57 protein-coding genes (2 of these 57 only partly in view) are annotated in these 55839 nt (G+C 63.9%); 12 read left to right on the top strand and 45 right to left on the bottom strand.

What is annotated here, in order from left to right:
- Positions 1-126, top strand: the 3' end of a protein-coding gene (locus tag D7S89_RS14055) for a hypothetical protein (RefSeq protein WP_121278277.1). The gene continues 270 nt to the left of window position 1, outside the view; 126 of the gene's 396 nt are visible here — the last part of the coding sequence; the start codon falls outside the window, past its left edge; it ends in the stop codon at positions 124-126.
- Positions 127-188: 62 nt separating this feature from the next.
- Here the strand turns inward: D7S89_RS14055 and D7S89_RS14050 are convergent, their stop codons facing one another.
- The 28 genes from D7S89_RS14050 to D7S89_RS13915 all read right to left on the bottom strand — a co-directional run bounded on the left by D7S89_RS14050 (position 189) and on the right by D7S89_RS13915 (position 26638).
- A complete protein-coding gene (locus D7S89_RS14050) occupies positions 189-1370 on the bottom strand; it encodes a tetratricopeptide repeat protein (protein ID WP_183085188.1) in 1182 nt (393 codons plus the stop codon).
- Between the two features lie 53 nt (positions 1371-1423).
- On the bottom strand, positions 1424-2206 hold the full coding sequence (locus D7S89_RS14045) for a sigma-70 family RNA polymerase sigma factor (RefSeq protein ID WP_121278275.1): 783 nt from the start codon (positions 2204-2206) through the stop codon (positions 1424-1426).
- Positions 2207-2221: 15 nt separating this feature from the next.
- On the bottom strand, positions 2222-3106 hold the full coding sequence (gene fliP, locus D7S89_RS14040; protein WP_245982899.1) for a flagellar type III secretion system pore protein FliP: 885 nt from the start codon (positions 3104-3106) through the stop codon (positions 2222-2224).
- On the bottom strand, positions 3103-3645 hold the full coding sequence (locus D7S89_RS14035) for a flagellar biosynthetic protein FliO (RefSeq protein WP_121278274.1): 543 nt from the start codon (positions 3643-3645) through the stop codon (positions 3103-3105). Before D7S89_RS14035 ends, fliP begins: the two co-directional genes overlap by 4 nt.
- Positions 3646-3663: 18 nt before the next feature.
- Positions 3664-4029, bottom strand: coding sequence for a FliM/FliN family flagellar motor switch protein (locus D7S89_RS14030; RefSeq protein ID WP_121278273.1), 366 nt, complete (start codon positions 4027-4029; stop codon positions 3664-3666).
- Positions 4030-4136: 107 nt separating this feature from the next.
- Positions 4137-5171, bottom strand: coding sequence for a FliM/FliN family flagellar motor C-terminal domain-containing protein (locus D7S89_RS14025; RefSeq protein WP_121278272.1), 1035 nt, complete (start codon positions 5169-5171; stop codon positions 4137-4139).
- Positions 5172-5173: 2 nt separating this feature from the next.
- The gene (locus tag D7S89_RS14020; RefSeq protein ID WP_121278271.1) at positions 5174-6349 is read right to left on the bottom strand and encodes a flagellar hook-basal body complex protein; all 1176 of its coding nucleotides are present in this window, start codon (positions 6347-6349) and stop codon (positions 5174-5176) included.
- 29 nt (positions 6350-6378) lie between these two features.
- Positions 6379-6777, bottom strand: a complete 399-nt coding sequence (locus D7S89_RS14015) for a flagellar hook capping FlgD N-terminal domain-containing protein (protein ID WP_121278270.1) — start codon at positions 6775-6777, stop codon at positions 6379-6381.
- Positions 6774-7664 carry a hypothetical protein gene (locus tag D7S89_RS14010; protein ID WP_121278269.1) on the bottom strand — a complete coding sequence of 297 codons (891 nt, stop codon included), beginning with the start codon at positions 7662-7664 and terminating at the stop codon, positions 6774-6776. Before D7S89_RS14010 ends, D7S89_RS14015 begins: the two co-directional genes overlap by 4 nt.
- Positions 7661-8164, bottom strand: a complete 504-nt coding sequence (locus D7S89_RS14005) for a hypothetical protein (protein WP_121278268.1) — start codon at positions 8162-8164, stop codon at positions 7661-7663. The genes D7S89_RS14010 and D7S89_RS14005 overlap by 4 nt, the downstream gene beginning before the upstream one ends.
- On the bottom strand, positions 8161-9645 hold the full coding sequence (locus D7S89_RS14000) for a FliI/YscN family ATPase (RefSeq protein WP_121278267.1): 1485 nt from the start codon (positions 9643-9645) through the stop codon (positions 8161-8163). The genes D7S89_RS14005 and D7S89_RS14000 overlap by 4 nt, the downstream gene beginning before the upstream one ends.
- On the bottom strand, positions 9642-10625 hold the full coding sequence (locus D7S89_RS13995; RefSeq protein WP_121278266.1) for a FliH/SctL family protein: 984 nt from the start codon (positions 10623-10625) through the stop codon (positions 9642-9644). The genes D7S89_RS14000 and D7S89_RS13995 overlap by 4 nt, the downstream gene beginning before the upstream one ends.
- 3 nt (positions 10626-10628) lie before the next feature.
- Positions 10629-11288, bottom strand: a complete 660-nt coding sequence (locus D7S89_RS13990) for a hypothetical protein (RefSeq protein ID WP_121278265.1) — start codon at positions 11286-11288, stop codon at positions 10629-10631.
- Positions 11285-12811: a flagellar basal-body MS-ring/collar protein FliF gene (gene fliF, locus D7S89_RS13985; protein WP_121278264.1), complete on the bottom strand. Its 1527-nt coding sequence runs from the start codon at positions 12809-12811 to the stop codon at positions 11285-11287. The genes D7S89_RS13990 and fliF overlap by 4 nt, the downstream gene beginning before the upstream one ends.
- Positions 12812-12905: 94 nt before the next feature.
- The gene (fliE, locus tag D7S89_RS13980; protein WP_121278263.1) at positions 12906-13265 is read right to left on the bottom strand and encodes a flagellar hook-basal body complex protein FliE; all 360 of its coding nucleotides are present in this window, start codon (positions 13263-13265) and stop codon (positions 12906-12908) included.
- Positions 13262-13720 carry a flagellar basal body rod protein FlgC gene (gene flgC, locus D7S89_RS13975; RefSeq protein ID WP_121278262.1) on the bottom strand — a complete coding sequence of 153 codons (459 nt, stop codon included), beginning with the start codon at positions 13718-13720 and terminating at the stop codon, positions 13262-13264. The genes fliE and flgC overlap by 4 nt, the downstream gene beginning before the upstream one ends.
- A 56-nt stretch (positions 13721-13776) precedes the next feature.
- Positions 13777-14163, bottom strand: coding sequence for a flagellar basal body rod protein FlgB (flgB, locus tag D7S89_RS13970; protein WP_121278261.1), 387 nt, complete (start codon positions 14161-14163; stop codon positions 13777-13779).
- A 29-nt stretch (positions 14164-14192) separates the two neighbouring features.
- The gene (locus tag D7S89_RS13965; protein ID WP_245982896.1) at positions 14193-15392 is read right to left on the bottom strand and encodes a flagellar basal body P-ring protein FlgI; all 1200 of its coding nucleotides are present in this window, start codon (positions 15390-15392) and stop codon (positions 14193-14195) included.
- The gene (locus tag D7S89_RS13960) at positions 15392-15973 is read right to left on the bottom strand and encodes a flagellar basal body L-ring protein FlgH (protein ID WP_121278344.1); all 582 of its coding nucleotides are present in this window, start codon (positions 15971-15973) and stop codon (positions 15392-15394) included. The genes D7S89_RS13965 and D7S89_RS13960 overlap by 1 nt, the downstream gene beginning before the upstream one ends.
- A gap of 8 nt (positions 15974-15981) precedes the next feature.
- Positions 15982-17106 (bottom strand): flagellar basal body P-ring formation chaperone FlgA, encoded by a 1125-nt coding sequence (gene flgA / locus D7S89_RS13955; protein WP_121278260.1) that lies wholly within the window; start codon positions 17104-17106, stop codon positions 15982-15984.
- Positions 17103-17906, bottom strand: a complete 804-nt coding sequence (gene flgG, locus D7S89_RS13950; RefSeq protein ID WP_121278259.1) for a flagellar basal-body rod protein FlgG — start codon at positions 17904-17906, stop codon at positions 17103-17105. The genes flgA and flgG overlap by 4 nt, the downstream gene beginning before the upstream one ends.
- Positions 17907-17998: 92 nt before the next feature.
- Positions 17999-18802 (bottom strand): flagellar hook-basal body protein, encoded by an 804-nt coding sequence (locus D7S89_RS13945; RefSeq protein WP_121278258.1) that lies wholly within the window; start codon positions 18800-18802, stop codon positions 17999-18001.
- Positions 18803-18868: 66 nt separating this feature from the next.
- Positions 18869-20950, bottom strand: a complete 2082-nt coding sequence (locus D7S89_RS13940) for a flagellar biosynthesis protein FlhA (RefSeq protein ID WP_121278257.1) — start codon at positions 20948-20950, stop codon at positions 18869-18871.
- On the bottom strand, positions 20947-22056 hold the full coding sequence (locus D7S89_RS13935) for an EscU/YscU/HrcU family type III secretion system export apparatus switch protein (RefSeq protein ID WP_121278256.1): 1110 nt from the start codon (positions 22054-22056) through the stop codon (positions 20947-20949). Before D7S89_RS13935 ends, D7S89_RS13940 begins: the two co-directional genes overlap by 4 nt.
- Positions 22056-22904, bottom strand: a complete 849-nt coding sequence (fliR, locus tag D7S89_RS13930) for a flagellar biosynthetic protein FliR (protein ID WP_121278255.1) — start codon at positions 22902-22904, stop codon at positions 22056-22058. Before fliR ends, D7S89_RS13935 begins: the two co-directional genes overlap by 1 nt.
- A 16-nt stretch (positions 22905-22920) precedes the next feature.
- The gene (locus tag D7S89_RS13925) at positions 22921-23160 is read right to left on the bottom strand and encodes a flagellar biosynthetic protein FliQ (RefSeq protein ID WP_245982894.1); all 240 of its coding nucleotides are present in this window, start codon (positions 23158-23160) and stop codon (positions 22921-22923) included.
- 297 nt (positions 23161-23457) lie between these two features.
- The gene (locus D7S89_RS13920; RefSeq protein ID WP_121278254.1) at positions 23458-24417 is read right to left on the bottom strand and encodes a hypothetical protein; all 960 of its coding nucleotides are present in this window, start codon (positions 24415-24417) and stop codon (positions 23458-23460) included.
- Between the two features lie 22 nt (positions 24418-24439).
- A complete protein-coding gene (locus D7S89_RS13915; RefSeq protein ID WP_121278253.1) occupies positions 24440-26638 on the bottom strand; it encodes a YcaO-like family protein in 2199 nt (732 codons plus the stop codon).
- A 348-nt stretch (positions 26639-26986) separates the two neighbouring features.
- Here D7S89_RS13915 and D7S89_RS13910 point away from each other — a divergent pair, with 348 nt between their 5' ends.
- A complete protein-coding gene (locus D7S89_RS13910) occupies positions 26987-29134 on the top strand; it encodes a TonB-dependent receptor (RefSeq protein WP_121278252.1) in 2148 nt (715 codons plus the stop codon).
- Between the two features lie 8 nt (positions 29135-29142).
- A complete protein-coding gene (locus tag D7S89_RS13905; protein WP_121278251.1) occupies positions 29143-30300 on the top strand; it encodes a PepSY-associated TM helix domain-containing protein in 1158 nt (385 codons plus the stop codon).
- An 86-nt stretch (positions 30301-30386) separates the two neighbouring features.
- Here the strand turns inward: D7S89_RS13905 and D7S89_RS13900 are convergent, their stop codons facing one another.
- The 4 genes from D7S89_RS13900 to D7S89_RS13885 all read right to left on the bottom strand — a co-directional run bounded on the left by D7S89_RS13900 (position 30387) and on the right by D7S89_RS13885 (position 34014).
- Positions 30387-31757 (bottom strand): carboxypeptidase-like regulatory domain-containing protein, encoded by a 1371-nt coding sequence (locus D7S89_RS13900; RefSeq protein ID WP_121278250.1) that lies wholly within the window; start codon positions 31755-31757, stop codon positions 30387-30389.
- 339 nt (positions 31758-32096) lie between these two features.
- The gene (locus tag D7S89_RS13895; RefSeq protein ID WP_245982909.1) at positions 32097-32561 is read right to left on the bottom strand and encodes a hypothetical protein; all 465 of its coding nucleotides are present in this window, start codon (positions 32559-32561) and stop codon (positions 32097-32099) included.
- A gap of 283 nt (positions 32562-32844) precedes the next feature.
- On the bottom strand, positions 32845-33333 hold the full coding sequence (locus D7S89_RS13890; protein WP_121278248.1) for a nuclear transport factor 2 family protein: 489 nt from the start codon (positions 33331-33333) through the stop codon (positions 32845-32847).
- 9 nt (positions 33334-33342) lie between these two features.
- Complete coding sequence (locus D7S89_RS13885) at positions 33343-34014, bottom strand: TetR/AcrR family transcriptional regulator (RefSeq protein WP_121278247.1); 672 nt, start codon at positions 34012-34014, stop codon at positions 33343-33345.
- Positions 34015-34173: 159 nt separating this feature from the next.
- On the opposite strand from D7S89_RS13885, the gene D7S89_RS13880 reads away from it, so the two are divergent.
- Positions 34174-34872, top strand: a complete 699-nt coding sequence (locus D7S89_RS13880) for a YceI family protein (protein ID WP_245982908.1) — start codon at positions 34174-34176, stop codon at positions 34870-34872.
- A 98-nt stretch (positions 34873-34970) separates the two neighbouring features.
- Here the strand turns inward: D7S89_RS13880 and tdh are convergent, their stop codons facing one another.
- Positions 34971-35999, bottom strand: a complete 1029-nt coding sequence (gene tdh / locus D7S89_RS13875) for an L-threonine 3-dehydrogenase (RefSeq protein WP_121278245.1) — start codon at positions 35997-35999, stop codon at positions 34971-34973.
- A gap of 13 nt (positions 36000-36012) precedes the next feature.
- Positions 36013-37212 carry a glycine C-acetyltransferase gene (locus D7S89_RS13870; protein WP_121278244.1) on the bottom strand — a complete coding sequence of 400 codons (1200 nt, stop codon included), beginning with the start codon at positions 37210-37212 and terminating at the stop codon, positions 36013-36015.
- 161 nt (positions 37213-37373) lie between these two features.
- On the opposite strand from D7S89_RS13870, the gene D7S89_RS13865 reads away from it, so the two are divergent.
- Positions 37374-37982, top strand: coding sequence for a helix-turn-helix domain-containing protein (locus D7S89_RS13865; RefSeq protein ID WP_121278243.1), 609 nt, complete (start codon positions 37374-37376; stop codon positions 37980-37982).
- 122 nt (positions 37983-38104) lie between these two features.
- Entirely contained in the window at positions 38105-38488 is a 384-nt protein-coding gene (locus D7S89_RS13860) for a DUF2471 family protein (protein WP_121278242.1), read from the top strand.
- A gap of 141 nt (positions 38489-38629) precedes the next feature.
- Here D7S89_RS13860 and D7S89_RS13855 read toward each other — a convergent pair whose 3' ends face one another.
- Positions 38630-39832: a DNA-binding protein gene (locus tag D7S89_RS13855; protein ID WP_121278241.1), complete on the bottom strand. Its 1203-nt coding sequence runs from the start codon at positions 39830-39832 to the stop codon at positions 38630-38632.
- 1897 nt (positions 39833-41729) lie between these two features.
- Between D7S89_RS13855 and D7S89_RS13845 the strand changes: the two genes are divergently transcribed.
- Positions 41730-43103, top strand: a complete 1374-nt coding sequence (locus D7S89_RS13845; protein WP_183085187.1) for a replication initiation protein — start codon at positions 41730-41732, stop codon at positions 43101-43103.
- A gap of 97 nt (positions 43104-43200) precedes the next feature.
- Here the strand turns inward: D7S89_RS13845 and D7S89_RS13840 are convergent, their stop codons facing one another.
- Positions 43201-44253, bottom strand: a complete 1053-nt coding sequence (locus tag D7S89_RS13840; RefSeq protein ID WP_121278238.1) for a ParB/RepB/Spo0J family partition protein — start codon at positions 44251-44253, stop codon at positions 43201-43203.
- A gap of 24 nt (positions 44254-44277) precedes the next feature.
- Positions 44278-44940 carry a ParA family partition ATPase gene (gene parA / locus D7S89_RS13835; protein WP_121278237.1) on the bottom strand — a complete coding sequence of 221 codons (663 nt, stop codon included), beginning with the start codon at positions 44938-44940 and terminating at the stop codon, positions 44278-44280.
- Between the two features lie 1219 nt (positions 44941-46159).
- Between parA and arsC the strand changes: the two genes are divergently transcribed.
- Positions 46160-46519, top strand: coding sequence for an arsenate reductase (glutaredoxin) (gene arsC / locus D7S89_RS13830; protein WP_121278236.1), 360 nt, complete (start codon positions 46160-46162; stop codon positions 46517-46519).
- Between the two features lie 129 nt (positions 46520-46648).
- Here arsC and D7S89_RS13825 read toward each other — a convergent pair whose 3' ends face one another.
- The 6 genes from D7S89_RS13825 to D7S89_RS13800 form a co-directional block, all read right to left on the bottom strand.
- Positions 46649-46870, bottom strand: coding sequence for a zf-HC2 domain-containing protein (locus D7S89_RS13825; RefSeq protein ID WP_121278235.1), 222 nt, complete (start codon positions 46868-46870; stop codon positions 46649-46651).
- The gene (locus D7S89_RS13820) at positions 46857-47462 is read right to left on the bottom strand and encodes a sigma-70 family RNA polymerase sigma factor (protein ID WP_425470805.1); all 606 of its coding nucleotides are present in this window, start codon (positions 47460-47462) and stop codon (positions 46857-46859) included. The genes D7S89_RS13825 and D7S89_RS13820 overlap by 14 nt, the downstream gene beginning before the upstream one ends.
- The gene (locus D7S89_RS13815) at positions 47459-47920 is read right to left on the bottom strand and encodes a DoxX family protein (RefSeq protein ID WP_245982890.1); all 462 of its coding nucleotides are present in this window, start codon (positions 47918-47920) and stop codon (positions 47459-47461) included. Before D7S89_RS13815 ends, D7S89_RS13820 begins: the two co-directional genes overlap by 4 nt.
- Complete coding sequence (locus D7S89_RS13810; RefSeq protein ID WP_121278232.1) at positions 47907-48656, bottom strand: HvfC/BufC N-terminal domain-containing protein; 750 nt, start codon at positions 48654-48656, stop codon at positions 47907-47909. Before D7S89_RS13810 ends, D7S89_RS13815 begins: the two co-directional genes overlap by 14 nt.
- Positions 48653-49546 (bottom strand): MNIO family bufferin maturase, encoded by an 894-nt coding sequence (gene bufB / locus D7S89_RS13805; protein WP_121278342.1) that lies wholly within the window; start codon positions 49544-49546, stop codon positions 48653-48655. Before bufB ends, D7S89_RS13810 begins: the two co-directional genes overlap by 4 nt.
- An 81-nt stretch (positions 49547-49627) precedes the next feature.
- Positions 49628-49873, bottom strand: a complete 246-nt coding sequence (locus tag D7S89_RS13800; RefSeq protein ID WP_121278231.1) for a BufA1 family periplasmic bufferin-type metallophore — start codon at positions 49871-49873, stop codon at positions 49628-49630.
- Between the two features lie 470 nt (positions 49874-50343).
- Between D7S89_RS13800 and D7S89_RS13795 the strand changes: the two genes are divergently transcribed.
- Entirely contained in the window at positions 50344-50904 is a 561-nt protein-coding gene (locus D7S89_RS13795) for an NADPH-dependent FMN reductase (RefSeq protein ID WP_121278230.1), read from the top strand.
- Between the two features lie 80 nt (positions 50905-50984).
- Here the strand turns inward: D7S89_RS13795 and D7S89_RS13790 are convergent, their stop codons facing one another.
- Both D7S89_RS13790 and D7S89_RS13785 read right to left on the bottom strand, forming a co-directional pair.
- On the bottom strand, positions 50985-51764 hold the full coding sequence (locus tag D7S89_RS13790; RefSeq protein ID WP_121278229.1) for a hypothetical protein: 780 nt from the start codon (positions 51762-51764) through the stop codon (positions 50985-50987).
- Positions 51765-51821: 57 nt separating this feature from the next.
- Positions 51822-54080 (bottom strand): hybrid sensor histidine kinase/response regulator, encoded by a 2259-nt coding sequence (locus D7S89_RS13785; RefSeq protein WP_121278228.1) that lies wholly within the window; start codon positions 54078-54080, stop codon positions 51822-51824.
- 510 nt (positions 54081-54590) lie between these two features.
- Between D7S89_RS13785 and D7S89_RS13780 the strand changes: the two genes are divergently transcribed.
- The 3 genes in view from D7S89_RS13780 to D7S89_RS13770 are tightly spaced (each overlapping or abutting the next) and all read left to right on the top strand, a layout consistent with a single transcriptional unit that may run on beyond the window.
- Positions 54591-54959 (top strand): response regulator, encoded by a 369-nt coding sequence (locus tag D7S89_RS13780; protein ID WP_121278227.1) that lies wholly within the window; start codon positions 54591-54593, stop codon positions 54957-54959.
- Positions 54952-55575: a chemotaxis protein CheC gene (locus D7S89_RS13775; RefSeq protein ID WP_121278226.1), complete on the top strand. Its 624-nt coding sequence runs from the start codon at positions 54952-54954 to the stop codon at positions 55573-55575. The genes D7S89_RS13780 and D7S89_RS13775 overlap by 8 nt, the downstream gene beginning before the upstream one ends.
- On the top strand, positions 55572-55839 hold the beginning of the coding sequence (locus D7S89_RS13770) for a sensor domain-containing diguanylate cyclase (RefSeq protein WP_121278225.1). 674 nt of this gene lie beyond the right edge of the window; 268 of the gene's 942 nt are visible here — the first part of the coding sequence; the start codon lies at positions 55572-55574; its stop codon lies off the right edge, out of view. The genes D7S89_RS13775 and D7S89_RS13770 overlap by 4 nt, the downstream gene beginning before the upstream one ends.

Genomic DNA, 55839 nt, shown 5'->3' with positions numbered 1-55839 from the left:
GTCAACGATCCGGCCTTCTACGAACTCGTCGGCAAGGTGCAACAGCAAATGGAAGCGCACCCGACGCTCGCGCACGCGATCGAACGTGCCAGTGAGGCGCTGCTGGCCGCAGCGCCCAAGCGCTAACCGTCCTCCCTGACTTGCGCTGGCCAACGGAAAGGCCGACCGCAAGGATTGCAACGAAGTCTCTAGCCTGCAGCGCCCTCGATGCGCCGTGCCACCTGCAGCGCCTGCCCGCCCGCGCGCGCGCCGAGCAAGCGGCGCGAGAGCCTGACGATCGCCTGCGGGTCGCTGGCCTCGCCGGCGAGCAACGCCTGGGCGTAACGTGCCGAGAGGCTCGTCGCGTCGAGGCCCAAGGCGCGGGCAATCGATGCCTGCGCCTCGTCTCTGCGCCCTTCGAGGGCCGCGATCACGGCCAGCCCGCCGTGCGTTTCGCCGAAATTGCGATCGATCTCCAATGACGCGGCGAACGCGGCCTGCGCTCGCGCGAGATCGCGCTGGATCAAATAGCACCACCCCAGGCCATGCCACGTGCCGATGTGATTCGGCATCGTCTCGAGCGATCGCTGGAAATGCGCCTCGGCCACGTCCAACCGGCCATCGAGCATGTCCACGAATGCCAGCGTCGACCAGGTCCGTCCGTCGCGCGGATTGATGGTCAACGCCCGCTCGAGCAATGCGTGGGCAAGCCTGCCGTCGTCCTCGCCGAGCGCGATCGTCGCGCGTACGACGAGCGCTTCCATCTGCCGGTCGTCGCCCGCGAGCGCTTGCTCGGACCAGGTTTTCGCCTCGGCGGCTTGGCCTGCGTCGAGCGCGATCAGGCTGCCGACGCCCACCCACGTCACGCCCGGCTGCGTCGCAGGCACGGGCGCAGCGAACCTGCCGCCGACCCATTGCATGGCCTCGTCGAGCTTGGCAAGGCGATGCCACGTGCGCAACAACAGCGCCGCCGTGGCGTCGGGCAAGTCATGACGCGCGGCGAGCGGCTGCAACAGCGCGAGCGCGCGCTCGTCCTCGCCATGCCGATATGCCAGTTGCGCCAGATTGGAGACGACGGCCGGATCGTCGATACCTTGCTCGAGCAGCGCCTCGAGCAGCTGCTGCGCCTCGACATCGCGGCCGGTCGTCATGCACAGCGTGGCTTCGCGGAACTGCCAGTAGGGCCGCTGCTCGGGCTGCGCGTCGAACAACGCCGCGGCTTGATCGACGAAGCGCTGGGCGGCGGCGAACTCGCCAGCCGCAAGCGCGGTATCGAACGCATCGGACAGCAACGCCGTGTTGTGCGGATCGCGCTGCAAATAGCCTTCGAGTCGCGCGAGGCGCTCACGCATCGCCGCGCTGCCTCCCTGGGCGGTTCGGGTGTCAGTCATCGTTCTCTCTCCTTGCGCTTCGCGCATGAATGGCCTTCAGCGGGCATGCCGCGCTACCACGCGACGTCGCACGATCTCAACGCGTTGCACAACGTGCGCAACGATATCAATGCCTTTCGGTGTATCTGCGCCACGCGGGCGCGCGAAACATCGAGCTCGAGCGCAATCTCCGCGAACGGCGTGTCCTGGATGTAATGCAGCCAGATCACGGCGCGCTCCTGTTTCGGCAGCTCCGCGACGAGCGTACGCAAGCGCTCGCGCAATTGCCGCAATTCGACGTGTGCGAAATAGCCCGACTGCTCGGGATGCCCTTCGGGCTGCGGCTCGTCGATCATGCCCGATCCTTCGAGCAGCATGCCCAACGCCAGCGCAACACCGGCCTCGGCCAGCATACCGAACAGCGCATCGAGGTCGTCGGGCACCTTGCCGTCGGCCAGCGCTTGCGCCCGATCGGCGCGCAGGCGCTGCTGCCACGCGATCTGCTGCTGTTTCTCCGTCAGACGCTCGAGCCCGTTCAGAATCGCACCGCGCATGCGGATCGTCGCGAACGTCTTGAACTGCACGCCCCGCTCGGCCTCGAAGCGATCGACGGCTTCGATGAGCCCGACCGTCGCCAGCTGCAAGTACTCGTCGAAGTCGATCTCGTTGTGCGTCCGCCCCGCGTAGAGCTTTCCCGCAATGATGCGCGCGAGCGGCTGGTAATGCGTGATCAGCTGCTCGCGCGCCGTGTGCGCTTCGTCGTCGAGCTGTCCGCGCGTGCGCCACCAGTGCGCGAGCACCGCCTCGTCGCCCACATCGGGTGACGCGACAGTCTCGGAGCCTGGAGTGCGTGTCATGCCGCTATCCCACGCTCAATGAAACGAACCGACGAGCGCCTTCAGCAGCAGGCTCCACCCGTCGATTAGCACGAACATCAGAATCTTGAGCGGCAGCGCGATCGTCGCCGGCGGCATCATCATCATGCCGAGCGCCATCAGCACGCTCGATACGATCAGATCGATCAGTAGAAACGGCAGGAACACGACGAAGCCGATCTGAAACGCTGCGCGCAGCTCCGACAGCATGTAGGCCGGAATCAGCTGCACATTGCTGATGTCGTCCATCGACTGCGGCGGCTTGGCCTTCGAGAGCTCGACCATCAACGCGAGGTCTTCTTCACGCGTCTGCCGCACCATGAACTCGCGCATCGGCGCGCTGCCCTTCTCATAGGCCGCCTGCACCGACAGCGTGCCGGCCATGAACGGTTGAAAGGCCTGCTCGTTGACCTTTTGCAGCACCGGCGACATCGTGAACATCGTGAGGAACAGCGCCAGGCCGATCAGCACCGTGTTCGGCGGCGTCTGCGGCATGCCGATGGCCTGACGCAGCATCGACAGCACGATGATGATGCGCAGGAACGAGGTCACGCAGACGAGCAACGCAGGCAGCACCGCCAGCATCGTCAGACCCAGCACGATACGCAGCGCCTGCGCCGTTTCCGCCGATGGCGCTGCAGATGCCGGCGTGTGCGTGCGCGCTGGCGCGCGGTGCGCGGCAGGCGTGGCCGGCGCCGACGGCTGCGCAAACGATGCAACGGTGTGCGCCCCTTCGGCGAGGGCCTGCGTAAGCGGCGCGCCGTTCCCAGCGGGACCGGCATCGGCATCCGCGGCATGCGCGGCACCGATCGCGACGAACTGCAGCGTCCCGATCAGCAGCCCGCAACCGAGCCAGCGGCCCAAGCGGTGAGCCCACGTCATGACGCCTCCGTCGGCGCGGCGCCGCCTGACACATGGCCTGCCGCGGACGTACCGCCCGTGCGTTCGCCGAGCACCGATACCGTTTGATCGGTGCAGGCAATCAGCCACTCGCGGCGATCCCATTGCACCACGTGCATGGTCGCCTTCGGCGTCAGCCGCACCGACTGCACGAGGCGCGCGCTGGCGTCCGTCGGCGCGCCGCCCAAGCCGAACGGCAGCCGGGCGAGCGCCGACGCCCCTTGCCCGCTGGCACGTCGACGCAGCCGCACCGCGAACGTTGCCGCCAACGCCAGCGCGGCGAGCGTCACGAGCGCGGCCCAATGCGCACCACCGCCAGTCAACGGTGAATCGCCGCGCCTCACGAGCGGTAGCGAAGCGGGCAGATGGACGGTGCCGTCGGATGCGGAGGCCGATGCAGATGCCGAGGCCGCCTGCGCCCAGGCCGTCGACGGCAGCAGGCTACCCGAGCCGGCCAGGCAGCACGCGAGCGCGCAGGTGGCCGACGCGCGGCGCCACGCGCGATGAAATCGTTCGATCATGATTCGCTCGCGGCTGGCTTAAACGTTGAGCGGCACCGGCAGTTCGGTGATGCGCACGCCGAAGTGCTCGCCGACGGCAACGAGTTCGCCACGCGCGACAACCTGCCCTTCGAGCATCACGTCGACCGGCTCGCCGATGGCGCGATCGAGCCGCAGCACCTGCGACTCCTTGGCGCCGAGCAATTCGCCGACAGTGACGGCGACCGAGCCGACGTGCACGCTCAATTGCGCCTTCACGTTGTGCAGCGGGTTCGCGACGCCGGCGTGGGCATCGATGAGGGACGCCTGCGCGCCGGACGGCGGATCGGCGAGCTCGCTGAAGGCAAGTGCTTGCGCGCGCGGAGCGTCGGCTTGAGCGGGCATCGTCGTGTCGTGGTTGGCCATGATCGTGGTCTTCAAAATCAGTTCAAGCGGGTGGATCTGTCGTGTCGTATTGGGCAGCTTTGGGCAGCTTGGGCCGATGCGCGCGGCATGCCGGACGCACCGTGGCGTTATCGCCGTGCGGCCGGTTCGTTGCCGTGGCCGCTGCCGTCCGCGTTGCGTTGCAGCTCGATGGCGCGCTGTCCGTCGCGCTGGCCCAGGAATGCGGCGGCAATCGTCTGCCTTTTGCCGGCGTCTGCGGTGTTGCCGGTGTGGACGATGAGCGGCGCATCGAGCCGATGCGAGGTCTGCAACACGTCGCCGACGCGCATCGCGGACAGCGCACCGAGCCCGAGATCGAACGGCGCCAGGGCCACATCGAGCGTGAGCCGCTGCGCGGCCACCGCTTGCAGCACGGGCACGGAAGCGGTTGCAGCAGGCTTGGCGCTGGTGCGTTCGCCTGCGAGCGGCGCGCGTGCGGGCGGCACCTTGAAAAAGCGCGCGGCGCATTCGCCGTCGATCAGCAAAGCGAGTTGCGCGTCGCACCAAGGCAGCATCACGACGAGCGAGCCGGACCACGGCTGCAGCGCGTCTGCCGGCACCGGATCGCGTACCGCTCCGGGTTCGGCATCGAGCGTCGCCGCGTCGAATGACAGCGCGGCTGCGAGCGCGCGCAGGCAACCGGTCCACGCTTGGTCGGCAAGCTCGGCGGCCATACTGGACGTGGCATCGCCCCCCACCGCGGTACCGACCGCAGCGGCCGCGCCGAACAGTCGCGCGAGCAGCATGCCGCGCGCCGATTGCAGACGCGTCGGCACCGTCGTCGAGGCGGGCTCGAGCGCCCACCAGAGGCGGCCTACGCCAGAGGCTGCCGCCAACTTATGCCAGGGTGCAGCCGCATGAACCGCCGCGTTCGTCTCGCGCGCCCACTCGGATGCCGCTACGCACCGCACACCCGCATCGACGCCATGCGCGGGCACGCGGCTTACGCCCCAGTCGGCAGCCCACCGCTGCACGGCAAGCGCAAGCGCGCGTGCGAGCGAATCGCGTTCGGCATCGCTCCACGCGCGCAGCGCACGCGCATCGCGAGCCGAAGCATCGGGCGAGAGCAGCGTGGCGCGCCGCGCTGCCGGACGGCGCATAGCCAGGGCCGGATCGTCGGTCATTCTCATTTGCTTTGCATCTGGAACAGCTGGGCCAGCATGTCGTTCGCGGTCGATACGACTTGCGACGACGCCTGATACCCGCGCTGCATGATCACGAGGTTGCTGAACTCCGCCGACAAATCGACGTTCGAGATTTCGATCATGCCTGCCTTCACTTTGCCGAAGGCCTGCGTGCCTGCCGCACCTATCTGCCAGGTCTGCCCGGGTGCCATCGCGAACTCGTTGCCGTTCACGGGTTGCAGCGCGTCTTGCGACGTGTACGCGCCGAGCGCCAGGCTCTGGCCCTTGGCCGATTGACCGTTCGAATAGGTCAGCGCCAGTGTGCCCGACGGGTCGAACGTCGCACGCGTCATCGCGCCGGCGCCGTAACCGTCTTGCGAGGCCACGGCGAGGCTCGACTGGCTGCCCGAGTCGTACGACGTGACGTTGCTCGAGAAGTCGAGCGTCAGCGGCATGGCTTGGCCGCCGCTCGGCGTGTAATTGATCGTGACGCTGTTGTTGGCCGGGTCGGGCTGGCTGCTGATGAAGGCGAGCTTGCCCGTGCCCACGGTGTTGGCGCCGTCGAGCACGGTCACCGTCCAGTTGCCCGGCGAGCCGCTCACCGCGTCGAAACGCGCCGACAGCGAATGCGAGCTGCCGGTCTTGTCGATGACCGTGAGGCCGCTTACGGTTTGCGTCGTCGTCGTACTCGACAGGTTGCCCGAGAAGGTGAGGCGCGTCGAGGCCTTCGCCGCGCTGACCTTCAGCGCGCCCAGCTGAATCGGCACGAGATTGCCGCTGCCGTCGAGCCCGAGCACCGTCTCGCCCGTTGCGCTCGAAACCAGCGTACCCGTGTTGTCGAACTTGAACTGGCCCGCGCGCGAGCCGTGCACGTTGCCCGCGCCGTCGCGCAGCAGGAACAGGCCTTGCCCGTCCACGGCCGCGTCGAGATCGTTGCCCGTGTTCTGCAGGTCGCCCTGCTTCAGATCGAGCCGCGTGCCGAGCGTGGTCAGCCCATAGCCGTATTGGCCCCCGCTGCCGCCGGCCAGGTTGCCGCTCGAGTAGAACATGTCGGCAAACTGCAGACTCGCGCCTTTATAGCCGGGCGTGTTCAGGTTGGCCGTGTCGTTCGAGATCACGCGCAGGCCCTTCTCGTACCCGGTCAGGCCGCTCATCGCGATGAAGATGGAATCGAGCATCGATACTCCTTCGAAGATTGGCGATGCGCTCAGTGCACCGTCGTGACTTGGCTCAGACCGACGTTCGCCAACGTCGAGCCGCTCGTCGTCTTCACCGTCAATTGCGGCGAGCCGCTCGCGAACGACAGCGCCGTCACCGTACCCGTCACGGCACCCGCCGCCGTCTGCAGATCGACGGTGCGCCCGATCAGGCCCACCGACTGCAACGACGCCTGATTCGTCAGCAGCTGCTCGATGTTCGAGTTCATCTGCTGCGTCTGCTGCAACGTCGTGAACTGCGCGATCTGCGCCATGAACTGTTCGTTGTCCATCGGCTTGAGCGGATCCTGATAGGTGAGCTGCGTGAGCAGCACCTTCAGGAAGTCCTGCATGTTCAGTCCCGATGCTGCCGGCGCACCGGTCGGGCCGGTCACTGTGCTGATAGTCATGGAGCGTCCTTGGTGTCAGTGTCAGGTTGAATCGATGAGTCGAACGAAGCGGCCTCGCGCCTGTGCGCCGCGTCGGCGGCCGGCGCTGGCCAGACGAGCCGACCGTTGCAGACGACGCTGAGCAGTCGCGTGCGCTGTCCGGCCAGCCAGCTGTGCAAGCCGTTCACGAGCGCGGCGAGCGGCACCGGCTCTCCACGATCGGCGCCGAGCCATACGCGTACGCCGTCGGCCGACCATTCGGCGTGCAGACGCACGGCGGGTGGGTCTTCGGCGTCGCTGCCGATGCTCGGGGGCAGGGTCGACGCAAGATGCTCTGCGCTCGACGTGCGGTCACTCGCATCGGGGACTTGCGTCAATTCGATGTCGGCGATGTGGGCAAGACTTTCACGCAATGCCACCAGTGAAGGCATTGGCATGCGGGCGGATGCGATGCTCATCGGCTCCTCCGATGAGGGCTGGCTTACCGACGGCGCAACAGACTCGCGCATCGCACTCGACGGAACCGCAGCGCCTGTCGCAGTCCGCACGCCCGGCACGCTGGCGAGCGCATAGCGTTGCGCGGCATCGGCGAACGGCGACGCGCTCGTACGGTTGGCGGGCCAGCCGCCTGCGGCAGGCATCGATGTCCCGGCCGCGCTCGTGTACGCCGACTGCTGCGCCATCCGCATCGGAAGCTGGGCCGGCGCGGTGGGCATCTCGCGTGCGGCAGGCTCTGCCGGCTTGAACCATCCCTCGAGCTCGGCTTGCTCCATCGTTTGCCGCCAGACGAGATCGTGCTCGGCGACGCTGCGCTCATTGGCGGCGGTGTACTCGCCCGCTGCCGTGCGCCGCACCGGATCGCCGAGCGCCACCCATTGCGCGAGCCCCAGGTTGATCTGCGCGCTCATCGGCTGGCCTCCCGCCGCTCGGGCAGAGACGGCGAGGGTGTGAACGCATGACCTTGCGCCTCGCGCGAGAGCCAATCGCGATCGGCTTCGGCGGCCTGCCGCGCTTGGCTTTCCTGCGCGAACTGCGCCAGGCACTCGCTGCGATGACGCTCGATGAGTTCGAGCCGCTGTTCGGCAACCGCGCAATCGAGCGCGATGCGCCGGGCGTCGTCGCGCAATGTCGTCAGGTCGGCCTCGGCTTGCGCGAGTGCTGCGTGCGATTGCGCGAGCCATTCGAGCATCGGCCGGCGGGTGGCCAGATCGAGCGTGCGCAGCGAGGCACGTGTCAGCAAATCGCACTGCGCGCGATGATGGTCCTGCTGTGCGGCGAGGGCCGCCTCGGCTTCGCGAATCGCGTGCTGCGCGCGCGCCAGACGCGCACGGACCGCATCGAGCTGCCATTGGCGCTGTCGCCGCAGCGGCTCGAGTCCGTAGTCGAAGGCGCGCAGATCGACCGTCATGCGGCGCTCCCCTTCGTGCGAGCGGCCTGCGTCATGCTGGGCGTACCGGCCGTACCGAGCGCCTGAGCGAGCTGACGCAGCGCTTCGCCGCGCGCCATACCGCCTTCGGTCTGAGCAAGCCACGTTTGCAGTGCCGGCCTGCGCGCGAGCGCCGCGTCGAGCTCGGGGTTCGTGCCCGCTTCATAAGCGCCGAGCTCGATCATCTGGTGATTGCGCTCGATCATCGCGAGCACGCGCACGGCTTCCCTGATCGTGTTGCGCTCGGCGTCCAGCGTCAGATCGGGCAGCAGACGGCTTGCGCTCTTGAGCACGTCGATGGCCGGATACTGCCCCTCATGCGCGAGACGCCGCGTGAGCACGATGTGGCCATCGAGGATCGCGCGCAAAGCGTCCGAGACCGGTTCATTGAAATCGTCGCCTTCGACGAGCACCGTCAGCAGCGCCGTGATCGCGCCGCCCGAACGTGCGGTGCCGCAACGCTCGCACAGCTGGGGCAGCTCGGCGAACACGGAAGGCGTATAGCCGCGCGCGGTCGGCGGCTCGCCCGCCGCGAGGCCGATCTCGCGGCGGGCCATCGCCAGGCGTGTGATCGAGTCCATCGTCAGCAAGACCTGCTTGCCCTCGTCGCGAAAGTGTTCGGCAATCGCCAGCGCGGCATGCGCGGCGCGTGCACGTGCGAGCGCCGGCTGATCGGCCGTCGCCACGACGACCACCGAGCGCCGCAAGCCCTCTTCGCCGAGCTGCTTGTCGATGAACTCGCGTACCTCGCGGCCGCGCTCGCCGATCAGTGCGATCACGTTGACGTCGGCCTTCACGTGCTTCGCGATCATGCCGAGCAGCGTGCTCTTGCCGACACCGCTGCCTGCGAAAATCCCCACACGCTGCCCTTGCCCGAGCGTGAGCAGGCCGTCGATCGCACGGATGCCCGTCTCGAGCACGCGCGTGATGCGCGGCCGATGCAGCGGGTTCATCGGCACGCCTTCGATCGGTCGTGTCGCGGTGGTGAGGGGGGCCTCGCGTCCGTCGAGCGGACGCCCGAAACAATCGATGACGCGCCCGAGCAGTTCGTCGCCGACGCCGATCGTCGAACGTCGCCCCAGCGCGAGCACGGTGCTGCCCGCGGCCAGGCCATGCATCGTGCCGTACGGCATCAACGTGACGTGACCCGGCTGCACGCCGACGACTTCGGCAAGCACCGGTACCGAGCCGGCGTGCGACCCAGCGTTGTGGCCTTCGTGCGAATGCGCGTCCGCTTGCGCGTGCGAGTCGAACAGACGAAAAGCAGCCGATCCGCCACCGAGCGAAGCCTGTGCTCCTTGCGCCGCCTCGCTTGCGGGCGGCAACACGGCGCACAGCTCGCCGACGCGCGCACGCGGCCCTTGCGACTCGATCGCGAGCCCACGCATGCGGCGCACGACGCCCGTGCGGCGCGTGAGCTCGACGTCGTCGAGCGTGCTGCGCAAGCGGGCGAGGCGGCTCATCGCGGGGCCCCCGTCGGATGCGGTGCGACTGCGGCCGCGCGGCGCCCGCCCGCGAACCAATCGGTCAGCGCAGCAAGCTGCGTGGCAAGCCGTGCATCGAGGCTGCCTTCGGAGGAACGCACGACGCAGCCGCCACGGCCGACACTTTCGTCGGCCACCCACAGCGCGCCAGGGTCGGCATTGCCCGAGGCTGCCAGACGGGGGGCGAGCCACGCCGCCAGCATCGGATCGTTCTGCAAACGTGCGAGCTCTTGTGGGTGAACGTGCACGGCCACCAGCCCCGCGCCCCCGGCGCCCCCGCTTGCAGCCGTATCGCCGCAACAAGTCACCACAGCCTGACGCACGAGATGCGCAATGCCTTGGCCGCTCACGAGCGCGTCACCGAACACACGGCAAACGACGGCATGACAGAGCGCGACCATGTCGTCCTCTGCGGCGTCGAGCCGCTCGGTGATCTGCTGGGGCAATGCCGCGAGCAGGCCGTCGAGCATCGCCAGACGTTCCGCGACGACGCGCTGGGCCGCCTCCTGTTCTTCCCGTAATGCGTTGGCCGCCTGTTCGCGGGCCGCTTGTATGCCACGTTGCATGCCGTCCTGATAGCCCTGCTGCGCGCCGAGCTCATGACCTTCGCGGCGCCCTGCGGCGAGCCCGTCCTCGCGGCCCGCGGCAAAACCGTCGCGATAGCCGGCCACCATCAACGCTTCTTCATCGTCGGCGGATAAGACCGGGTTCGATGCCGAAGCCGAAGCCAGCGGCATCGATTCGCTCGGCGATGGCGTCGTGGTGGCAACCGCGGCCTCGCGCGGGCGTTCCGTCGCCGTCGCCTGCGTGGCGATCGTCGACTGTGACGCGCCCGGCCGCGTCAGCGTCCGCGGCTGTGTCACGAATGCGACATCGCGCAACAGCGACGCGCTAGCGCCACCAGCGGCATCAAGCGCGCGCGATTGCGACAGCGTTTCGTTCGATGTGCTCGGCTGCATCGGTCAACTCCTCGGAAAGCGCAGCGGCGTCGGCAACGCGCGCCGCGCGTGTGCCCCAACCCGCTCGAACAGACTCGAACCCGCCGACGCAAACGCGCGTGCCGCAGGCTCGGCATCGACATCGACTCGAGCGGCGAGCCGCGCAACGAGCGTCGTCAGCAAGGCGGCTTGCAGCGCCGGTGCCGTGTGGGCGGCCGGCATGTCGCGCTGCGTTTTCAGCATGTCGTCGATCTGGCGACGTTTGACGGGCCCCAGGGCCTCGAGCAGCGCATCGCGCCACGGCCAGGCGCGCGCGCGCACCAGCTGCGCGATCAGTCCGGCCGGCTCATCCCGCAACACCGCGGCAAGCCGGGCAGGATCGGCACGATCGAGCGCGCGCAACTGCGGCGATGTTGGCGACGACACGGGCGCAATGGCACCGGCCAGCGCCGCATCGGCCGGCAACGCCAACACGGCGTTCACGAGCGAGCGATCGGCGGGAATGCCGAGCGCGTTCAACTCATCGAGCAACGACAGCAGCGAGGCACGCTCGGCACCCGGCAGTTGCTCGAGCAGCCACGCACGATCGGCTGGCTGCAACGCAAGCAGCAGCAGCGCCGCCTTACGCTGCGCAGGCGGCACCGGATCGGCCGTGCCGAGGCGGGGCGCGTGCGGCGTGCTCATGACAGCTCCCGCGTCGAAGACGCAACGTGCTCGCCGCGCAACCAGGCTTCGACCTGTGCGAGCGCGGCGCGCCGTTCGTCGTCGGTCAACGCGCGCGAAGCCGCGCTTGCGTCACTGCCCGGGCGAGCGGCGCGCGCATCGCCGACCGACGGCCGACGACGTACGAGAAAGCTCGCGAGTGCGGCCAGCACGCAAAGGGCGAAGCCGATGAACCACGGCGTCAGCCTGGTACTGCCCGGCGTGCGATTCAGCCCTGCCGACGCCGGCTCGGGCACCACCGCAACCGCCGTGCTTGCGGCCTCGGAAGCGGCCGGCGCCACCATCGGCGGCGTTACACCATAAGCAGCGGCCGGTGCATTGAGCGCATCGAGCGTCTGCACGACGACGGTGTCGCCGCGATCGGCCGACGCGCCGACGCTCGCCGCCACCATGCGTCGAATCTGGTCCTGTTGATTGGAATCGAGCGCGCGGCGCACGACGACTGCCACCTGAATGCGCCGGATCGACCCGGGCTGGCTGACGACCTGCTCGACACGCCGGCCCACGGCGTAATCGACTTCACGCTGGCTGCTCCCGCCTTGCGCCGCGCCGTTATAGGCAGCCACGGTCTTGGTGTCGAGCGGCGCGCCGGTGTCGTGCTGCGACTCGCGCTCGTGCACCATGACGCCGGCCTGCGCGGCACCAGGCCGTCCCGCGGCCGGCACGACGTCTTCGGTCGTGGCCTGAATGCGATCCATGTTCAGCGAGACGTCGACACTCGCGAGCCCCTGGCCCGGACCGAGCGCGCGATCGAGCACGAGCCCGACCTTGCGCGACAGATACGTCTCGGTGTCCTTCTTCAGATCGAGCCGGCTCGCGCCGCTATCGAACTCGGCGTCGGTGCCCGTCGGCCGCGTCAGCGCGATACCCGTCTGATCGACGATCGTCACGTTCTGCGCATCGATGCCGGGCACGGAGGCCGACACGAGGCGCTGAATGCCCGTCACCTGATCGTTCGTGAGCGTCGCGCCCGAACGCATCGTCAGCGTGATCGACGCCTTGGCCTTGCCGCTCGCCTGCTTGAACAAGCCCTGCTCCGGCAGCGCGAGCAGCACGCGCGCATCGCGGATCTCGTCGAGTGCGAGGATCGTCCGCGTGAGCTCGCCTTGCAGCGCACGCTGATAGTTGATCTTCTGCGCGAACTCGGTCATGCCGAAGTCGCTGTTGTTGAACAGCTCGAAGCCGACCGCGCCGTGCAGCGGCAGATCGCCGCCCATCAGCTTCAGGCGAGTCTTGTAGACGGCAGCCTTGTCGACGAGGATCGACGCGCCGTTGTCGGCGAGCACGTATGGGACCTTGAGCTTGTCGAGCTCGGCCACCATCGCGGCCGCATCCTGCGTGCCGAGGTCGGCGAACAGCACCTGGTAGTCGGTACGCATGAGCCAGTAGCCGCCGACGGTCGTCGCCGCCGCAATCACGATGACGCCGCTCACGAGGCCCACGCGTGCGCCGCGGCCGAGGCTCTCCCAGAAGGACCGGATCACAGGCCACCCCCTTGCGTCGAGGATTTATGACGATCGATCGTGCGCGTCGTGCGCGCTGCGCATGTCGTGCGCATAGCAAAGAAACGATTCACGGCTACACCTGCATTTTCATGACGTCTTGATACGATTCGAGCAGGCGATTGCGCACCTGCATCATCAACTGAAACGACAAGCGCGCTTCTTCGAGATCGATCATCACTTGATGAAGATTCGGCGCGCTGCCGGTCGCGAGCTGCTGCAAGCCCGTCTGTGCGCCGAGCAGCTGGCCGTTCACGGCATCGAGCCCCGTGCTGACCATGTGCCCGAAGCTCGCGCCTGCCGCGGTCGCGGCCGGGGCATCGCCCGCGTTCGGCAGCGACGGCATCTGCAACGGCTGCAAGGCTTGTGCGCCCGCACTGGCCCCGGCTTGCGCCTGGCCCAGCTGCGCGACGGCTTCGATCGCGGCCCAGCTCATGACGCGCTCCCGATGTCGAGCGCGCGCAGCGCGAGCGTGCGAGCCGTGTTCATCGCCGCGACATTGGCCTCGTAAGAGCGAATCGCCGTCATCAAGCCGACCATCTCGGTGGCCGTATCGACGCCCGGATAAGAGACGAAGCCCTTCTTGTCCGCGAACGGATGACCGGGCTCGTACGACAGGCGCGGCTTGACGTCGGCAGGTTCGACGTCGGCCTGCGGCAACGGCAGCGACGTCGCTTGCGCGCCCGATGCATCGGCGAGCCCGTCGTCGACGCGCTGCGCGAACGTGCCGGCCGTGAGCGAGCGCACGATGACGCGCAGCGGCCGGTAGCTGACGCCGTCGGCCGTCTGGGCCGTGTTGGCGTTGGCGAGGTTGAGCGCCGCCACGTCGACGCGCATGCGCTCGGTCGACATGCCCGCCGCGCTGATTGCGAATGCCTGTGAATAGTCCATACGCAGATTCCGCTTGAAGTCTGTAATCGAATCGATGAAGAAGCGAACGCGTCCGCTTACTTGTTGCCGTCGCTCGCCGCGAGCTCGAGGATCGCGTAGTGCTTCGAGAGGCCTTTCACGAGCGCCTGGTACTGCACGGCGTTCTGCGCCATGCGCGCGACTTCGGCATCGAGCAGCACCTGCCCGGTGACGCCGGAGCGCGCATCGGGTACGGCCTGCAGACGCGGCGTGACGCCCGCGAGCGAAGTCGCATCGAGCTGCCCTTCGCTTTGCAGCGTGCGGCGCGCGTCGTCGAGCTGATCCTCGAAGCTCACCTGCACGGGCACGTAGCCCTCGGTCTTCGCGTTCGCGATGTTGGCCGCGATCGCCTGCTGCCGCAGGCTCGCCGCATCGAGCGCCAGGCTCAGAGCGGCCGTCGTGACGGCCTCGATTCCCTCGGTCATCCTCGTTTCTCCTTCTCGTTCTACGGGCGTTACTGGATCACCAGATCCGCGTGCAGTGCGCCGGCCGCCTTCACGGCCTGCAGGATCGCGATCATGTCGCGCGTGTCGATGTGCAGGCGCGCGAGCGTCTGCACGAGATCGGCCACTGTCGTATCGCGCGGCGCGACGTAGCTCGCGCCCGCAGGCTCGGTCACGTCGATGCGCGTGTTCGTGACGATCGCCGTGCGCACGCCGGGGCCTGGCCGCCATACGTCGATCGGCTGCGAAGCCGTGTTCTCGGTCGCCACCGAAATCTTCAAGTCGCCCTGCGAGATCGCGACCTTCGAGATCGGCACGTCGCCACCGGACACCACGGTGCCCGTGCGCTCGTTGATGACGACGCGCGCGCGCCGATCGGGCTCGACCTTCACGCTCTCGATGCTCGCGATGAACTTGACGAGCTGACTGCGCCGGTCATCGGGCACGGCGATGTCGATGCCCTCGGCGTCGCGCGCTTGCGCCAGCCCCGAGCCGAGTTGCGCGTTGATCGCCGAGGCGATGCGGCTCGCCGTCGTGTAATCCGGGTCCGCGAGCACGAACGTGATTTTTTGATCGGCGTGCAGGATCTGCGCGCCCACGCCGACTTCGACCGTCGCGCCGGCCGGAATCGTGCCGACGGTCGGGTGGTTCTTTTGCACGACGTTGCCGTTGGCGTCGTAGCGGTAGCCGCCGACCGACATCGCACCTTGCGCGAGCGCATAGACGCGGCCGTTCGCGGCCTTCAGCGGCGTCAGCAGCAAGCTCCCGCCGAGCAGGCTGCGCGCATCGCCAGCCGACGTGACGGCCACGTCGAGCGTGTCGCCCTCGCGCGCAAACGGCGGCAGCTCAGCCGTCACCATCACGACGGCGACGTTGCGGCTCTGCACTTCGTCGGGCGTGACCGTCAGATTGAATTGCGAGAACGCGTTCGACAGCGCCTGACGCGTCACGCGGTTGGTCGGCGAATCCCCGGTGCCGGCCAGGCCCGTGACGATGCCGTAGCCCGTCAGGCTGTTGTCGCGCCAACCCTGCAGCTTGCCGAGATCCTTCACGCGGATGACCTCGGCCGCATGCCCGACACCGGCCGCCACCGCCAGCGCGCACGCGAGCAGCGCCGTCAACGAGACGAACACCGCACCACGCCCCCTCACGCGCCCCATGCGTTCGGCCATGCGCGACGCGCGACCCTTGTTTTGCTTGATCCAGTCCATCAAAACCCCAGCCAGTCGATGACCTTGCGCCACCAGCCGCGCCGCTGCCGCTCGGTCAGATCGCCGTCGCCCACGTAGTCGATATGAGCATCGGCAAGACGCGTCGACAGCACGACGTTGTCGGCCGAGACGTCCTGCGGCCGCACGCGGCCTACGAGATTCACCTTGTGCTGCTCGTCGTTGACGGTCAGCATTTGCTCGCCCGCGAGCTTCAAGTCGCCGTTGGGCAGCACCTCGCGCACGGTCACGGTCAGCGAAGCCAGCAGCTTGCTGCTGCGCTTGGTCGAACCACCGCCGTCGAAGGCACCGCCCGTCGTCACGCCGAACTCGGGCTGCTTGCCGATCAGCGAGCTCGTGATGCTTGCACTGAGGTTGTTGTTGCGTTGCGTCGTCGTATCGGTGCTGCTCGTCGCGCTCGAGTTCTCGTAGACGAGCACCGTGATCGCGTCGCCGACGCGATACGCCTTCGTATCGGCGCCGATCGCGCGATACGTGCTCTCGTTGTAAAGACTCTCCGCGTGCGCCGCATTCGCCGCAGCCAATACCGCACACAACAGCACCGCCATCGGCACTCGTTTCATTCCGCCGCTCATGGCAGCACCTCCACCGTTCCTGCTCCTGTCACACGCGCCGTGATCGCGCTCTTCGCGTGGCGCAACCGCACTTGCACACGGTCGCCGAGCCGTCCGTCCTCGAGCACCTCCGCGCGGCTTTCGAGGCGCACGCCCGCATGCGATTCGCTGAGCATCGCCCAGTCGCCGCGCGCCACGAGCGGCGTAGTTTCGACCGTGCGGGCCGTCAGCACGTCGCCGGTTTCGAGCGGCCGACGCAGACGCAACGCGGCCATCGACGTATGCGCCTCGTCGTTGTCGCTTGGGCGCATAGGCGGCGCACTGCGGCCGCTCCACTGAACGTCACGGACCTCGACCGCGGAGCCGTCCAGCGTCTGCCCGGCTTTCAGCGGTTCGGTCGCGACGTAGGCCGGCGCCGTCACGCTGACATCGAAGCTCACGGGCACCGTGCGCACGAAGCGGCCGTCGACCCATACGTCGACCCACACCGACATGTGACGCGCGAGCAGCGCGGCATCGGACGCGGTGTCCGACAACCGACGCGGCTTGAGCTCGAGCGTGCCGACGGGCACGGTCAGATCGTGCGGCGTCTGCGCCACATTCAGGTCGATGCGCGCCCCATCGCGCGCGAGCCACGCACGCAGCGTTTCGCTTGCCTGACGCGCGACGAGCTCGCCGGTCACCGTGCGCGCTGCGACGCTGATGCGGCTCGCCTGCGCGCCGCGCCAGACGATGTCGGCCGGTGCGATGCCGAGCCGCAGTGCGATCCAGCGCGCAAGCGTCGCGCGCGTGAGTTCGGCCGTCTCCCCTGCGAGCGGCGCGGAGCCCAGCGGCAGCGCCTCGAGACTCGCGCGCGTCGCCGCATCGCCGGCTTCGACGTGCGCGATATCGCCCAGCGTCACTTGCGCACGGCGCACCTGGGCCTCGCCGGTCAGCGCGATCGCGATGCGGGTCGACGCGGCCGTATCGGCGATCGGCGTCACCGTTATCGACGTTTCTGCCGGCACCGTCATCGCCATCGCCGCACCGCCGCACGGCAACGCGGCAGCGGCCACGGCCAGCACGGCTGCGAACGCACGGGTCACACGAGTCACGCGGATCGATCGCATCGTCGAGACCAGGCTGCCTGCGGGCGAGGTCATTTGCGCAGGTTGTTGACCATGCCGAGCATCTCGTCCGATGCCTGCACGACCTTGACGCTGGCCTCGTACGCCCGTTGCGCGACCATCAGGTTGACCATCTCGTCGACCATCTTCACGTTCGAGCCTTCGAGCACGCCTTGTGCGAGCGTGCCGATACCCTCCTGGCCAGGCTTGCCCGCGATCGGCTCGCCCGAGTCGTCGCTAGCGCGATAGAGGTTGTCGCCGAGCGCCGTCAGCGATTGTGGGTTCGAGAACCGCACGAGCTCGAGCTGGCCCGCATCGACGGGCGTCGCCTGGTTCGGCACCGTGAGGCTCACGTGACCATCACTCGTGATCGTGATGTTCGTGGCGTTCGAGGGCACCGTGATGCCGGGCTTGAGCACCTGGCCCGACTGCGTCGTGAGCAGGCCGTCCGAGTTGACCTTCAGCGTGCCGCCCCGTGTGAAGGCGCGCGAGCCATCGGGCATCGTCACTTCGAGGAAGCCGTCACCCTGAATCGCCACGTCGAACGGCGAGCCCGTCTGGCGCAGATCGCCGGTCTCGAACACCTTGCCGACGCTCGCAATACCGACACCCCCGCCCAAATGCGGAACGGCACCGAGCGGGCCGGCGACGCTCGCTGCGTCGGGCGCCTGGTCGCCGAGCACATTGCGCGCTTCGCTTGCCATCAAGTCGGTGAAGCTCACGCGCCCCTTCTTGAACGCGGGCGTGTTCACGTTGGCCAGATTGTTGGCGATCGTATCGACGTTCATTTGCTGCGCCTGCATGCCAGTGGCGCCGATGGACAGTGCGTCAAACATGGTGATGATTCCTCTCGCGCATGGCGCGTGACTTCAGTCTTCAGTCGCGGATCTTGCCGATCTTGCGGTTCGGCCTTAGGGACGAATGCCGATCACGACACTTCGCCCAGCTTTTGCAGCGCCGTGCCGAGCATCTCGTCATAGCCCTGCGCGATCTTTTGCATCGATTCGAAGTGACGCATCGTCTGCATCAGCTGCACCATTTCCTGCATCGAGCTCACGTTCGCGTTCTCGAGCGCACCCTGGCGGATGCGTACGTTGTCGTCGCCGACGATGGTCAGACCCGGCCCCTCGCCCATCAAGCCTTCTCCGAGACGCGGCAGTTGCTCCGGGTGCTCGAACTTGACGATCTTCAGTTGCGCGACCGACACGCCAGGCGCCGACGACGACGGCCCGACGAACGTCGCATCGGGCTCGGTGATCGCGCCGAGCGAGTCGATGTGCGGCGTCGACGTGCTGAGGCGGATCTCACCGCCCTTGCCCATCACGGGATAGCCTTGCGCCGTCACGAGCCGGCCTTGCGCATCGAGGCGGAAATCGCCCTGGCGCGTGTAGGCCGTGCCGTTCGGCGTCGCCACCTCGAAGAACCCTTCGCTCTCGAGCGCGACGTCGAGCGGTTGGCCGGTCGACTTCAGCGTGCCCGCGCGCATGTCGTTGCGCACCTGCACGAGGCCGGACTCGGCAGCGGTTTCGGCCACCACGCCGCTCGTCATCTCGGCCGAGCGTGCGGCGGCGTCGGCGGCAATGCCTTCCATCACGTCGACGAACGGCTGGACGGCCACGACTTCGCGCTTGTATCCCGGCGTCGAGACGTTCGCGAGGTTGGATGCGACGCGATCGAGCCGCACCATGTCCTGGTGCATGCTGGCGAGCGCGACGGCGTAGGAATCGGACATCGAATCACCCTGCCTTGACGGCAAACGAATCAAACGAAACAAACGGAACGAGTGGCGGCATCACGTTCATAGCGAGACGACACCCCACGACTTGAGCTCGATGCTTTGCGGCACCTCGGCCATCGACAGCACGCGCAGATGCGGCACCACACGTTCGGACAGCGCGCGGATGTGCCGACGCAGTTCGGGCGCGCACAGCAGCACGGGCAGCAGGTTGCTTTTCATCATGCGTTCGGCCTGCTGCACGAGCCGCCCGATGAACTGCTCGACGAGCTTGGGCTCGAGCACGAACGGCTGCATCGCGGTACCCGCAGCACGCGCGGCCTGCACGCTCTGCATGAATTGGCTTTCGATGGCCGGATCGAGCGTCATGACCTGCAATGCGCTGGCCTCGCCGATGAGCCCCTGGCAGATCGCGGCGCCGAGCCGCTGGCGCACGAGCTCGGTCAGATGCTGCGTGTCCTTGCTTTGGCGGCCCGCGTCGACGAGCGTCTCGAGAATCGCTTCGATGTTGCGGATCGAGACCTTCTCGGCCAGCAGCCCCTGCAGCACTTTCTGCACGTCGCTGACGGACAAGATCGTCGGAACCAGCTCCTCCACGAGTCCCGGCTGGGCCTGACGGATGCGAGCGAGCAGCTTGTCGGTCTCCGCGCGCGTGAGCAGCGTCGCCGATTCGCGGCGCAGCACTTCGGTCAGGTGCGTCATGAAGACGGTCGGCGCATCGACGAGCGTGAACTTCGCCGTGTTGGCGGTCTCGCGTTCGCTTTCCTCGATCCACACGGCCGGCAGACCGTAGGTCGGCTCGCGCGTGGGCTCGCCGCGAATCGAAGCCGTATCGCCCGACGGATGGATCGCCAGGATGCGGTCGACACGCGCCTCGCCTTTCGCACGCAGCACGCCGTCGAGCACGATCTCGTAGCGATCGGGCCCGAGCTTGGCGGCGTCCTTGAAGCGCACGCGCGGCAGCACCATGCCGAACTCGGCCGCATGCTGCTTGCGGAACACGGCGATGCGCTCCATGAAGAGGCTGCCCGGCTGCGTGATCAACGGCGCCCAGCGGCTGCCGATATGCACCTCGATCGGCTCGACGACGAGCAGCGCATACGGATCGTCGTCCTCGGCGCCCGTCGCGCCGGCTTGCGCGCCCTCGCCCTGCGCGGCGCTTCCGTCTTCGCCGCTTGCCTGCGCGCGTTTTGCCGCGCGGTACGCGAACGCCGCAATGGACAGCACGACCGCCAAGAGCACGAGCGTCGGCACCGCAGGAATACCGGGCAGCACGAGCAAGCCGCCGAGCGCGGCGGCCACGAGCAGCAACGTCTTCGGAAACGACGTGACCTGACGCAGCACTTCGGTGCTCAGGTTCGCATCCGATGCCGAACGCGTGACGATGATCCCGGTACCGACCGCGATCACGAGCGCCGGCACCTGCGTGACGATGCCATCGCCGATCGTCAACAGCGTGAACGTCTGCAGCGCCTGGCCCCACGGCATGCCTTGCTGCATCACGCCGATGATGAGGCCGCCGATGATGTTGATCAGCATGATGACGATGCCGGCGATCGCATCGCCCTTTACGAACTTGCTCGCACCGTCCATCGCGCCGTAGAAGGCCGCTTCCTTCTCGATGTTCTTGCGGCGCCGCTGCGCTTCGGCCTGATCGATGAAGCCCATGTTGAGGTCGGCATCGATGCTCATCTGCTGGCCCGGCATGCTGTCGAGCGTAAAGCGCGCGGCCACTTCGGAGACGCGCTGCGCGCCGCTCGTCACGACGACGTACTGCACGACGATCAGGATCAGGAACACGATGAGCCCGATCACGTAATTGCCGCCGACGACGAACGAGCCGATTGCGCCGATGACCCTACCGGCATTGCCGTCCGACAAAATGAGGCGCGTCGCGGCCACGTTCAGCGACAGCCGGAACAGGGTCGTGATCAGGAGCAGCGACGGGAACGTCGAGAACTCGACGGGCCGCGCCATGTAGAACGTCAGCAGCAGCACGAGGAACGCAAAGCTGAAGTTCGTGAGGATCAGCAGATCGAGCAGACCTGCGGGGATCGGCGCGAACAACACGCCGAGCACGCCCAGCACCAGCATGACGAGGGCGACGTCGCTGTGCCGCCCGAACACGTTCGTCAGCGATTTCATGCGGCGGCTCCCTCGGCGGCAGTGGTAGAACGGTATGCCGCCTTGCGCGCATCGCGCATCGCAAACACCCAGACGATGATGCGCGCCACCTGCGCATAGTGGGCGGGCGGCACGTGCTGATCGATATCGAGCTCGCGATAGAGCAGGCGCGCGAGCGGCGGATTCTGAACGATCGGAATCTGATGGCGCTGCGCGATGCCGCGCATCGCGGCCGCGAGCACGCCGCCCCCTTTCGCGACGAGCTGCGGCGACGTCATTTCGCCATGGACGTAACGCAGCGCCACGGCCACGTGCGTCGGGTTGGTGATCAGCACGTCGGCCTGGCTCGTGTTGCGTACCGATTGACTGCGCTTGAGCATCTCGCGCCGCAGTTCGCGCAGTCGCGAGCGGATGCGCGGATCGCCTTCACGCTGCTTGAATTCGTCCTTGAGCTCGCGCTTGCTCATGCGCATGCGCTTGGCGAATTCGCGGCGCGTGTAGAGCGAATCGAGCAGCGCGATCAGGCCGAGCATCGCGGCAATGCGAAGACCAAGTGAAGCGAAATCATCGAGCATCGTACGCACGAGGCCGAGCGGCGACAGGCTGGCGAGGTAGTAGAACTGCGGTACGAGATGCTTGAGCGTGAAGTACGCGGCCAGCGTCAGCAGCACGAGCTTCAGGCAAGTGCGCACGCCTTGAAACAGCGTCCGCAGCGTGAAGAGCCGCTTGAAGCCGGTCACGGGATTGATGCGCGTCCAATCGGGCTTGATCGGATGAGCCGACAGCACGACGCCGTTCTGCATGACATTGCCGATCACGGCCGCCACCACGATCGTGATCAGGAACGGCACCGCTTGCACGAACGTCGTTTGTACCGTGTGCCCAAGCAGCGCGATCAGCGCAGCGGGGCTCGCATCGAGCCGCCCTGCGACGCTCATCAGCGCAAGATCGAAACGAAACTGAGTGCGCCAGACGGCCCAGCCCTGCCACGCGAGATAAGCCATCGCAAACGCGAACACGACAGCCGAGACCACCTCCGGGCTCTTGGCGACCTGGCCGCGCTCACGGGCGCGTTGCAGCTTGTAGGGGGTGGCCGCTTCGTTGCGGTCGAGATCCTGTTCGGCCATCACGCACCCCGCAGCAAAGCATCGGCCGACGAGGCAGCGAACTGGACGGCAGCCGGCGCATTGACCGACGACAGCTCGAACATCTCGTCCCAGGTGCGAAAGATCGAACCGTAGGTGCGGCCCATCACATCGCCCATTCCGACGTACCACAGCGACAGCGCGACGACACCCACGACGATCTTCACCGGGATCCCGAGCGCGAGCATGTTCATCTGCGGCAGATTGCGCGCCACGACGCCGAGCGCGAGATCGACGAGCAGCAGGCAGAACGCGACGGGCGCGGCCAGCGCGAAGCCGAGACTGAACAGGCCCGCTACCTGCTTCACGAACGGCAGCCAGGCATCTTCGAGCGCCCACGGATGACCGAGCGGGAAGCGGTTCAGGCTGTAGACGAGGCCGCGCATCAGCGCATGATGGCCGTCGACCAGAAAGAAGCCGATCAGCGCGAGTTGATTGAATGCCGAGGTCAGCAGCGGCGATTGCGTATTCGCAACCGGATCGAAGACCTGGCCGATGCCGAAGCCGATTTGCACGTCGAGCAAATGGCCGGCCACGGAGAATGCGGCGAACGCGAGCGCGATCCCGAGGCCCAGCGTGACGCCGAGTCCGACCTCGGCGACCGCCGACTCGATCAGCAGCCCCCAATGCGAAGTCGGCCCGGCCGCAATCGAATCGACGAGGCCATCGGGCTCCAAGCCCATGGCAAGCGCCGCGCACAACGCGACGATCAGCATGATGCGGATCGTCGTCGGCACAAACGAAGCGGAAATGATGGGCGCGACGACCAACATCGCGCCGAGACGCAGCGAGAGCAAAAACGCCATCGTCAACCAGGCGGCACCGAACATCTCGTCTCGCCCGCCGTCAGAACATCGAGGGAATGCTCGACCACAGTTGGGTCGAGAATTGCATGATCTGGCGCAGCATCCACGAGCCGAGCACCACGAGCACGATACCGGCCGTCAGCAGCTTGGGCACGAAAGTCAGTGACATCTCCTGAATTTGCGTCACGACTTGAATGATGCTGATCACAAGACCGACCAGCATGGTGAGGCCCAGCAGCGGAGCGCAAACGATAAAACCCGTCCAAAACAGGTTGCTCATCATATGAAGCGCCAAATCCAGATGCATGAGCACCACCCCCGAACCACGTGAATTCTCGTTTTACTTCAACCAATTACGACATCCCGGCCACAGCACAATTGCCGATGTCAGCAACCTCAAAAATGATTGAAACGCATGTTACCGCATATTACGAGATACAGTAGGAACGAGACAAGTAGAGAACTTTATATTTTTGTCGCGTTTTGTTTTTTATTGCGCAGCGTGCAATCTTTTAATTGAAGCAAGTGCGTCATTTGAATTAAACGGCAGGGGAAAATGAACAATTCCCACCCACCGTTATGCAATTCCGAACAAATCGTCGAGGATGGGAGCGTAATTGGCGGGATGCACCATCGGATGGCTGTTCATTTCCAGCAGCCATAATTGATCGTGTGCGTCGACGACGGCATCGACCGTAAACACCGTGTGCGAACGCAATTCGTCGGGAATCGCCTGCGCCAGCGAATTACCGATTTGCTGCAGTTGGGCGCGCATGATGTCGGATTGCTGTGACAACACGTCGCGATTGTTGATCACCGTTGGATCGAATGGCGTCGCATAGCGGAAATCGAGCCGCACCTGCTGCCCTTCGGCCACCACGCTATCGGGATCAAAGCCTTGCCAGGCAAGGATGTCGCGGCTCACGTCGAGATCGTAGACCGTATCGAAGCTGCCGCGTACCGTGCCGACGATCTCACGCAGCGTCCGCCGGCCGTCGCCGACGGCGAACGGTGCGGACAAACGCTCCATCGCGGTCGGGCGCCCATTCCAGCACCACACCTTCACGCATTCGCCCTTGATGAACTGCTCGAAGTATTCTCCGTCGTTCAGCACGACACCCAAAGCATGCGCGTGGTCGGCGCGAAAAGGACCGCGGATGCCCTGACCGAACGAACCGCGCTGCCCCTTCACGATGAAGTGCTCGCTTTGCGGCGCGCCTTGCTGCCAATACGCGGGAATCGGCAAGCCGGTTTGCTTGCAGTACTGCTTGAATACGAGCTTGTCGGAGGCGATCGGCCAACGCTTCAATTCGTACGGCAGCCATCCGATGAACGGCCCGCGCTCACCGAAGTAGCCCGAATAAGCGAGCCCCGCGCCGGTGTCCACGGCAAAGCGCGGGAAAAACTGCGCCGTTTGCTGGCCGCGTGTCACCCGGAGGCGAAACGTCTCGATGTCGAGCGAGACGCTCGCATCGTGCCGGCGCGCCCACTCGCGGACCCGGCGAATGTGGTTGAGCGGCTGAAAGAAGTAGAACATCGAATCGCTCTGGAGGGCAGCGTCAAGGAAACGGATGGGGAAAACGGGCCCCGCGGTGCACGCCGGCGGCCATCCCGAGCGGCAGGTCATGCGCGCCGAAGCCGATCGGAATCAGGCCCGGCACCAGCATCCGGCCCGAGACGAGGCGCTCGCCGGTCAACGTCAGCGGGGCGTCGGGCAAACTGAGGTCGACCCACAGCAACTCGAATCCGCGTGCCTGGAGATCGGCGTAGAACGTCGAGATATCGGGCGCGTGACGCCGTGCCACCTCCTCGAACGCATATCGGCCCTGCGTCACGAACAGTCCGTCGGCACGCTTGTAGTAACGTTTGTGCGCATAAAGATCGGCATGTTCGGCAGGCGTTCGAACGTCGGCCGGGCGTATTGGCTCTGCCTTCAGGCCACCCAGCCGCGCATAGGCAGCCGTCTCGGCCTCCGACAACGCCGAGTGAAGCACGCGCTCGAGATCGAGGCCGGCACTGGCGCCGACGGTCGTGAAATGCATCGCATCGTGCTGCACGAGAATCATCCAGACCGGGTGCACGGCGAGATCCAGCACCTGCACGCTGACGCGACAGCCGCGCGATTGGAGCTCGCCGATCCGCGCAAGAATGCCGGCCGGCAATGTATCGGCGTCGATCTCATCGCCGCCTCGCTGGGCGAACCAGTGCCGCATGAACGCATCGCGCTCGATCAATTCGAACAACGCGGATTGCTGGGCCATCGTCACCGAGGTACCGCTCGCACAACCCGACGAAGACGCCGCGGTCAGTCGCGTCTCGAAGTATTCGGCCGGCAGCGCATTGCGATGCAGCACGCACTCGGCCGGCACCCAGCGCGTCGCGCCCGTCAGCACATTGCGCGTTTCGGTCCACAGATAGGGCGTGGCGCGATCGAAGGGCTTGTACGGAAACCCGGCGCGGCGATATTGCGCGCGCGAATAAGCAACGAGTGCCCGCGGGTCGCATTGATCGCTGCCGGGCTGCCATGTCTCGCTGCGCCATGGACGCGGCTGACGATACGCATGCCGTTCGGCCGCCTCGGCGACCGCCTTGTCGTACGCACGCCAGGCGCTCGCGTCGCGCCCCCAGCTGAACGACTGCGCGGCGGTCTCGCCACCGCTGTCGATGCGGGCCATCGCGAGATGAAACGGCAAACCTGCGACGGCGTCGGACCACAGAAACTCGATCTCGTGGGCGCTGCCTTTTACCGCCAGTGCATCGTCCGGCAAGGCACCGAACACCCCCGCGATCAGCGCGTGCTCGCGCTGACTCAGCCCACAATGCTGCTCGACGCTCGGATAATCGAGACCGCCCAGGGTGCGCCACCCAATGTGCAGCTCGGCTGCTGCGAGCGCCAGGTTTTGGATGATCGCGCCGGCTTCGAGCAATGCGAACGGATAGCTGCGATTGCCGTATTTGAGCGTGCTCGGCGCCAGGTCCGAACTGACGATGACGAGCCCAGCCGCATGACGCAGCATGTGCGGGTGATAGACGAGGCTTGGGATATGGTCGAGCTCGTCATGCTCGCGCTCGAGATGGACGCCGCCTTGCGTATCGAAGCGCACCGCGTAGGTGCCGCTCGCGATGCCGCCGATGGGCGCCAAGAGAACGACGTGCAGCCGCAAGCCATAGAAGCCGCCAGCGGAGGCCACGCTCCGGTGCCCCGACGCTTGCATGCCATAGGCCGCGTGCAACAGGCCGGTCAACGTTTGGAGCGGCAGCGGCTGGGTTCCGAACGCGTCGGCCGAGCGCCGCTGGGCTAGCAGTCCGGCAAACGACGAGGCCCCCGACGACGGCAGTTGGATCGCCTCCGTGGCGACTTGTGCCGGCTCAGGCAACCGCGGTATCGCGGCGCGCCAAATGGCCTTGTCGGCCGGGCGGCCCATCCAGTTCGGCGTGCGCGCGGCACGCGCCGCGGATTGCAACAGCGTCGACGTGTCGATCAGAATGCCCGCGGCAAGCAAATCCTCGACGAATTGTGCGAAGCGCGGCTCGCCCCATTGCGCGACGCTTGCGGCTTCGATCTGCGCGAGCGTCATGTCGCCCTGACACCATTCGAACAGTTTCGCCAGATATTGCCGCGGTGCGCGCAGCTTGATCTTTTCTCCGGCGAGTCGCAATGACAGCGTATCGCCTCGAATCAAACCCGGTGCCGCAAGCAGAGGGCAGATACGTTCGCGGTCGTGCGCGGCTAATTCGATCGATTCGGATCCACTCATTGCAGCTCGCCACCGATTTTTTCAGAAGTCCGCGCATACTACCTTCGGTGTTTTCAACCGGCAATCAGCGCAATTGTCGCGATTTGTATTCGATGGCTGCCTGATTGGTTTGGTCTAAAGACCGACCTCCAATTAGCCATTGCATCCCTCGGCGCCTGAAAGACCGACGCCGTCTTTCGCTCGCAGCCCTCAGACCCGCCGCGACGCGACACCCTCCCCGCCGCCCTATATTACAAATTCTTGCAAACGATAACCATTCTCATTATCATTCGCATCTCAAAAAGAAGGCGCTGCGTCCGACGGTGCCAGTCCTGCCCCTACGGGCTTGTTCATTGACGGGGAACTGCCATGTCGTCGAAACGACGGACTCCTAAACGTTTGTGCCTTTGCTTAGCCTCCCTTGGCATCCTGCCGCTTGCGCAGGTGTCGCTGGCCGACGAGCCGGCAGTGGGGGCCGTGCGCGATGCCGGCACACTGCCGACGACCACGGTCAAGGCCACACGCACGAACGAAGCCAACACGAGCTACGACACGCCGCTCGCCAATACGGCCACGAAGATCCCTGTTCCGCTGCGCGACATTCCGCAATCGGTCAACGTGGTGCCGCATGCGGTGATTCAGGACCAAAGCGCGCTGTCGCTCAATGACGCACTTCGGAACGTACCCGGCGTCTCGGCCTCGCTCGGCGATGCGCAGCGCGATCAGGTGACGATTCGCGGCTTTTCGTCGATCAACGATCAATACGTCGACGGCTTGCGCGACGATTCGCTCTACTATCGCGACCTGTCGAACATCGACCGTATCGAAGTGCTGAAGGGCCCGGCAGCCGTGCTGTATGGACGCGGCTCGGCGGGCGGCATCATCAACCGCGTCACGAAGAAGCCGCAGGCGACGACATTCGCCGAAGTCGGCACGCTGTTCGGCACCGAAGGCCAGAAGCGCGGCGAAATCGACCTGAACACGTCGATCCACGACGACGCCGTGCGCGCGCGTCTGACTGGTGCGATCGAGGATTCGAGCGGCTTCCGCGACGGCTACTTCCTGCGTCGCCAGGCGATTGCGCCGTCGTTCCAATTCAACTTCTCGACCGATACGAAGCTCACGCTTCAATTCGATTACCTGCACGACAAGCGCATCGCCGATCAAGGCGTGCCGTCGTATCACGGGCGGCCCGTCGACGTGCCGATCGAAACGCGCTACGGCTCGGCCAACGCGGCCGACGGCAACGTCGAATCGACGATCAAGAGCGCAACCGGCATCTTCGATCATCGCTTCAACGATCGCTGGTCGTTCCACAGCGCCGTGCGCACGTACGAGTACACGCTCGGCCGCAACAACTACACGACGGTCAAGAGCGTCACCGACGGCCCCGTGCCGACCGTCACGCTCAACGTCAACCAGCGCAACCGCAACGACCGCGGCACGCTGTGGCAAAACGAAGTGACGCAAAAGGCCGAGACGTTCGGCATTCAGCACACGCTGTTGTACGGCATCGAGCTCGGCTATCAGGACAAGACCGACCGCGTCTCCGGCCTCGCCAAGAACACCGTCTACAACCTGTTCGACCCGACGCTCGTGGTCCTGCCGACGGTGCCTGCCAGCGCCACCCCGACGAACTACGGTCGTACGCATAACGAAACATATGCCGCCTATGCGCAGGATCTGATCCGCTTCTCGCCGCAATGGACGTTGCTCGCCGGGTTCCGTTACGAAGCGTTGAGGCAGAGCCGCGACGACCTCACGCCGAAGAATCAGGACATCGCCCGCACCGACAAGCCGTTCAGCCCGCGCGTCGGCATCATCTATCACCCGGTCGAACCGCTGTCCCTATACGCATCGTATAGCCGCTCGTTCCAGCCGATCGCCGACAGCTTCACCTACTACGCGAACAGCAGTGCGCTCGCGCCCCAAGAGACGACCAACTATGAGATCGGCGCGAAGTACGACTTGCCGATCGGCGCGAGCATCACGGCGGCACTGTTCGACATGAAGCAAACGAATCTGACCGGCGTCGATCCGGCCACCCTGCTCGCAGTGCCGATCGGCACACAACGCACGCGTGGACTCGAGTTGTCGATGGCCGGCGAAGTCGCGCCGCATTGGCAGGTGATGGCGAGCTATGCCTACCTGGACGGCCAGCTCGAAAACCCACTCGACAAGAGCGGTGGTGGCGTCAACGATAACCAACCTGCGCTGACGCCGCGTCATAGCGGCTCGCTGTGGATCAAGCGCGACCTGCCGAACGGCTTCTATGTCGCAGGCGGTGTGCGTGCCGAAGGCGCACGCTATGCGTCGCAGTACAACGTGACGACGTTGCCGGGCTATATGACCGTCGATCTCGGCGCCGGCTATCGCAGCAAGCATCTCGACGTGACGCTGACCGTGCAGAACCTGCTCGACCGCACGTACTACGTGTCCGCGCACGGTGGTGCCGAGAACTACAACATGCCGGGCGCGCCGCTTACCGCGTTGGTCGGTGTGCGTTACAAGATCTGAGGCTCACGATGCTGCGGCGGGTACTGTTTCGCTTGCACTGGCTGTTCGGCTTGACGGCCGGTGCCGTACTCGCCGTCGTCGGCATCACGGGCGCGCTGATGGCGTACGAAAGCGAGCTGTCGCGTGCGCTCAATCCCGGCTTGCTGACGTTGCCCGCGCGCGAAGGCAGTCCGTTGACGCTGCCGCAGGCGGTTGTCAAAGCCCGCGCGGCCATGCCGGAACGAGCTGTCACGTTCGTGACGATGGGCACCGATGTGACCCAGCCGTGGCGTGTCTGGTACGCGTGGCCGCCCGGCCAACACGGCACGGGCAGTCGCGGCGAACTGCGCTTGCTGGACCCCATGACCGGCACGCTGTTGCCGCAGCCGCGCGGACAGGCGTTTTTCGCGACCGTGAGGTTGCTGCACCGTACGCTGCTGGCCGGCGAATTCGGCAAGCAACTCGTGGGGGCCTGCGTGATCGGGCTCGTCGTGATGACGCTAACGGGCCTCTATCTGCGTTGGCCGCGACGCATCGCCGATTGGCGCGGTTGGTTCACCATCCGCTGGAGCCGGAGCGAACGTATCCGCTGGCGGGACGTTCATGTGGTGGTCGGCACGATCACGTTGCCGCTTTATCTGCTCGCTGCGCTGACGGGCCTCTACTGGACCTACGACGGGTATCGTGCCGCCGCGCAGCGACTCGCGGGTCAGCCGGTCAGGGTGACCGCGGCGTCTGCACTTCCACGGCATACGCGGCATAAGTCGCATGAAGCGCTCGACGACGCTGCTTTGACGCGCGTTTGGAACACCTTCTCCTCGACGGCGACACAAGTATCGACTGCTACCGTACGCGTCGACGCCGCCCACAACGGCCGTGCAGAAATCGAGTGGCTACCTGTCGACGCGCGTCATGAACGCGCCTACAACCGCACGGACATCGACATCACGTCCGGCGCGGTCGTACGCAACGAACGCTTCGTCGACAAGCCCGCTCTGCAACGCCTGCTCGGCAGTGTGCTGCTTTTGCATACGGGCCGGTACTTCGGCCCACTCGGCGTGGTGTGGATGTTATTGGCCGCCTCGATGCTGCCGGCATTCGCGATCACCGGCTGGTGGCTGTACCTCGATCGGCGGCGCCGCGCCCGGGCAAGCACGCGCAGTCGGGCGGCTTCGGTGAGCCAGTAACGGGTGCGGGCGATCACGTCACGCAGATCCCGAAAACCCTCACCTATGGGGTAATCCTCGCGCAACGATCCGGCTTGAGCCCGTACCTAAGCGACGGTCACTTTCACTTGCGAGGTGCAATTGACCACGATCGTGACGCACGCCGAACCGGTATGCGATCCGCCTGACGCGTCGAGCGTCCAGTCTCCAGGCGGCACATTCTCGATAGTGAACGCACCATCGCTATCGGTCACGGCCGTCAATTCGCTGTGTTTTTGTACCGTAACGGTCACGCCGCTCACAGGCTGCCCGTTGACAGCGACGACCGTGCCGCTGATCGCTCCCACGCCGGTGGCCGTACTGGTCGCGCCAAGCTTCACGGACGATTTCGGATGAAGCCCTTCGACCACGCCTCGTATCTGCAACAAGACCAACTCCGACCCGAAGCCGGACATGAACGCCAGTGCAATGCCCGACGCCACACCGTTCGGTGCGATAGCGTAGTAAGCCACCATCGCAATGAATGGGGCGGTGATGAGTTGCATGATTTGAAAGACGACCGCCTCGCGAACAGTGCGGTTATCGAGAGGAGGCTGGTCATCGGTGCCGACGTAACCCGGCTCCGACCGCTTTTGTAATTCGGGAATTCGGCGTGTCAGACTGATCGCCGCGCCAATCAGCGCGAGCAACAAGATGTAAAACGGAAGAACGAATCCTCCTTCGACGATCTGATAGGGGCCTGCGAGGGGCGGGTTCGTCGCCGCCTTCTCCGCCAGGCCGGCATCGGTGCCGTAGGTTCCGCCAATGACGACGAGCCACGGATACGAAGGCCTGTAATCGAATCCTTTTCGTTCCGTGTATCGTCTGCTCGGCCCCATTGCATCCACCGTCCCCTCCTGCGAATCGGAACTGGCGCTGGCACTAGCGCTGGCCACGTTGGAGACCAAACTCGCATCATTCCCCGAGTTCGCAGCGGTCAGCGTCGTCGCCGGCGCGGCATTGGGAAACAAATCGGTCGGACCGCACCGGATGGACATCGGCACAGACGTGTCCTTTTGCGCATCGACACACCCTCTAATCAGGCTGATCGGGCCAAGAATGTCCGGTTGCCATGGATTCACCATCGGATAAATCATGACGACGAATGTCGTCATGGTGAACATATAGGCAAACTTGAAGCTTTGCTGGCGACGACTGAGCGGCCGATCGGGATCGCCGGTAAAGCAATCCATGAACCACAGTCCAAACGCGACACTGAGAATGATCAGTGCGACGAACGGCGAATAGCGTTTCCAATCGCCGAGTCCACCCAGCTTGATGGCGGCCAGACAAGATACGACGATGAAGCTGAGCAGGAGAATAAAAACGAGGAAGGGGAAAATCGCGTCGACGTTCGCCCACCACGCGTGGAGATGGGCGGACCAACGCTTGCGCGACGACGGTGACACGTTCCCCTGACTGCCGGCAGAATCTGACATTGCGCCCCCCCGGAATCACGACTTCGTCGTTATCGACCTATCGGTTACCGCAAACCGATACCGATGGGTCGCTATGCCGTCGCGCCGCCTTTACCGAAAGCCCTGCTGCCTCGAAGTAGGCAGGCGCTTACCGTTTTATCGTTGTGTACGTAACAGACTGACTCGAATTGATCGAGTGAAAACCAGCATAGCAGACGACAAGCGAAGCGCTAGTCAAGGGTGATTGGTTGGGATTTGGCGCAACCGCTCAGTCGATGAGAACAACCCGTCGGATGCCGGGAAATCGACTGAGCCTCGTTGAATGCGGGTACTGAGTGAATTTTCAGAATCGGTGCCCCGTCAGAACCGCACCTTTGCCTGAAACCCGATCGTGAACGGCAGATTATCGGAAGGAATCGGCGGCACGAGAATGAAATTCACGCCGACGCGCTTATAGGTGGCCATGAGGATCGGCGCGGCGACGGGCCCGACCGTATGGTTGCGCCCGAGGCCCCAACTGCCGTAGTTGTAGCCCGAGATGACGCCGCCCATGACGGCGAGGCGCACAAAGCCCCAATGCGTGAATTCCGGCGCCCACACCCCCCCGCCGTACCACGACGGCCGCGACAGCGAGTTACGGAAACCGCCCGCGGTCAGTGCCCATTCGCCGTTGAGCCAGCATTCGGCGCCAAGGCCCGGGTTCACGTCCTCGAACGATTGCTTCGGATGGACGTGATGCGAGGCGATCATCGCGTCGACCCACAGGCCACCGCCGCACCAATCCGCGGCGTGCGCGCCGACCGGCAGCACCGCTGTGACGAACATCGCGAGCCATGCCGCACCAACCGCCCGCGCGACTCCCCCGTTTTTTCTTGCCATCCGCCAAAACCGCATGTCCGCTCCGTTCGTCGGCCGCCGGGCCGATGCCTGGTGTTGTGATCGTGATCGTGCGCGACACGCGGCGCTCGGGCCGCGCTTCGCTCGTGTCGCGCACTCTACCGCATCGCGCGGACACGAGGCTTCGAGGACATGCTCGGATGGACAAAGCCTGCGCGGCTCGATGCTCACGTGGTGTATGGCATATAGCGCTTGCCATACACCGAAGACCTCACAGGCCGAGGTCGGAGAGCCCCGGATGATCGTCGGGCCGGCGCCCGAGCGGCCAGTGGTACAGACGCTCGCTTTCGCGAATCGGCATATCGTTGATGCACGCGAAACGTCGCGCCATCAGCCCGTGCTCGTCGAACTCCCAGTTCTCGTTGCCGTATGAACGGAACCAGTTGCCCGAATCGTCGCGCCACTCGTAGGCGAAGCGCACGGCAATGCGGTTGCCGTCGTGAGCCCACAGTTCCTTGATGAGCCGATAGTCGAGTTCCTTGACCCACTTGCGACTCAAGAACGCGACGATCTTCTCGCGGCCCGTCACGAATTCCGCACGATTGCGCCAGATGCTTTGCGGCGTGTAGGCAAGCGCAACACGTTCGGGATCGCGCGAGTTCCAGCCATCCTCGGCCGCACGGACCTTCAGGATCGCAGTCTCGCGCGTGAACGGCGGCACGGGTGGGCGAAGTTCGTTGATGCTATCGGCAGCAGACATACGTTTCTCCTAGTTTGATGAAGCGGTGCGCTTCGACGTGGAACGGGTGGGAGCTGCATCGTCGAGCAGATGCTCGGCAGCCGCACGCGCGTCGCGTGCGGCATCGGCGGCACCGCTGACGAGCGCAACGCCGATGGCGCCGTCGATCAGGATCAGCCACTGCCGCGCAAGCGCCGCCGAGCGTCGGGCGTTTGGCCCCGACTGCGCGACGTACGCATCGCAGACCGTGCGCACGAACTCGAACAATGCCGCCTTGTGCTCGCGTGCGACGACGCGAATCGGATCGTCGGGCGACGCGATTTCACCCGACGCGTTGAGAAATGCGCAACCATGAAAGCCAGGCGCGGCGAACCATTCGCGCAGCACGTCGAACATCGCGAGCAACTGGGCACGTGGGGTCTTCGCACGCCGTTGCGTACCTTCGACGAACCAGTTCATCCAGCGCTCATGGCGCCGCGCCAACGCAGCCGCAACGAGTGCGTCTTTCGATTGGAAGTGCGTGTAAAAACTCTTGCGCGTGCCATTCGCCGCGCGAACGATGGCATCGACGCCGGTCGCATGAATGCCGCCCGAGTAGATCAGTGCTTCGGTCGCATCGAGCAGACGCTCGCGCACGCTGGTCTCGGCTGTCGCTTCGGCGTCGTCGGCGCCGAGATCGTGGGGTCGTAGAAAAGTATTCATGGCTGCAAATGTAGAACGATCGTTCTCCCATGTCAAGAACGATCGTTCTCCTTGCCAACATCGACGACAGGGCTAAGCTATCGCCTGTGACGTCCGGCGATGCGATGATTTGCGAAAAGGAACTCGAAGACGATGAAACGAGGTGAGATGCGCGCAACGATGGCGCGCACGATCACGCTGGCGGCGCTCGCTGCGGGCCTGGCATCGATGCCTGCCTGCGTGCCGGTGCGCGTGGTCACGCATACGGTCAGCGCGAATGAAGCGGCCGTGCCGGTGGGGCACTACACGCTCGATCCTCACCACTGGAGCGTGACGTTCAACGTCGAACATCTGAAGTACACGCGCCTCGACATGCGTTTCGACCGCGCCCACGCGACGCTCGACTGGCAGCCGGGCGGCCTCGACGCGAGCGCGGTCGACGCGACGATCGACGCCGGCAGCGTCGACACGAACGACGTGCTGCTGGACAAGATCGTGAAGGGCCCCGACCTGTTCGATGCGGCGACCAACCCGACGATCCGCTTCGTCGGGACGCAGTTCGCACGCACAGGCCCCGCGCAGGGCAAGCTCGAAGGCAACCTGACGATTCGCGGCACGACACGCCCCGTGACGCTCGATGTGACGTTCAACGGCTACGGGGCCAACCCGCTGACGAAAGAGGACACGCTGGGCTTTTCGGCGCAGGGACATTTCAGCCGGGCGCAGTTCGGCCTGGCGACGTGGTTCCCGGCGGTGGGCGATGAAGTGCGTGTGCGCATCGAAGCAGAATTCGTGCGCCACGTGAACAGCAGTGCAACGGACACGACTGAAACGCCTTCAGCGCCTGAAGCGGCAAGCGGTGCACAGGCACCGCAATAGCGTGGGCGTTGCGCCACACGCGATACGACTTGCGAAGGAGCGGCTCGCCGGCTATCGCCATTGCGGCGACGGGCCGGCAAGCCACATCGGTCAAAGCGTCAGGCTTCCCAATCGAGAATGACCTTGCCGCTCTCGCCCGAGAGCATCGTGGCGAACGCCTTTTCGTAGTCGTCGACGGCGAAGCGGTGCGTGAGGATCGGCGACAGGTCGAGTCCGCTTTGCAGCATCGCGACCATCTTGTACCAGGTCTCGAACATCTCGCGGCCGTAGATGCCTTTGATCTCGAGGCCCTTGAAGATCACCTGATTCCAGTCGATCGCCGTGTTGGCCGGCGGAATGCCGAGCAGGGCAACCTTGCCGCCATGGTTCATCACTTCGAGCATGCTCGTGAACGCGCTCGGCACACCTGACATTTCAAGGCCGACGTCGAACCCTTCGGCCATGTGCAGATCGCTCATCACGTCGCGCAGTGACTCGCGCGTGACGTTGACGGCGCGCGTCGCGCCCATCTTGCGAGCGAGCTCGAGGCGATAGTCGTTCACGTCGGTGATGACGACGTTGCGTGCGCCCACGTGCTTGGCGATCGCGACGGCCATGATGCCGATCGGCCCCGCCCCCGTGATCAGCACGTCCTCGCCGACGAGATTGAACGACAGCGCCGTATGCGTCGCGTTGCCGAACGGATCGAAGATGGCCGCGAGATCATCGGAAATGCCTTCGGGAATCTTGAACGCATTGAACGCCGGAATCACGAGGTATTCCGCGAACGCGCCTTCGCGATTGACGCCGACGCCGACCGTATTGCGGCACAGATGGCGCCGCCCTGCGCGACAGTTGCGACAGAAGCCGCACGTGATGTGTCCTTCGCCCGAGACGCGGTCGCCGATCGAGAAGCCGCGCACCTCTTGGCCCATCTCGACGATCTCGCCGACGTACTCATGGCCGACGTGCATCGGCACGGGAATCGTCTTCTGTGCCCAGTCGTCCCACTTCCAGATGTGGATGTCGGTACCGCAGATCGCGGTGCGCTTGATGCGGATCATGACGTCGTTGTGGCCGACGACAGGCTTGTCCACTTGCGTGAGCTTAAGGCCCGGGCCGCGTTCGAGCTTGGCGAGTGCTTTCATGGTGTGGCGCTCCTCAAATGATGTTGAGCGAGCGGCCGACGCGCGTGAACGCATCGACAGCGCGATCGATCTGGTCAGGGGTGTGTGCGGCGCTCATCTGCGTGCGAATGCGCGCGCGCCCCTTCGGCACGACAGGGTAGGAGAACCCGATCACGTACACCCCTTCCTTCAGCAGCGCGTCGGCCATGCGCGACGCGACGAGCGCATCGCCGAGCATGACCGGGATGATCGGATGCTCGCCCGGCACGAGCGTGAATCCAGCAGCGCTCATCGCCTCCCGAAAATGCTCACCATTGGCGCGGACACGCTGGCGCAGTTGCGCGCCCTCGTCGCTCGCGAGCAGCTCGAGCACCTTCAGCGAGGCGGCCGCGATGCTCGGCGTGAGCGTGTTCGAGAACAGGTAGGGACGCGAGCGCTGACGCAGCAGCTCGATGATCTCGCGACGCGCGGCGATATAGCCGCCCGACGCGCCACCCAGCGCTTTGCCGAGCGTGCCCGTGATGATGTCGACGCGGCCTTCGACGCCGCAGAATTCGGGCGTGCCGTGACCATGTTCGCCGATGAAGCCGACCGCATGCGAGTCGTCGACCATGACGAGCGCGCCGTAACGGTCCGCGAGATCGCAGATGCCGGCGAGGTTCGCAATGATGCCGTCCATCGAGAACACACCGTCGGTCGCGATCAGCTTGAAGCGTGCGCCGGCTGCGTCGGCTTCCTTCAGCTTCGCTTCGAGATCGGCCAGATCGTTGTTCTTGTAGCGATAGCGCTTGGCCTTGGACAGTCGCACGCCGTCGATGATGCTCGCATGATTGAGCTCGTCGCTGATGATCGCGTCGTTCTCGTCGGTCAGCGTCTCGAACAGGCCGCCGTTCGCATCGAAGCAGCTCGAGTAGAGAATGCAGTCTTCCGTCTTCAGGAACGCCGACAGCGCTTGTTCGAGCTGCTTATGCACGGTCTGCGTTCCACAGATGAAACGCACCGACGCCATGCCGAAGCCATCCTTGTCGAGCCCTTCTTTCGCAGCGGCGACCAGTCGCGGATCGTTTGCAAGACCGAGATAGTTGTTGGCGCAGAAGTTCAGGACGTTTTCGCCGCTCGCGAGATGCACGTCGGCCGACTGCGGGCTGGCGATCACACGCTCGGTTTTGTAAAAGCCATCGGCACGGATCTGATCGATCGTGTTGCGCAGATGGGCAAGATAGCTGTCGCGCATCGCAAAGCTCCTGTCAGGGTTCGAAGTGCCGCAACGCGCCACGATCAGCGGCGAAAGGGCGGCCTGTTGCTGTTATAGTCGGTTGTCGTCTTTACCGGACAATTTCATTTTTTCGAACTAAAGTTCGATATAGCGAACAACTCTAAGCGATCGGAAACCAAATGGCAAGCTCCACGAATCGACGCACCGCACAAAGCACTGCGCCTTTGACCAGCCCCACCACGCCGCCGCGCGTCGGCGAACAGATTCAGCGGCTGCGGGCCGAGCGGAAGATGACGCTCGACGATCTGTCGCGTGCGGCGGGCGTGTCGAAGTCGATGCTGTCGGAGATCGAGCGCGACAAGGCGAACCCGACCATTGCTGTGGCGTGGCGGCTGACCAATGCGCTCGGCGTCAGTCTCGACCAGCTGTTTGCCACGCAGAAGTCGCCTGAAACGATCAGCGTCGCCGGCCCGCACGACATCCCGACGCTCGACGGAAACGACGCCCGCTATCAGCTCCGTGTCTGGGGGCCGATCGAGCTCGCGGGCAAATTCGAATGGTATGAACTGACGCTGCAAGCAGGCGGGGCGCTCGTATCGAATGCGCACGAGCCCGGCACGCGCGAGCATCTGACGGTGCTGCAAGGCAGCGTAGAAGTGGAAGCAGATGGTGCAACCAAGCGGCTCAAGGCCGCCGATACGGCGCGCTACGTCGCCGATGTGCCCCATGCGATCCGCAATCTGGGGAAAGGCGAGGCGAAAGCGCTCCTCGTCGTCATTCACGGCTGAACGCGCGAGCGGCGGCACGGCTCGCCTTGCTGCTCTTCATGTTCACACTGTCATTTCCGGTAGTTGGTTGCTGTCTCGGAATACTGTATATTCATACAGCACTTCGAATCCCAAGCCCGGCCATGACAGAACAAGACTTTGCCGCGCTGCGCTATCAGGCCGCGGCGCGCGACCTCGAACACATCGTCCGTAATATCGCGGCACGCTATATCGTCCAAGGCGTGCCGCTCACCTGGCGTTTATTGCACGCCATCGAAGCGGAAGCGCTGGCGGATCTCGGTTTCGCGAGCCGGCACGAGACGTTCGTGCTCGATCTGTTCAAGCGCCCACAGGACATGTCCTATCCGGAAACCGATGATCCGGCCACGTTCGGTATATCGAACGCGCTGCCCGCTGCGTTTGCTTTTGCGGTAGCCGCCTATGAAGAAGGCGAACGAAACGCGTCTTCCTCGCGCAACGAATCACGCGGCGCCCGTTTCGTCCCATCGCCCAGCCCGCGCGGGTGAGACGCTTGGTGCCTCGGCGCCGCCCCCCGAAAACCCTCACCTTTAGATCCCGCAAGCCCTCACTTTTGGGTTTTTTCGAGACTCCCGAAAACTCTCACCTATCACCGCTACCGTCGCTCAGTTCGTCGAATAATCAAAGGCTTACACGGACGAAGCGCGCGCGGTGCTCAAGAAGCGGGTGACCACTTCGAAGCGCGAATGGCCCATGCCCGACGAATGTTCGCACTCCGGGCAAAGCAGTTCGTAGCGGCCGTCGACGTTCGACAGTTCGGGCTCGCCGTCGTCGCATTTCGGACAATGCAAGGGAATCGCCACCTGGCCGTCGACCAGGGTGCCGAGCATCGCGAACGCTTGTTCACCGAGCCGACCTTCGTCTGCGAGCGCACGCAAAAGCTGCGCAAGCTCCGGGGCGATCGTGCTTTGTCCGCGTGTGCGATCGAGTTCGCGTGTCAGTGCGTCGATTTCGTCGGATTGGCTGCGGACCTGATCCTCGAGTCGATCGGCTTTACTCTTGGCCGTACTCAATTGCTGGATGAAATCGAACTCTTTGCGGCTCGCGTCGCGAATGCCGGTCTGATAGGTCGAGGCCATGCTGCGCAACGAGTCGAGCTCGACCAGCATGGGTTTGACCCGACGCTCGGCTTCGGCAACGGCATCCTTGATTTGCGCGGCATAGTGCTCAGCGTTTTGCTGCATCTCGCCATGCAACGCATCGATGCGCTCGCGAAGCGACGCATTGGTTGCCTGTTCGACCTCGAGCCGTTGTGCGAGTTTTTCGTTTTCGGTCTCGAGTCGGCGCATCACGCTGTGAAGCACATCGTGGCCGGTCGTGTGCTGCATCGTTGCTGTCGCCGCACCGGTCTCGAGCTCGCGCACGCGTGCCCATCCTGCCTGCGCGTAAGCTTCGCTGCGTTGCAACGCTTGCTCGGACGCTTCGTGTCGAATTTGCGCTTCGCGCACGCGTTGCTCGGCTTCGTCGAGCACGGCCTGTATTTGCGAGCGCTCGCTTGCCACTGATTCGCGGGCTTGAACCAGTGCGTGTTCGAATAACGCGCCCAGCAGCTCGCCTGCTTTCTCTTCGAGCACTTTCGGAATCGCACCGGCTCCGACGCGGATTTTGGAGGCGTCGCGGATGCGCTCCCAGAAGTGGTCGATGTCCTTGGGGATGTCGCTTGCACTGCCTGTCTGTGTCAATTCACGGACAGCTGCCATCGACGGACGAATACCTAGATCAAAGAACAGCCGCTTGCAGGCATGAAGTGATAGTTCTCGGCGATGCGCGCCGTTAGCGCGTAGCGCTTCGAGCTCGTGACGGATGGCTTCTCGTTGTTCGTCTAGTGTCATAGGAGGCCTATCGGGCTTCAAAACGTGATAATCATAACGGATTACGTAGTAATTGATACGCCCTATCCCGAAGGCGTTGCTTTTTGGCTGTAGCAGACCTAGACGATACGGTGGAAGCCTTGTTTGGCGAGCTTCTCATGCAGAATCCGTGAAACAAAGCTAAAAAATGCTCTTAAGCCATTGTTATACAACGGTTTTCGGCAGCAAGTCCATTTTGGGACGTTGTTTCACGAAGGCGCTGTGAGCAAAGGTCTGGGATGTTTCAAAGAACTCGCGGGTGCTCGTTGAGAGTAATAGAAGTAAACACCCTTGAACCTTGTTAAAAACGTTAACGCCTTGGCAATCCCTTGTCGCACAAGGCTTCCAGCCCGATAGGGTGAAGCTTTGCGGGAATCGTCGTGAGCGTTTACGGGATTCAGATGTGATGGGGTTCGGGGAGACGCGTGAGCTTTAGCGGGACAGGTCGTGAGCGGATTCAGGACACGCGCCTGCACACGGTTTGAGCATCGGTGAGCATTTTCGGGGCTTCGCTCGATCCGAACCCAAGGCTGGACTGGACGACCCGGTCTATTCAAATTTCTCATAGGTGAGTGTTTCCGGGGCCATCCGAAGCCAGCCTTTTTGGCCCGCGGCAAAGCGGTAAACGACGTTCGGTGAGCGACCCCAGGAACAAAAGCGCGGAAAAGGTGAATCTTTACAGGAAAGATGGCCGCTTTCGGGGGCCCTTTTTGTGAAAGGTGAGCTTTTTCGGGGCTGTCGGATGGTCGCCAAGCGTACTTGCCGCTCAAAAGGTGGCTGTTTGGGGCGTCCAGGGGGCAAAGGTGAGGGGATTCGGGACGGTTGTTTGGGGATGATTTGAACCCTCGCCTGAGGGCCTTGATGGCCCCATTGGTGAGCATTTTCGGGACTTCATTTATGCGTATGCGATGCCATTTGAGGAAAGTTAGTCATCACTTTCATGCCTTGTGATGCCAAATGGGGGCTTTGTTGGCGGTGGTATTTCGGTATCGACGCATGAGGTGAGGTTTTCCGGGATCGTCTCGGGCCAATTCCGTTACCCAGGTTTCTGGGCATCGACTCCTGAAGGTGAGGAAATTCAGGAGTCAAGGTAGATGGAGGTGATGGGTGAGGTTATGCGTGTAAGTGTATGAAGATGTTAAGAATTTTTGGCTGGCGATGCTTAAGGTGAGCTATTTCGGGAGCGTCGTATCACGGGGTTTTGAGGGGATCGGCGTTGCGGAAAGGACGCTGAGGTGAGCGTTTCCGGGAGGTGTTCTGTCACATTGGATACCGCTGCTTTGGCGGGAGGCCCGACTGCAAGCGCTCCCACGATGATCAAAGGTGAGCGTTTTCGGGATCGATTTCCGAAGGAAGGTGATCCTTGGCGCAACGCTTAGACGAACCGGATCGCCGAAGCGGCCCAACGACATCGATCGACGGCCTTGCCAGCGAGTCGACCACGGGCGCCACGGTAGCGCTGGGCATCGAATTTCGCGTTGACCCACGTCGGAGTTGCCTAAAAGTGCATCACCCCGAGGGGTTTGGGCGTTCAGACCGCGTTTTGAGGGCGATTTCGTGCTGCCGTTTGCGCGTTCGCTAACGTTTTCGGGTCCACAGATTGGGCCGTCGCAAAATTGCGACAACCTCATTGGTGAGATCTTTCGGGAGCGTAAACACGCACCTGCGCTTAGCGGTCGAATCGCCACTTATTCCCTTACCCGCGTCCGGCAATGAGCCCTGACGAATCATGCGGAACAATAAGGTGAGGCTTTTCGGGATGGCAACGAGGTGAGCCGGTCCAAAGAAGCCGAAATCACCCGAAACGGTGAGAGTGTGCTTGTAGACGCGCATCACCGCGCTCTGTATCCTCTCGGAAATTCTCTTCCCGACCCGACGCATGGCAACGAAGCGCGCGAAGAAAACCGATGTCGATGTGGTAAGTGCAAGCTCTGCTGAACTGCGAAAGGCCGTTGAGGCGATCGCGATTCAGCCCAAGAGCGGCAAGATCACGTTGCTTACCCGCAAGCTGTTCAATGTTCTGTTGGCGGTGGCGCAACAGGCCGACGAATCGGGCGATACGTATCGCGCGTTGTTGTCGGATATCGTCGCCAACTCCGCATTCGATTCCAACGACACCGCGCTCGTCAAAGAGCACCTGCGACGCATGGTGTCGGTGCAGGTCGAATGGAGTCAAGGCACGTCGAGCCAGAAGCCGGGCCGCAAATGGGGTATCTCGACGCTGATCGCCGATGCCGAAATTCTCGAGGATCCGCAGACGCGCCGCGTCTGGGTGGAATTCTCGTTTGCACCGAAGATCAAGAAGAAGCTGCTGGATCCAGTCCAGTACGCGCGTCTGAGCTTGCAGTTCCAAAGCCAGCTGCGCAGTAGCGCAGGCCTCGCGCTGTACGAGATCTGCGTGCGCTACCTGACGAACCCCAGTCACCTGACGATGCGGGAATCGTGGGCCTGGTGGCGGCCGATCTTGTCCGGTACCCCCGATACCGAGGCCGGCGATGAAGCGAAGCGCGAGTACAAGTATTTCAAGCGCGACTACCTCCGTCCGGCGATCGCCGAAGTCAATGCCGTCACGAACATCTTCGTCGAGCTGATCGAGCATCGCGAAGGCCGACGCGTAGCCGAAATTCAGTTCCGTGTGACCGAACGCAAGCAGCCGATGCTCGCGCTCGACGAACATCCGAACGTGTTCGACAGCACGCTGGTCGATCGCATGGTGAAGATCGGTATTCCATTGAAGGAAGCGCAGACGCTCTACGCCGACAGCGAGGAAAACCGCATCCGCGCCGCACTGCAGATGACGGAGCAGCGCATGCGCAGCACTACGCTGCCGCCTGTGCGCAGTGCGCCTGCGTTGTTCAAGGATGCGCTCAAGAAGGGTTACGCGCCGCCCGTCGAGGCGTTGCCAGCGGTCGGCAGCAGTGGTGGCGGTTCGGGTAAGGCAGCAGCGGGCGCTGCACCTGCCGACGACCTCAAGGCGCGCTTGCTCGATGAATACGCGGCCTACCGCCGCAAGGAAGCGCGTTCGCTGTACGAAGAGCAAGGTGAGAAGGAACAGGAGCTCGCTCGTCAGTCGTTCGAGGAAGACGTGCTGCCGGGTCTCGGCGCGCACATGCGAGACGATTGGCGTCGGCGTGGCTTGAATTCGAAGCTGGCGGAGACGGCGTTCTTCGATTGGCTGGCCCGCAAGACGTGGGGTGAGCCGACCGACGGGGATTTGCTCTCCTTTACGCTCAGCCAGTCACGAGCTGCATGACGGTGCGCGACGACGTGATCTGATCCGCACCGATCCTGTTATTCAATGTGAAACCGGCAAGTCGAACGACTTGCCGGTTTTCTTTTGGGCGCTGGATTTAGTTCGGTTTCAGGATCTGTTCGATCTGCCGAAGAATCTCGTCACGCTTGTCTTTCGCCAGGCCGCGCAGACGCAGTTCGAGGCGGTCGTCGCCGTACGACTTCAAATCGCCGACCGCGACGCCATCAAGCTTGATCTCCATGCGCTGGGCGTAACGCTGACGGCCGGCCGGCTTGGGCGTTTCTTGCGGGGCTGTCCGGCCCTTCACGATATCGGCGACCTGACGTGTACTCAGATCATCCGAGAGGATCTTGTTGATGAGCCGGAGGGTTGCGTCGACACCGCGCGCGGAGTGATATCGACCGACTTGATAGGCCATGTTCGAGCCGAATCGATCGGGTCTTGCGACCATCTCCTGCATGATCGTTTCGGGCAGCTTCGCAAGCGACAGTGCAACGGCGACGGTGGATTCGTCGAGGCCCAGATGTTCGGCGAGTTCTTTTTGACTCTGGAAGTGCTTTTCGTCGAGGAAGCGGCGCCAGACGACCGCGTTGTCGAACACTGTTTGCGAATCGCGTTGAACGTTGAGGTCGTAGCCGAGCTTGTAGCTTTGAATACCGATCGGCAGATCGATAACGATAGCTTTGACCGTTTCCTTGTTGGCTTCTTTGAGCGCGCGCACGCGGCGGCCGCCGTCGCTGACGAAGTAGCTGCCTGGACTCGCGTAGTCGGGGATGACATGAATCGCTTGTTGCTGGCCCTGCTTGGCGAGATTCACGGCCAACTCGGCGATCGACGCTTTCAAGTAGAAGTGTCGTGGATTGAACGGGCTCGGCTTGATTGCCTTCAGCTCGAGTTCGATCACTTGTCCCGGGTTATAGCCGTGCCCGACGCGCCATGCGCGGTATTCAGCCGATTCGTGATTGGCCAGGTCGTCCGAAACAGCGTGAAGCGTTTGTTCGGTGCGAGACGCGGGGGCAATCGGTTGAACGTTGCTGTCGTTGTTGACGAGGTTGTCGATCGCGTTCAGGCGGTCAAGGGCCGTCCGCTTTTCGCTGCTCGTCGTATCAGGGCGTGCCTGGAAGCCCTTGGCGAATTGGGAGGGTTTCATTCAAGGTCCTTTATGCGCATAAAGTCAGGGGAGCAGCGCGGCGATTTCGTCTGCGCATGCGCGAATTTCTGCGGCGGCCAGCTTTGCGCCACGGTCGCCCATCTGCAATACCGTTTGGCCAAGCGCCATCGCTTGCTTGTACGCCTCCCGCGTCGGGATTTGTGTCTTCAGTAGCGGAAAGCCGAGATCCTCGAGTGCCCTTTTCAGCTCTCGCGTCAGCATGCGTTTCTCTTCGGTCTTGTTGAGCAGGAACACGGCTCGCAGGTCTTCGTTCATCACCTGTGCTTGCTGGACGAGCTTCACCAATCCGATGCTCGACCAGTAATCGGCCGGCGACGAGGAGGTGGGGATGACTGCAACCGACGCGGCCAGCAAGACGACGCCGGATACCTTTTCGGTGATCGAGGGCGGGCAGTCGACGACGATGACATCGTAGTCGGCGATGAACTTCTTGATCTCGCGGTGGATCTGCGCCCCGGCTTCAGAGAGGTTGACGACCGGGAATGGGATGCCCGTGTCCTCGTCCGTGGCGGCGCTGGCCCAGTGGATCAGCGTGTTCTGACCGTCCGCGTCGACAACGAGCACCCGTTTGCCTTTTTCATGGAAGGCGGCGCCCAGATGCATAGCGATAGTGCTTTTGCCGACTCCGCCTTTTTGTTGTGTTACCGCGACGATTTCCGCTGCCAATTTTTCACTCCTTAAGAGGTCGACGAATTTTACCGTGAAAGTTTTATATTTCAATAAGTTCGTCGCAATCGAACGACAAAATTGGCCATTCGGCCAAGCGGTTTATGCGCATAAAGGCTGTGACGCGAGTGAACCACGTCGCGCGGCTGCGAATGTCGATGTGGAAGTGAATCGAAGTCCCCGCGGTGAGTGTGGGTGCAAGCGTCCCGCGAGCAGATGGGCTGCGAATTGACGGGGTAATCGCTAGGGGAGCGTGATCTTAGGGCGCGTGGCGTGGTGGCTTGTGATCATCTCTCCGGGAGGGGACGCGGGACGGCTTTTGATCTTTCCGCGTGGGGTGGCCTGCCAGGTCGTCGTGGTCTAGCCAGCAGCCGATGCCTCATCGACGTCGCGGTCGTCGCCAGCGTGGAGACATGCGTTATTGATTCGCGTCGGAGATGCGATGGGGCTGAGATGGTAGCTAGGGCGGCGTTCTTCCTGCAGAGAGATGCCTCGCCGTATTGGCCAGTGCGTGTGTCGCTGAAAACCCCGTCAAAGCAGCGCGTTTCTCGATGCGCTACGGACGCCTTCCGCGCGCATGGCTCATGCGTAGCCGGCTTGTGCGCGAAGCGATCGCGTGCCTCGCGGTCCACGTGAGGCCGAACGACTTTGGGCCACGGTTTATGCGCATAAAGCTGGCCCTCTCCGGAAAACGCGGTGCTGCGCGTGCTGATCTGTGAACTCCCAGCAACTCGGACCATAAGCTATCGGCTACGTTGATGGAGCCTGATTGCCAGGGTCCCCTACGCAAACCAACAGCTCCTTTCATTACCGAGCGCAGCAACGCGTTGATCCCTTGCATCAGGAGATCGAACAACGGACACGCTTCACACGAAGGGCGCGCTCCGCATGTGCTCGAAAGGCTACCTACTCACAGGCAGTAGAGCGCTGCTACACGCACGCGCTAGCCTTCAGTCCACAACACCAGCGAGACGAGTCGATAACTGCACTCCCCCATCACATGCACGAATCACGTTTGAACAAGAGATAAAAAATTTATTCGTCATCCATCGCATATAGGCCCAACCTGGGCAGACGCGACCGACGACGAATGGAGCAATCAACAGCATCAGTCCATAAGCAACTTGCTCCCCCATACGACGGGTCCCGAGCACCGCAATCGCCCTCACGCGCGCCCCGGTAAAATAGCGTTCTTCAAGAACCACTCGAGGCAAATGCCATGATCACGATCTATCACAACGCTCGCTGTTCGAAATCCCGGGCGGCATGCGACCTCGTTGGCAATACGTTGAACCCGTTGGGGGAGCCGGTAACGGTCGTCGAATATCTGAAGAACCCGCCAACGGTCGAGCAGCTTCGAGCGTTGCATCGCATGCTGGGGGGATCGGTACGTGACATGATGCGCGACAACGAGGCCGAGTATCGCGACCTCGGTTTGGCCGATCCGAACCTGACCGATACACAGTTGTTCGAAGCCATTGCCGCACATCCTATTCTGCTGCAGCGTCCCATCGTGGTCCGTGATGGCAGGGCAGTGATCGGTCGCCCGACCGAAGCTGTGAACACCTTGTTCGAATGACGAGGACGACGAACACCGACGAGCGAGCACCCCGCCCCGCTCGCTTGCCATCCCTCTAATCGAGAGCGAGAGGCCCCGAGGCCGAGAAGCCAACCGTTCGCATTTCAACGACGCGGCCGGCAAGCAGACTTAGCTAGCCGTGCCCGCTTCGTCGTCCGGACCCGCAGGGTCCTCAATCACGCCCTGTGCCCAATCGTGCGCCACCTCTCGGATGAGCGTGATTTGCTCGCGATACCGACGGCACCCACTGCACATCGGCAAATGGCCAAACACGGCGAGCTGTTCTCGCATCGAAAGCGGCCTGTCCAACGCATCCGACAACAAGTGTGTAATCACCTTACACGTGTGCATACGCCTCCTCGTGGCCCATGCCTTGTTCCGAGAGACACGTGCGCAACTTCATACGAGCGCGATAGATGAGCACACTGCAGTGGTTGGCGGTCAGTTCGAGTTCTTCGCAAATTTCCGCAACGTCGAAATCCAGAAATTCGCGCATCATGAACACGCGTCCGATCTGCTCCGGCAGTCGCTCCATACACGCTTCGAAGAGGCGCCAGAACTGACGCCGCTGCAAGTCCGTCTCCGGCGTGACCCACGCACTGGGTTTCGCATGTGAGGCCCAGTGACCGTTCTCGGCAAACAGTATTTGGTCGAGCAGCTCCGCTTCGCTCAATTCCGTCTCGAGGGCCGATACGTTGATCGAGCGCTTGCGACCACGAAGCACGTCGATCAACTTGTGTCGCAAGATGCCGAACACCCATGTGCGATGCTGGGATTGTCCCTCGAACGCGTTCGCACCGGACCATGCCGCGGCGAGCGCTTCCTGCACGGCGTCCTCGGCTGCGGCCAAGTCACGTAACTGCAAGCGCGCGAATCGCAATAGATCGCGTCGCAGCCCGGCAAGATAGGCGGTATCGCCGTACATCGTGTGACCAGACGTCAAGCGCGTTTCCCCTGCATTCCTGCTGCTGTTACATGCGCTCTCCAGGCATCGAGCGACCATCGTCCTACGCCGTGCACGAAGAGGTACGCGATCAGCGCGGCCCACAAGACATGGTCCTTGATCATCACGGGCTCGAGTCCCGGATAGGACATCACCGCGACGAGATTCACGACGAATAATCCGGCTGCGGCGAAGCGCCCTTGCCAGCCCAGTACGAGCAGGATCGGAAACAGCAACTCGCCGCCCGCGCCCATGACGGCCGCGACAGCCGGCGGCAGCACCGGGACGTGGTATTCGTTCGAAAAAAGATAAAGCGTCGCGTCCCAGCTCCTCAGCTTCGTCAGCCCGGACAGAAAAAACACGCGAAACAGATATAGCCGTACACCGAGCGCAAACAGCGGTTGCACAGCGAATGCCACCGTATCCAGATGGCCCAGCAGCTTGCTAAGCGTTTTCAAGACAATTCTCCTCAATAGCTCGGATGAGACGGTGTCGAAATAGTTGTGTGAGCAACGAGTTGGGATCCGCATCGGCCGACGCGAATGCGGTCTCAATCGAGCTGCCGGCGCATAACGCATCGAATGCGCGGGCGTCGGAATCCGCGAGTGCTTGCCAGCGCACCTCGAACCCTTCACGCCACACGAGGACGGATTGACCGCCCGTATCGAGCTGCGCGACAGGGCCGCCCTCATGCATCGCGACGATGTCGGCAATGGGCCAGGCTTGCGAACGGACGAGCCCGACAGACGGCATCAAACGAAGCGATGCAGCGGCCAGTCGCTCGGGCCCGAGCGCGACGACAGACGACGGGTCGAGTGGTTGGGTGTCGTCCGCGTAGTACGCGCAGTGCATGCGCCAATCGACGATGGCCACGTCGGCCAGATACGGCAGATCGGCAGCTGGCCCGAAGCCGCGAATGAAGTCGGCGAGCGTGGCGCCGTCCTCATGCAGATTGGCCGACGTTGCTGGCGTCGCCATGACATAAGCCTGCGCAAGCGCCCGAAAGTAGTCGATGCCGACGAGCGCAACGACGTTCGGAAACGCATCGGCGAGTGCGGCCACGCGGTTGAGCCGCACATTGTTGCGATAGACATCGAGCTGTGCGCGCGTGGCAGCTGTGACGCCTTCGGGTTCAATGGCGTCGTCGAGTAGCGCCGAGGCGAACGCGTCCAGCGTGCGATCGTAGAGCGTCATGCTGGCATCTCCTCGTTCGCCGCCGTCGCCGAGCCGGCGTCCGCATCCGCATCTGCTCGCGCATGGGACAAGGTAGTTGCCATGCGTTGCCGCAGTTGCTCGTACTCGCCGACGAGCACATCGAGCGCAGGCAGATTCGTATCGCGTTCGAGCAGCACGGCAGTCGGCCCGAAACGCGACAGTGCCGCATCGAGCAGGGCCCACACGGCATCACAGACGGGCGCGCCATGGGTATCGATGGCCACGTCGTCGAGCCATTCGAAGCCTGCAACATGAATTTCGCCGACGCTGCCCGGCGCAAGCCGTTCGAGTTCCTGACAAGGATCGACGCCCAGGTTCAGCGCGTTCACATGCAGATTGTTCACGTCGAGCAAGATGCCGCAACCCGTGCGAGCGACCAGCTCGGCAAGCATGTGCGCCTCGCTGAAGCACTCCCTTTCGAACGCCACATAGGCCGAGACGTTTTCGATGAGGATCCGTCTGCCGAGGGCGTTTTGCACGAGATCGATGTGCTCGGCCATGCGTGCGATCGCGCCGTCGATGCGCGGCACCGGCAATAGATCGTTGAAATACCGTCCTGCACCACGATTCCAGCACAAGTGCTCGGACACGAGCGCGGGCTCGATGCGTTCGACAAGTGCCTTGAGCTGCGCCAGATGACGCGCATCGGGCGCGACCGTGTTGCCGAGTCCCATGCCGACGCCATGAAGGCTGACGGGATAATGCGCGCGCACGCGTTCGAGTGCGGCGATAGGCTCGCCGCCGCCGAAGTAGTTCTCGCTGTGCACTTCCCACCAGCCGATCGCCGGCCGTTCGGCAAGCACGTGAGCCACGTGCGGGCCGCGCAAGCCGAGCCCGGCGGCGAGGTGTGACGTCGAATCCGTCGACATGTCGGTCTCCCTTTTGTGCAAGCGTTGCGCGGCCGCACGTAGCGGTGCATGGTGCGGCCGCATCGCTCGACTTGCTCGGACTTACATGGCGGCCGTCATCGAGCCGCCGAGCTTCGTGCAGGTGCCGGCGGGCACGAGCTTGAATTCGCCCTTGTCCATGTCCTTCGTCCCTTGGCCTGCGCATGAGTGGTTGTTGCCCTTGCAGTCGTTCTGGCCGGCCTTGGCGACGCCATAGCACTTCTCCTGACTGGCCGCGAGCACGGGCGTGGCGAGCGTGGCACCGAGAACGGCGGTGAAGGCTGCGGCGGCGATCCATTGCTTGTTCATGTGACTCTCCTGTTCGATTGAAAGTAAGAAGCCGATGGTTGGGCTTCGAAGGCTTGAGTCGGCGTACGCTGGCCGATATGACAGGTCGGTCGAAATTTTTTTTCGCCCGGCTTGCGCTGCCGATGCCGGCGCACGCGTGACCCTTGCCCGCTGTAATACGCGGGCGCCACCGTGAGTGGATGCATTGGATGTGAAGTTCGTCGCCGTCACACAAACGTCATGGATGTGACTATTCGTAAGAGCAGTCCGTCAGTGGCAAGTTATCCACAGTTTCTGTGGAAAAAGTTGTGGAAAGCCGTGCCGAAACCCACGGCCCACCTGCATGGAGCTGGGCTGCGTGGAAAACGGGCCGGACGCTCGCCAAAAACGGGCCAGCGGCCGGCGAGCGAGCCGCCTATCATGAAAAGCGGCAAAACCTTATGCGTTACCGCGTCGTGGTTTGCAACGTCACAACGAAAGGAGCGAAGGGAATGGCTTACAACATCGAAGTCGTCGTGGGCAGTCTGCGCCGCGATTCGTTCAACAAGCACCTCGGGCATGCGCTGACGAAGCTCGCGAGTGCCGAGTTCAAGTTTTCGTTTCTCGACATCGGCACGCTGCCGCTATACAGCCAGGACTATGACGGCGATTTTCCCGACGTCGCACGCAACCTGAAGCGTCAGATCGAAGCCGCCGACGGCTTGCTGTTCGTGACGCCCGAGTACAACCGCTCGATGCCGGGCGTGCTCAAGAATGCGATCGATTGGGGCTCGCGTCCGTGGGGCACGAACTCATGGAGGGAGAAGCCTGCCGCCGTCTGCGGCATCTCGCTGGGCGCCACGGGGACGGCGCTCGCGCAGCAGCATTTGCGCAATGTGCTCGCTTATCTCGACGTGCCGACGCTCGGCCAGCCCGAGATCTTCCTCAAGTACGCCGAAGGCTTTTTCGATGCGAACGGCGACATCGCCAACGACGACACGCGCAAGTTTCTGCAGACGTTTGTCGAGCGTTTCGAGGTCTGGGTCAAACGACACGTGCAGAAGGGCTCATAGAGGCGCATAGCGCCTGCTACGGCCGTCCGTCGATGCCTCGCCACCTCTCGACATCGGCGGACGGCCATACGCTTCATCGATCACGGTTTGTGCGTCTTGCCACCTTCGCTGCCGCCATCGACGTTGCCATTGCCGTGAAATTCCTCGTCCTGCAGATATTCGTCGGGCACTTTCGACGGTGGGGCGGCGGGCGCATCGGCTTGTCCGGCGGCAGTGGGACGCACAGGAGGCGCGGGTTCGCTATCGCCGTAACCCGCCGTGAACACCGCCCCCATCCCTGGCGCCGAGCCCGCGGCTACGGCCGTGGCGGCCGCCTCGCTTTCCGGGTGTTCCGCGCTCGGTTCGGCAACCGGCGCGTTGGACATGCGCGTGTACGTGCGCACCGCCGAACGCACCGATTCGCGTTTCGCTGCGCCGCGCCGCAATCCGAGCTCCTCGAGTGGCGAGTGCTCGCGCATCGTGTCGTCACTGGGCGTATGCCACGTGGCCGCGCGCGCCTCGATGTCGATGGGGCCGGTCCGCTCGAGCGTGGCGCGTGCGAGTTCGCACTGCGCGTCGGTTGCCGCCTCGACGCTCAACATCACTGCGCCACGCCGCACGGCCTCCGCGTATTGAGCGGTTTCGTGTTGCGGGGGCGCGTTGGCGAACAGCGATTCGAAAAAGCGCTCGATGCTCGCGATGAGCCCTTCTTCGCGACGCGGACCCGTATCCTCAGCCGCTGTCGCATCGCTGGCAAAGGTGGGCTCGCAGCGCATTTGCAACGTGATGTCTTCACGCGCGAGGCCTGCGTCGAGCAGCGCGTCGCGGGCTGCTTCGGCCAGGGCGTAAGTGTCGAAGAATGCGATGACAGTGTGTTGCATGGCTTTCTCCTCGATTCCGTTACTGTGACGCGCGGCAAAAAACGGACCGCAGGCGGTTCACGTCGCCTTGCCGGCCGTTGGCGTGCGCTGTTCGCGTTCGCGTCGAATCGTTTGCAGCATCGACTCGAGCAGGGCGATATCGAAAGGTTTTGACAGCACGCGGACATTGGCATTCCGCGCCCGATCGAGCTCCTGCGCATAGCCGGTGATGAGAATGACGGGCAGCGGCACCGCGAGCGCCTGAGCAGCTTCAGCAAGATCGATGCCGTTCATGGCGCCAGGCATGTGAATGTCGGAAATAACGACGTCGAACGGCGCCTCCGACAAGCTCTGGGCGCCGCCGATCATGTGCACGGCGGCATCGGCGTTGAACGAGCATGTCACGTCATGGCCCATCATGCGCAACAGCGCCTCGGTACCAGCGGCGACTTCGTCGTTGTCCTCGACGAGCAGGACGCGCAGGCCGCCGGTGACGGCGCTCGGGTAGGCATCCTGCGGCTTGGCGGCTGGGGCCGCCGCAGGCGTCCCATGCGAGCGTGGCAGGTAGAGGCGCACCGATGTGCCCGCGCCGAGCAGGCTGTCGATCGTCGCCAGCCCCCCTGAACGCTCGCAGAATGCGAATACCTGCGGCAACCCGAGCCCCGTGCCCATCCCCTTCGGCTTGGTCGTGAACAGCGGTTCGAATGCGTGAGCGAGCACGTCATGCGGCATGCCCGAACCCGTGTCTTCGAGCGAGATCTGTACGAATTCGCCGGTCAATGCGAAGCCGCTTTCGCGCTCGAGCTTCATGTTGCTCGAGCGGACCGTGAAATGTCCGCCGTTCGGCATGGCGTCGCGTGCATTGACGGCGACGTTGATCAGCGCGAGTTCGAGTTCGGCACCGTCGACTTCGATGGGCCAGATGTCGTGTCCGATGTCGACGACCAGGCTCACTTTCGCGCCGAGCGAGGCCTTGAGCAACTCGCGGCTGGCCGACAGCCAGCGCGCGAGGTCGATCGTCTCGCTACGCAACGGCTGTTTGCGCGCGACGCCGAGCAACTGCCGCGTGAGCGACTGCCCGCTCTTGAGCGCGCGCTCGATCGCATTGATCTCGCGATCCAGATTGGCCGCGCCGCGCAAGCGCACGATCTGCGCGTTCGTCGCCACGATGGTCAGAAGATTGTTGAAGTCGTGCGCGACGCTGCCGACGAGATTGCCGAGCGCTTCCATCTTGCGCGCCTGCCGGTAGGCCGATTCGATCGAGCGTCGCATCGACGCCTCGGCTTGCCAGCGGGTCCACGCCTGCTCTTCGGCGGAAAGGCGCCGCAACGACAGCGCGAGTACGAGCCATAGGACGATCGACGGCGTAAAGATCGAGGCCGCGAAGATCGCGGCGCGCTTGTACCAGTCGGCCCAGATCGCCGCTTCGCTATACGCGCACGAAACGTAGACGGGATACGAGCCGACGCGCCGGTAAGCGACGATCTCGCCGTTGCCCTCTTCGTGTGATGGATGCGTCGTAAGCACGCCAAATCGGCTGCCGGTATCGAGGGCCGATGCCAACGCGTGCGGCAGCTCGGGCTGATCGGGCTGCGGCGGATACGACGCGAGCACGGCGCCGTCGGCGCGCAGCAACGCGATCGTCATTGCGCCGCGGCCGGAGCCCAGCACTTCGCGATAGAACGATTCGAAGTACGAACGTTTTAGCGCGACCGATACGAGCCCGGCGAACGAGGCGTCGGCTTTGCGGCGCGCCATGCCGGTGTTGAACACGGCTTCGCCGCTGCCCGCATGCCAGATCATCACTTTGGACACGTGTTCGAGAATGCGGCCGCCGCGGATGCCGACGAAATCGTCGCGACCGGCGATCGATGCATGCGGGGCCGGATAGTAGCGGCTGTTGGCGAGCAGCGTGCCTTCGGGTCCGAAGATGGAGACCGAGGCGACCTGCGGATAGCCGCCGCCGATTTGCACGAGCTTGTCGTGAATGTCGGCTTCGCCCGCGCGGATGCGCTCGTTGTCGAGTCCGCGCACGAGGTCGCTCACACGCGCATCGAGCGTCTCGTTGAGATCGAAGACCTTCAATGCGTGTTCTTCGGCGATGCGCACCGTGCGGACGGTGGCATCGGTGGCCGACGCCACGCGCGCGCGAAAGTCCGAATAGGCCATCGTGGCTGCATAGACGCACGGCAGCACGATGGCGGCGGCGAGCAGCGCGATCAGCGTGACGCGGCGAACGGCGAAATCAGGTTCGGGACCGGCGGGGAGCGCCGCGTCGTCTTGCCACGCGGCGGTTCCGCGATTCGCTTCTGCTTCGTCGAGACGGTGACGCTTCATGGTGGGGGGCGTTCCGATCGAAGGGCTATTGCCGTGCAGCAATCATAAGCGAGTTGATCGCGAGATTGGCGTCGACTGCCACGGAACCACGGGCCCCTTCTGGAGCCGGTATTCAAAACAGCGACGAATTCGGAAGCGCAAACGTACACAAAAGTAAAATTCACTCTCGCATATCAAAAAATGTGTGTCTTCTTTCTTCTTATCCTATGGTGCGGCGAAGTTTCGATGAGTGATCGAAAAATGGAGAGTTGATTTTCCGCCTGATTGATCAGAGAATTTCGCTTCACTTTTACGAGACAAGATGCGCTGGCGAAAAAAGGCGCATCGTGAGGCATCGAAAGCGTTACGTCATTGCGCGCGAGCCGCGCTTCTTGCGCCTGCCCGGCGCACCCGGAACGCGGTGCCGCCTAACGCGCCGCAGCCTGTTGACACGCTCGCTTCTCGCTAAAGAAGGATTCCGAGCTGCCGTTAACTCGATCTGGACCATTCCGATTTTCCGTCACGCTTGCCATGCCTTTGCCGATTGTGATCGCCGATGATTCCCTGCTTGCCCGGAAGGTTCTGACGAAAGCCTTGCCGGCCGATTGGAATGTCGACATCGCATACGCGTCGAACGGGCGCGAGGCGCTCGCGCTCTATCGCGCCGGCAAAGCTTCGGTAATGTTTCTCGACCTGACCATGCCCGACATGACGGGCTACCAGGTGCTCGAGGCGCTTCAGCATGAAGACCTCAATACGTTCGTGATCGTCGTATCGGCCGACGTTCAGCCGCTTGCCCAGGAGCGCGTGCGCTCGCTCGGCGCCGCTGCATTCGTCGCCAAGCCCGTGACCCCCGAGGCGTTGTTGCCCATCCTCAAGGAGTACGGGTTATATGCCTGAGAACGTGTTCAACGAAGAGCAACGCGACGCGTTACAGGAGGTCGCCAACCTGGCGATGGGTCAGGCGGCGACGCGTCTCGCTCGTCTGCTCGATACGTTCATCGAGCTGTCCGTGCCGCGTGTGCGCGTGGTGGCCGTGCAGGAAGCCGCGCAGACCTTGCGCGAAATGACGGGCATCGACGAAAGCGTGACAGCGGTGCGCCAGGGTTTTCGTTCGGACATCAAGGGCGAAGCGATCGTGATCTGCCGCAGCAGCGGCGTGGGCCACCTGTGCGAGCTCGTCAACGATCCCTACATTCATTCGGCGTACGAATCGGTCAGTCAGACCGAGCTCATGTTCGACGTCGCCAATGTGCTCACGGGTGCCTGCGTGTCGTGCATCCTGAACCAGTTCGATCGCATGCCGATTTTTTCCCCGCCGGGACTGCTCGGCGAGAAGATCGCGCTCGATGAGGTATTCCAGGCCGATGTCCTCGCCTGGCGCGTGGCGCTGCTGCTGGAAGTGAATTTCGCGCTCGAGGATCAAAGCTTCCGTGTCCACCTGGTCATGCTGATGGCCGAGGATTCGATTCGTCGTATGCACGATGCGCTCAATGCGTTGCTGTCGAGCCTATGAGCGAGTCGATGGAGCAATCTCTGAGCGATCTCGTGCTCGAGCGCGTCGGCTTCGGCATTTTCGTGCTCGACCGGTCGATGAACGTGCTGATGTGGAACCGCTTCATGCAGGACCACAGCGGGCTGCCGGCCGAGCAGGTCGTCGGCAAATCGATTTTCGACAGCTTCCCCGAATTGCCGCGCGTCTGGCTCGCACGCAAGGTCGAGAGCGTCTTTCAGCTCGGCAGCTTCGCGTTCAGCTCGTGGGAGCAGCGTCCCTATCTGT

This window comes from Trinickia fusca, from assembly GCF_003628145.1.
GTDB lineage: Bacteria > Pseudomonadota > Gammaproteobacteria > Burkholderiales > Burkholderiaceae > Trinickia > Trinickia fusca.
This window is presented reverse-complemented; position numbering and strand designations above follow the sequence as displayed.

What these genes read in the sequence shown, in the direction of transcription:
- D7S89_RS14050 (WP_183085188.1), bottom strand. Translation starts at nt 1,370, where the DNA reads ATGACTGACACCCGAACCGCCCAGGGAGGCAGCGCGGCGATGCGTGAG.
- D7S89_RS14045 (WP_121278275.1), bottom strand. Translation starts at nt 2,206, where the DNA reads ATGACACGCACTCCAGGCTCCGAGACTGTCGCGTCACCCGATGTGGGC.
- fliP (WP_245982899.1), bottom strand. Translation starts at nt 3,106, where the DNA reads ATGACGTGGGCTCACCGCTTGGGCCGCTGGCTCGGTTGCGGGCTGCTG.
- D7S89_RS14035 (WP_121278274.1), bottom strand. Translation starts at nt 3,645, where the DNA reads ATGATCGAACGATTTCATCGCGCGTGGCGCCGCGCGTCGGCCACCTGC.
- D7S89_RS14030 (WP_121278273.1), bottom strand. Translation starts at nt 4,029, where the DNA reads ATGGCCAACCACGACACGACGATGCCCGCTCAAGCCGACGCTCCGCGC.
- D7S89_RS14025 (WP_121278272.1), bottom strand. Translation starts at nt 5,171, where the DNA reads ATGACCGACGATCCGGCCCTGGCTATGCGCCGTCCGGCAGCGCGGCGC.
- D7S89_RS14020 (WP_121278271.1), bottom strand. Translation starts at nt 6,349, where the DNA reads ATGCTCGATTCCATCTTCATCGCGATGAGCGGCCTGACCGGGTACGAG.
- D7S89_RS14015 (WP_121278270.1), bottom strand. Translation starts at nt 6,777, where the DNA reads ATGACTATCAGCACAGTGACCGGCCCGACCGGTGCGCCGGCAGCATCG.
- D7S89_RS14010 (WP_121278269.1), bottom strand. Translation starts at nt 7,664, where the DNA reads ATGAGCGCGCAGATCAACCTGGGGCTCGCGCAATGGGTGGCGCTCGGC.
- D7S89_RS14005 (WP_121278268.1), bottom strand. Translation starts at nt 8,164, where the DNA reads ATGACGGTCGATCTGCGCGCCTTCGACTACGGACTCGAGCCGCTGCGG.
- D7S89_RS14000 (WP_121278267.1), bottom strand. Translation starts at nt 9,645, where the DNA reads ATGAGCCGCCTCGCCCGCTTGCGCAGCACGCTCGACGACGTCGAGCTC.
- D7S89_RS13995 (WP_121278266.1), bottom strand. Translation starts at nt 10,625, where the DNA reads ATGCAGCCGAGCACATCGAACGAAACGCTGTCGCAATCGCGCGCGCTT.
- D7S89_RS13990 (WP_121278265.1), bottom strand. Translation starts at nt 11,288, where the DNA reads ATGAGCACGCCGCACGCGCCCCGCCTCGGCACGGCCGATCCGGTGCCG.
- fliE (WP_121278263.1), bottom strand. Translation starts at nt 13,265, where the DNA reads ATGAGCTGGGCCGCGATCGAAGCCGTCGCGCAGCTGGGCCAGGCGCAA.
- flgC (WP_121278262.1), bottom strand. Translation starts at nt 13,720, where the DNA reads ATGGACTATTCACAGGCATTCGCAATCAGCGCGGCGGGCATGTCGACC.
- flgB (WP_121278261.1), bottom strand. Translation starts at nt 14,163, where the DNA reads ATGACCGAGGGAATCGAGGCCGTCACGACGGCCGCTCTGAGCCTGGCG.
- D7S89_RS13965 (WP_245982896.1), bottom strand. Translation starts at nt 15,392, where the DNA reads ATGGACTGGATCAAGCAAAACAAGGGTCGCGCGTCGCGCATGGCCGAA.
- D7S89_RS13960 (WP_121278344.1), bottom strand. Translation starts at nt 15,973, where the DNA reads ATGAAACGAGTGCCGATGGCGGTGCTGTTGTGTGCGGTATTGGCTGCG.
- flgA (WP_121278260.1), bottom strand. Translation starts at nt 17,106, where the DNA reads ATGACCTCGCCCGCAGGCAGCCTGGTCTCGACGATGCGATCGATCCGC.
- flgG (WP_121278259.1), bottom strand. Translation starts at nt 17,906, where the DNA reads ATGTTTGACGCACTGTCCATCGGCGCCACTGGCATGCAGGCGCAGCAA.
- D7S89_RS13945 (WP_121278258.1), bottom strand. Translation starts at nt 18,802, where the DNA reads ATGTCCGATTCCTACGCCGTCGCGCTCGCCAGCATGCACCAGGACATG.
- D7S89_RS13940 (WP_121278257.1), bottom strand. Translation starts at nt 20,950, where the DNA reads ATGAAATCGCTGACGAACGTGTTCGGGCGGCACAGCGACGTCGCCCTC.
- D7S89_RS13935 (WP_121278256.1), bottom strand. Translation starts at nt 22,056, where the DNA reads ATGGCCGAACAGGATCTCGACCGCAACGAAGCGGCCACCCCCTACAAG.
- fliR (WP_121278255.1), bottom strand. Translation starts at nt 22,904, where the DNA reads ATGTTCGGTGCCGCCTGGTTGACGATGGCGTTTTTGCTCTCGCTGCGT.
- D7S89_RS13925 (WP_245982894.1), bottom strand. Translation starts at nt 23,160, where the DNA reads ATGAGCAACCTGTTTTGGACGGGTTTTATCGTTTGCGCTCCGCTGCTG.
- D7S89_RS13920 (WP_121278254.1), bottom strand. Translation starts at nt 24,417, where the DNA reads ATGTTCTACTTCTTTCAGCCGCTCAACCACATTCGCCGGGTCCGCGAG.
- D7S89_RS13915 (WP_121278253.1), bottom strand. Translation starts at nt 26,638, where the DNA reads ATGAGTGGATCCGAATCGATCGAATTAGCCGCGCACGACCGCGAACGT.
- D7S89_RS13910 (WP_121278252.1), top strand. Translation starts at nt 26,987, where the DNA reads ATGTCGTCGAAACGACGGACTCCTAAACGTTTGTGCCTTTGCTTAGCC.
- D7S89_RS13905 (WP_121278251.1), top strand. Translation starts at nt 29,143, where the DNA reads ATGCTGCGGCGGGTACTGTTTCGCTTGCACTGGCTGTTCGGCTTGACG.
- D7S89_RS13900 (WP_121278250.1), bottom strand. Translation starts at nt 31,757, where the DNA reads ATGTCAGATTCTGCCGGCAGTCAGGGGAACGTGTCACCGTCGTCGCGC.
- D7S89_RS13895 (WP_245982909.1), bottom strand. Translation starts at nt 32,561, where the DNA reads ATGTTCGTCACAGCGGTGCTGCCGGTCGGCGCGCACGCCGCGGATTGG.
- D7S89_RS13890 (WP_121278248.1), bottom strand. Translation starts at nt 33,333, where the DNA reads ATGTCTGCTGCCGATAGCATCAACGAACTTCGCCCACCCGTGCCGCCG.
- D7S89_RS13885 (WP_121278247.1), bottom strand. Translation starts at nt 34,014, where the DNA reads ATGAATACTTTTCTACGACCCCACGATCTCGGCGCCGACGACGCCGAA.
- D7S89_RS13880 (WP_245982908.1), top strand. Translation starts at nt 34,174, where the DNA reads ATGGCGCGCACGATCACGCTGGCGGCGCTCGCTGCGGGCCTGGCATCG.
- tdh (WP_121278245.1), bottom strand. Translation starts at nt 35,999, where the DNA reads ATGAAAGCACTCGCCAAGCTCGAACGCGGCCCGGGCCTTAAGCTCACG.
- D7S89_RS13870 (WP_121278244.1), bottom strand. Translation starts at nt 37,212, where the DNA reads ATGCGCGACAGCTATCTTGCCCATCTGCGCAACACGATCGATCAGATC.
- D7S89_RS13865 (WP_121278243.1), top strand. Translation starts at nt 37,374, where the DNA reads ATGGCAAGCTCCACGAATCGACGCACCGCACAAAGCACTGCGCCTTTG.
- D7S89_RS13860 (WP_121278242.1), top strand. Translation starts at nt 38,105, where the DNA reads ATGACAGAACAAGACTTTGCCGCGCTGCGCTATCAGGCCGCGGCGCGC.
- D7S89_RS13855 (WP_121278241.1), bottom strand. Translation starts at nt 39,832, where the DNA reads ATGACACTAGACGAACAACGAGAAGCCATCCGTCACGAGCTCGAAGCG.
- D7S89_RS13845 (WP_183085187.1), top strand. Translation starts at nt 41,730, where the DNA reads ATGGCAACGAAGCGCGCGAAGAAAACCGATGTCGATGTGGTAAGTGCA.
- D7S89_RS13840 (WP_121278238.1), bottom strand. Translation starts at nt 44,253, where the DNA reads ATGAAACCCTCCCAATTCGCCAAGGGCTTCCAGGCACGCCCTGATACG.
- arsC (WP_121278236.1), top strand. Translation starts at nt 46,160, where the DNA reads ATGATCACGATCTATCACAACGCTCGCTGTTCGAAATCCCGGGCGGCA.
- D7S89_RS13825 (WP_121278235.1), bottom strand. Translation starts at nt 46,870, where the DNA reads ATGCACACGTGTAAGGTGATTACACACTTGTTGTCGGATGCGTTGGAC.
- D7S89_RS13810 (WP_121278232.1), bottom strand. Translation starts at nt 48,656, where the DNA reads ATGACGCTCTACGATCGCACGCTGGACGCGTTCGCCTCGGCGCTACTC.
- bufB (WP_121278342.1), bottom strand. Translation starts at nt 49,546, where the DNA reads ATGTCGACGGATTCGACGTCACACCTCGCCGCCGGGCTCGGCTTGCGC.
- D7S89_RS13800 (WP_121278231.1), bottom strand. Translation starts at nt 49,873, where the DNA reads ATGAACAAGCAATGGATCGCCGCCGCAGCCTTCACCGCCGTTCTCGGT.
- D7S89_RS13795 (WP_121278230.1), top strand. Translation starts at nt 50,344, where the DNA reads ATGGCTTACAACATCGAAGTCGTCGTGGGCAGTCTGCGCCGCGATTCG.
- D7S89_RS13790 (WP_121278229.1), bottom strand. Translation starts at nt 51,764, where the DNA reads ATGCAACACACTGTCATCGCATTCTTCGACACTTACGCCCTGGCCGAA.
- D7S89_RS13785 (WP_121278228.1), bottom strand. Translation starts at nt 54,080, where the DNA reads ATGAAGCGTCACCGTCTCGACGAAGCAGAAGCGAATCGCGGAACCGCC.
- D7S89_RS13780 (WP_121278227.1), top strand. Translation starts at nt 54,591, where the DNA reads ATGCCTTTGCCGATTGTGATCGCCGATGATTCCCTGCTTGCCCGGAAG.
- D7S89_RS13775 (WP_121278226.1), top strand. Translation starts at nt 54,952, where the DNA reads ATGCCTGAGAACGTGTTCAACGAAGAGCAACGCGACGCGTTACAGGAG.